At 73.1% G+C, this 56,424-nt stretch carries 50 protein-coding genes and 2 pseudogenes (1 of these 52 cut by a window edge); 14 read left to right on the plus strand and 38 right to left on the minus strand.

The features are described 5' to 3' along the window. Positions 1-303: 303 nt before the first annotated feature. Positions 304-504 carry a hypothetical protein gene (locus tag ACZ7BZ_RS18740; RefSeq protein ID WP_380462945.1) on the minus strand — a complete coding sequence of 67 codons (201 nt, stop codon included), beginning with the start codon at positions 502-504 and terminating at the stop codon, positions 304-306. 406 nt (positions 505-910) lie between these two features. Between ACZ7BZ_RS18740 and ACZ7BZ_RS18745 the strand changes: the two are divergent. After that, a pseudogene (locus tag ACZ7BZ_RS18745) lies at positions 911-2,167 on the plus strand (serine/threonine-protein kinase); the annotation flags it as partial. A gap of 920 nt (positions 2,168-3,087) precedes the next feature. Here ACZ7BZ_RS18745 and ACZ7BZ_RS18750 read toward each other — a convergent pair. Continuing rightward, the gene (locus tag ACZ7BZ_RS18750) at positions 3,088-3,894 is read right to left on the minus strand and encodes a TrmH family RNA methyltransferase (protein ID WP_470359236.1); all 807 of its coding nucleotides are present in this window, start codon (positions 3,892-3,894) and stop codon (positions 3,088-3,090) included. 227 nt (positions 3,895-4,121) lie between these two features. Here ACZ7BZ_RS18750 and ACZ7BZ_RS18755 point away from each other — a divergent pair, with 227 nt between their 5' ends. Next, positions 4,122-6,725, plus strand: coding sequence for a SpoIIE family protein phosphatase (locus tag ACZ7BZ_RS18755; RefSeq protein WP_470359237.1), 2,604 nt, complete (start codon positions 4,122-4,124; stop codon positions 6,723-6,725). Between the two features lie 48 nt (positions 6,726-6,773). Here ACZ7BZ_RS18755 and cobA read toward each other — a convergent pair whose 3' ends face one another. The 16 genes from cobA to ACZ7BZ_RS18835 form a co-directional block, all read right to left on the minus strand. Continuing rightward, a complete protein-coding gene (gene cobA / locus ACZ7BZ_RS18760) occupies positions 6,774-8,021 on the minus strand; it encodes a uroporphyrinogen-III C-methyltransferase (RefSeq protein WP_470359238.1) in 1,248 nt (415 codons plus the stop codon). A 108-nt stretch (positions 8,022-8,129) separates the two neighbouring features. Further along, a complete protein-coding gene (gene cobT, locus ACZ7BZ_RS18765; protein ID WP_470359239.1) occupies positions 8,130-12,077 on the minus strand; it encodes a nicotinate-nucleotide--dimethylbenzimidazole phosphoribosyltransferase in 3,948 nt (1,315 codons plus the stop codon). A 482-nt stretch (positions 12,078-12,559) separates the two neighbouring features. Next, positions 12,560-13,816 (minus strand): precorrin-6y C5,15-methyltransferase (decarboxylating) subunit CbiE, encoded by a 1,257-nt coding sequence (gene cbiE, locus ACZ7BZ_RS18770; RefSeq protein ID WP_470359240.1) that lies wholly within the window; start codon positions 13,814-13,816, stop codon positions 12,560-12,562. A 164-nt stretch (positions 13,817-13,980) separates the two neighbouring features. Beyond that, on the minus strand, positions 13,981-14,616 hold the full coding sequence (locus ACZ7BZ_RS18775) for a GNAT family N-acetyltransferase (RefSeq protein ID WP_470359241.1): 636 nt from the start codon (positions 14,614-14,616) through the stop codon (positions 13,981-13,983). Between the two features lie 199 nt (positions 14,617-14,815). Beyond that, positions 14,816-15,640 (minus strand): MetQ/NlpA family ABC transporter substrate-binding protein, encoded by an 825-nt coding sequence (locus tag ACZ7BZ_RS18780; protein WP_470359242.1) that lies wholly within the window; start codon positions 15,638-15,640, stop codon positions 14,816-14,818. 58 nt (positions 15,641-15,698) lie between these two features. Continuing rightward, the gene (locus ACZ7BZ_RS18785; protein ID WP_470359319.1) at positions 15,699-16,427 is read right to left on the minus strand and encodes a methionine ABC transporter permease; all 729 of its coding nucleotides are present in this window, start codon (positions 16,425-16,427) and stop codon (positions 15,699-15,701) included. 5 nt (positions 16,428-16,432) lie between these two features. Then, positions 16,433-17,458, minus strand: coding sequence for a methionine ABC transporter ATP-binding protein (locus tag ACZ7BZ_RS18790; protein WP_380462191.1), 1,026 nt, complete (start codon positions 17,456-17,458; stop codon positions 16,433-16,435). A 579-nt stretch (positions 17,459-18,037) separates the two neighbouring features. Next, positions 18,038-18,541 carry a GNAT family N-acetyltransferase gene (locus ACZ7BZ_RS18795; RefSeq protein ID WP_470359243.1) on the minus strand — a complete coding sequence of 168 codons (504 nt, stop codon included), beginning with the start codon at positions 18,539-18,541 and terminating at the stop codon, positions 18,038-18,040. Between the two features lie 250 nt (positions 18,542-18,791). Next, complete coding sequence (locus ACZ7BZ_RS18800; RefSeq protein WP_380462189.1) at positions 18,792-19,049, minus strand: sigma-70 RNA polymerase sigma factor region 4 domain-containing protein; 258 nt, start codon at positions 19,047-19,049, stop codon at positions 18,792-18,794. Positions 19,050-19,179: 130 nt separating this feature from the next. Then, positions 19,180-20,604 (minus strand): argininosuccinate lyase, encoded by a 1,425-nt coding sequence (gene argH / locus ACZ7BZ_RS18805; RefSeq protein ID WP_470359244.1) that lies wholly within the window; start codon positions 20,602-20,604, stop codon positions 19,180-19,182. Positions 20,605-20,719: 115 nt separating this feature from the next. Further along, positions 20,720-21,268 (minus strand): arginine repressor, encoded by a 549-nt coding sequence (locus ACZ7BZ_RS18810; RefSeq protein ID WP_470359245.1) that lies wholly within the window; start codon positions 21,266-21,268, stop codon positions 20,720-20,722. A gap of 23 nt (positions 21,269-21,291) precedes the next feature. Further along, on the minus strand, positions 21,292-22,497 hold the full coding sequence (locus ACZ7BZ_RS18815) for an acetylornithine transaminase (RefSeq protein ID WP_470359246.1): 1,206 nt from the start codon (positions 22,495-22,497) through the stop codon (positions 21,292-21,294). Beyond that, the gene (argB, locus tag ACZ7BZ_RS18820; protein ID WP_380462194.1) at positions 22,494-23,369 is read right to left on the minus strand and encodes an acetylglutamate kinase; all 876 of its coding nucleotides are present in this window, start codon (positions 23,367-23,369) and stop codon (positions 22,494-22,496) included. The genes ACZ7BZ_RS18815 and argB overlap by 4 nt, the downstream gene beginning before the upstream one ends. Positions 23,370-23,503: 134 nt before the next feature. Then, positions 23,504-24,652 (minus strand): bifunctional glutamate N-acetyltransferase/amino-acid acetyltransferase ArgJ, encoded by a 1,149-nt coding sequence (gene argJ, locus ACZ7BZ_RS18825; RefSeq protein ID WP_470359320.1) that lies wholly within the window; start codon positions 24,650-24,652, stop codon positions 23,504-23,506. A 17-nt stretch (positions 24,653-24,669) separates the two neighbouring features. Continuing rightward, positions 24,670-25,698, minus strand: a complete 1,029-nt coding sequence (gene argC, locus ACZ7BZ_RS18830) for an N-acetyl-gamma-glutamyl-phosphate reductase (protein WP_470359247.1) — start codon at positions 25,696-25,698, stop codon at positions 24,670-24,672. A gap of 168 nt (positions 25,699-25,866) precedes the next feature. Continuing rightward, complete coding sequence (locus ACZ7BZ_RS18835; RefSeq protein WP_470359248.1) at positions 25,867-27,078, minus strand: methyltransferase; 1,212 nt, start codon at positions 27,076-27,078, stop codon at positions 25,867-25,869. An 82-nt stretch (positions 27,079-27,160) separates the two neighbouring features. Between ACZ7BZ_RS18835 and ACZ7BZ_RS18840 the strand changes: the two genes are divergently transcribed. Together ACZ7BZ_RS18840 and ACZ7BZ_RS18845 are read left to right on the plus strand one after the other, a co-directional pair. After that, the gene (locus ACZ7BZ_RS18840; RefSeq protein WP_380462183.1) at positions 27,161-27,565 is read left to right on the plus strand and encodes a VOC family protein; all 405 of its coding nucleotides are present in this window, start codon (positions 27,161-27,163) and stop codon (positions 27,563-27,565) included. A gap of 50 nt (positions 27,566-27,615) precedes the next feature. Then, positions 27,616-27,990 (plus strand): RNA-binding S4 domain-containing protein, encoded by a 375-nt coding sequence (locus tag ACZ7BZ_RS18845; RefSeq protein ID WP_380462182.1) that lies wholly within the window; start codon positions 27,616-27,618, stop codon positions 27,988-27,990. Between the two features lie 17 nt (positions 27,991-28,007). On the opposite strand, the gene ACZ7BZ_RS18850 is transcribed toward ACZ7BZ_RS18845, so the two are convergent. The 3 genes from ACZ7BZ_RS18850 to ACZ7BZ_RS18860 all read right to left on the minus strand — a co-directional run bounded on the left by ACZ7BZ_RS18850 (position 28,008) and on the right by ACZ7BZ_RS18860 (position 30,137). Further along, positions 28,008-28,514, minus strand: a complete 507-nt coding sequence (locus ACZ7BZ_RS18850) for an FBP domain-containing protein (protein ID WP_470359249.1) — start codon at positions 28,512-28,514, stop codon at positions 28,008-28,010. 38 nt (positions 28,515-28,552) lie between these two features. Then, positions 28,553-29,110, minus strand: coding sequence for an HD domain-containing protein (locus ACZ7BZ_RS18855; RefSeq protein WP_470359250.1), 558 nt, complete (start codon positions 29,108-29,110; stop codon positions 28,553-28,555). A gap of 130 nt (positions 29,111-29,240) precedes the next feature. Continuing rightward, positions 29,241-30,137: an SAM-dependent methyltransferase gene (locus ACZ7BZ_RS18860; RefSeq protein WP_470359251.1), complete on the minus strand. Its 897-nt coding sequence runs from the start codon at positions 30,135-30,137 to the stop codon at positions 29,241-29,243. 220 nt (positions 30,138-30,357) lie between these two features. Here ACZ7BZ_RS18860 and ACZ7BZ_RS18865 point away from each other — a divergent pair, with 220 nt between their 5' ends. Further along, entirely contained in the window at positions 30,358-31,257 is a 900-nt protein-coding gene (locus ACZ7BZ_RS18865; protein WP_470359252.1) for a polysaccharide deacetylase family protein, read from the plus strand. A 109-nt stretch (positions 31,258-31,366) separates the two neighbouring features. Here ACZ7BZ_RS18865 and ACZ7BZ_RS18870 read toward each other — a convergent pair whose 3' ends face one another. After that, on the minus strand, positions 31,367-32,185 hold the full coding sequence (locus tag ACZ7BZ_RS18870) for an SDR family NAD(P)-dependent oxidoreductase (RefSeq protein ID WP_470359253.1): 819 nt from the start codon (positions 32,183-32,185) through the stop codon (positions 31,367-31,369). Positions 32,186-32,468: 283 nt separating this feature from the next. On the opposite strand from ACZ7BZ_RS18870, the gene ACZ7BZ_RS18875 reads away from it, so the two are divergent. Next, positions 32,469-33,338, plus strand: coding sequence for a 3-hydroxybutyryl-CoA dehydrogenase (locus ACZ7BZ_RS18875; protein ID WP_380462176.1), 870 nt, complete (start codon positions 32,469-32,471; stop codon positions 33,336-33,338). 215 nt (positions 33,339-33,553) lie between these two features. On the opposite strand, the gene ACZ7BZ_RS18880 is transcribed toward ACZ7BZ_RS18875, so the two are convergent. Beyond that, positions 33,554-34,081 (minus strand): hypothetical protein, encoded by a 528-nt coding sequence (locus ACZ7BZ_RS18880; RefSeq protein ID WP_470359254.1) that lies wholly within the window; start codon positions 34,079-34,081, stop codon positions 33,554-33,556. Positions 34,082-34,176: 95 nt separating this feature from the next. Continuing rightward, on the minus strand, positions 34,177-34,362 hold the full coding sequence (locus tag ACZ7BZ_RS18885) for a hypothetical protein (protein WP_470359255.1): 186 nt from the start codon (positions 34,360-34,362) through the stop codon (positions 34,177-34,179). Between the two features lie 90 nt (positions 34,363-34,452). Between ACZ7BZ_RS18885 and ACZ7BZ_RS18890 the strand changes: the two genes are divergently transcribed. From ACZ7BZ_RS18890 to ACZ7BZ_RS18905, 4 genes and pseudogenes are all read left to right on the plus strand, one after another. After that, on the plus strand, positions 34,453-35,085 hold the full coding sequence (locus ACZ7BZ_RS18890) for an HAD family hydrolase (protein WP_470359256.1): 633 nt from the start codon (positions 34,453-34,455) through the stop codon (positions 35,083-35,085). Between the two features lie 99 nt (positions 35,086-35,184). Then, entirely contained in the window at positions 35,185-36,369 is a 1,185-nt protein-coding gene (locus tag ACZ7BZ_RS18895; RefSeq protein ID WP_470359257.1) for a helix-turn-helix domain-containing protein, read from the plus strand. A 683-nt stretch (positions 36,370-37,052) separates the two neighbouring features. Further along, on the plus strand, positions 37,053-37,553 hold the full coding sequence (locus ACZ7BZ_RS18900) for a hypothetical protein (RefSeq protein ID WP_470359258.1): 501 nt from the start codon (positions 37,053-37,055) through the stop codon (positions 37,551-37,553). A 782-nt stretch (positions 37,554-38,335) separates the two neighbouring features. Next, positions 38,336-38,461, plus strand: a pseudogene (locus ACZ7BZ_RS18905) (3-hydroxyacyl-CoA dehydrogenase family protein); the annotation flags it as partial. Between the two features lie 79 nt (positions 38,462-38,540). On the opposite strand, the gene ACZ7BZ_RS18910 reads toward ACZ7BZ_RS18905, so the two are convergent. The 12 genes from ACZ7BZ_RS18910 to infC all read right to left on the minus strand — a co-directional run bounded on the left by ACZ7BZ_RS18910 (position 38,541) and on the right by infC (position 51,017). Beyond that, the gene (locus ACZ7BZ_RS18910) at positions 38,541-39,641 is read right to left on the minus strand and encodes a sugar ABC transporter substrate-binding protein (protein WP_470359259.1); all 1,101 of its coding nucleotides are present in this window, start codon (positions 39,639-39,641) and stop codon (positions 38,541-38,543) included. A 242-nt stretch (positions 39,642-39,883) separates the two neighbouring features. After that, positions 39,884-40,726, minus strand: coding sequence for a chitosanase (locus ACZ7BZ_RS18915; RefSeq protein WP_470359260.1), 843 nt, complete (start codon positions 40,724-40,726; stop codon positions 39,884-39,886). 119 nt (positions 40,727-40,845) lie between these two features. Continuing rightward, the gene (locus ACZ7BZ_RS18920) at positions 40,846-41,811 is read right to left on the minus strand and encodes a hypothetical protein (RefSeq protein ID WP_470359261.1); all 966 of its coding nucleotides are present in this window, start codon (positions 41,809-41,811) and stop codon (positions 40,846-40,848) included. Beyond that, positions 41,808-42,731, minus strand: a complete 924-nt coding sequence (locus ACZ7BZ_RS18925; protein WP_470359262.1) for an ATP-binding cassette domain-containing protein — start codon at positions 42,729-42,731, stop codon at positions 41,808-41,810. Before ACZ7BZ_RS18925 ends, ACZ7BZ_RS18920 begins: the two co-directional genes overlap by 4 nt. Then, positions 42,731-43,177 carry a GntR family transcriptional regulator gene (locus tag ACZ7BZ_RS18930; RefSeq protein WP_470359263.1) on the minus strand — a complete coding sequence of 149 codons (447 nt, stop codon included), beginning with the start codon at positions 43,175-43,177 and terminating at the stop codon, positions 42,731-42,733. Before ACZ7BZ_RS18930 ends, ACZ7BZ_RS18925 begins: the two co-directional genes overlap by 1 nt. A gap of 140 nt (positions 43,178-43,317) precedes the next feature. Further along, complete coding sequence (gene pheT / locus ACZ7BZ_RS18935; protein ID WP_470359264.1) at positions 43,318-45,819, minus strand: phenylalanine--tRNA ligase subunit beta; 2,502 nt, start codon at positions 45,817-45,819, stop codon at positions 43,318-43,320. After that, positions 45,819-46,940 carry a phenylalanine--tRNA ligase subunit alpha gene (gene pheS, locus ACZ7BZ_RS18940; protein ID WP_380462604.1) on the minus strand — a complete coding sequence of 374 codons (1,122 nt, stop codon included), beginning with the start codon at positions 46,938-46,940 and terminating at the stop codon, positions 45,819-45,821. Before pheS ends, pheT begins: the two co-directional genes overlap by 1 nt. Before the next feature lie 255 nt (positions 46,941-47,195). Further along, positions 47,196-48,299, minus strand: a complete 1,104-nt coding sequence (locus ACZ7BZ_RS18945) for a sensor histidine kinase (RefSeq protein WP_470359265.1) — start codon at positions 48,297-48,299, stop codon at positions 47,196-47,198. 149 nt (positions 48,300-48,448) lie between these two features. Next, on the minus strand, positions 48,449-49,315 hold the full coding sequence (locus tag ACZ7BZ_RS18950; protein WP_470359266.1) for a TrmH family RNA methyltransferase: 867 nt from the start codon (positions 49,313-49,315) through the stop codon (positions 48,449-48,451). A gap of 105 nt (positions 49,316-49,420) precedes the next feature. Next, the gene (rplT, locus tag ACZ7BZ_RS18955; protein ID WP_030055649.1) at positions 49,421-49,816 is read right to left on the minus strand and encodes a 50S ribosomal protein L20; all 396 of its coding nucleotides are present in this window, start codon (positions 49,814-49,816) and stop codon (positions 49,421-49,423) included. Positions 49,817-49,925: 109 nt separating this feature from the next. Beyond that, complete coding sequence (gene rpmI, locus ACZ7BZ_RS18960) at positions 49,926-50,120, minus strand: 50S ribosomal protein L35 (RefSeq protein WP_030055648.1); 195 nt, start codon at positions 50,118-50,120, stop codon at positions 49,926-49,928. Positions 50,121-50,261: 141 nt separating this feature from the next. Further along, complete coding sequence (gene infC / locus ACZ7BZ_RS18965) at positions 50,262-51,017, minus strand: translation initiation factor IF-3 (RefSeq protein ID WP_470359321.1); 756 nt, start codon at positions 51,015-51,017, stop codon at positions 50,262-50,264. A 481-nt stretch (positions 51,018-51,498) separates the two neighbouring features. On the opposite strand from infC, the gene ACZ7BZ_RS18970 reads away from it, so the two are divergent. Continuing rightward, positions 51,499-51,876: a DUF1844 domain-containing protein gene (locus tag ACZ7BZ_RS18970; protein WP_360230223.1), complete on the plus strand. Its 378-nt coding sequence runs from the start codon at positions 51,499-51,501 to the stop codon at positions 51,874-51,876. Positions 51,877-51,956: 80 nt separating this feature from the next. Here ACZ7BZ_RS18970 and ACZ7BZ_RS18975 read toward each other — a convergent pair whose 3' ends face one another. Next, positions 51,957-52,730, minus strand: a complete 774-nt coding sequence (locus ACZ7BZ_RS18975; RefSeq protein WP_470359267.1) for an SseB family protein — start codon at positions 52,728-52,730, stop codon at positions 51,957-51,959. Between the two features lie 101 nt (positions 52,731-52,831). Between ACZ7BZ_RS18975 and ACZ7BZ_RS18980 the strand changes: the two genes are divergently transcribed. The 3 genes from ACZ7BZ_RS18980 to ACZ7BZ_RS18990 all read left to right on the plus strand — a co-directional run bounded on the left by ACZ7BZ_RS18980 (position 52,832) and on the right by ACZ7BZ_RS18990 (position 55,664). Further along, positions 52,832-54,043, plus strand: a complete 1,212-nt coding sequence (locus tag ACZ7BZ_RS18980) for an alanine racemase (RefSeq protein WP_470359268.1) — start codon at positions 52,832-52,834, stop codon at positions 54,041-54,043. Positions 54,044-54,101: 58 nt separating this feature from the next. Beyond that, positions 54,102-54,503: a hypothetical protein gene (locus ACZ7BZ_RS18985; protein ID WP_470359269.1), complete on the plus strand. Its 402-nt coding sequence runs from the start codon at positions 54,102-54,104 to the stop codon at positions 54,501-54,503. Between the two features lie 240 nt (positions 54,504-54,743). After that, complete coding sequence (locus ACZ7BZ_RS18990; RefSeq protein WP_470359270.1) at positions 54,744-55,664, plus strand: lytic polysaccharide monooxygenase auxiliary activity family 9 protein; 921 nt, start codon at positions 54,744-54,746, stop codon at positions 55,662-55,664. 151 nt (positions 55,665-55,815) lie between these two features. Here ACZ7BZ_RS18990 and ACZ7BZ_RS18995 read toward each other — a convergent pair whose 3' ends face one another. Next, a protein-coding gene (locus tag ACZ7BZ_RS18995; RefSeq protein WP_470359271.1) for a DUF2510 domain-containing protein crosses the window boundary here: on the minus strand, positions 55,816-56,424 show its 3' portion. It continues 561 nt past the right edge of the window; 609 of the gene's 1,170 nt are visible here — the last part of the coding sequence; the start codon falls outside the window, past its right edge; its stop codon occupies positions 55,816-55,818.

Here is a 56,424-nt window from a genome sequence, read left to right on the forward strand (position 1 = left end):
GCACAGTAACGGCCGAGGCCGTGATCCGTCAGGATCGCGGCCTCGGCCGTTTGTCGTTCCGGCTGGACCTGGGGCCGCGGCCTCGGGGCTCTCGGGGCCGGAGACAGAGAAGAGCCGCGTACAGTCGCCCTCACCGACGTCCGTACGCGGCATCTCCGCCTGCCGGGGCGCTCTGCGAGCCGCTCTCGCCCGTCCGCGTGTCAACACGGTCGCGGCCTCCCCGGCGGCACTGCTCCCCGTCCCCAGGGGAACAGTGCCCGTTCTGGTGTACCTCTTACTACGGCCTTGGTGCCCTCGACGGCCTCAGCGGCCGATCAGCTCGGCCAGGGCCTCCGCCTGCTTCGCCAGCTGGTCCCACCCGCCGAACAGCAGCACCAGGAGCACGGCGCACGGCAGGGCCATGGCCAGCGCCACCGCAGGGTGCCGGGTGGGCGGCTCGGCGGACTGGGACTGGGTGAAGGCCGACCGAGGCCGGCGGGGGGTGCCCGTCTGCTGCGATGCCATGGCCCTGCTCCTGATCCGGTCGAGTTGGCGCGGTGGACGGCTTACCTCGGGGGACGAGCTCCCCGTCCACCGCTGGACACAACGCTATTGGTCGGGGGGCTTCCCGGGCGTCATGCCGTCGTACTGTTCCTCGGGCATCCCGGAGGATGACGCTCAGACTCAAGGCGTACTACCGAAGGGGGAGGGAGGTCCCGGCCCGTCCCCGAGGGAACCCTGAGGGGCAACCCCGAGAAACGATTCGGCACCCCTATGACCTGCAGTTCAGCGCACGATCCGACAATCGCATGGTGGCTTCAGGTGTTGCGTATCAGCACACCGCAGCGGGCAGTCCGTAAGCTGTGCCAGACAGGAACTGACGATGCCCCAACCGACGGGGCCTCACCCACAGGCTGACGGGGAACGAGACATGGCGATGATGCGGCTGAGGCGTGAGGACCCCCGCATCGTCGGGCCGTACCGCCTGCACCGGCGACTGGGCGCCGGCGGCATGGGTGTGGTCTACCTCGGCTCCGACCGCCGCGGACAGCGCGTCGCCCTCAAGCTGATCCGCGCCGAACTCGCCGAGGACCAGGAGTTCCGCACCCGCTTCGCCCGCGAGATCGCCGCCGCCTCCCGGATCCGGGGCGGCTGCACCGCCCGGGTCGTCGGCTCCGACATCGAGGCCGACCGCCCCTGGCTCGCCACCGCGTACGTCCCAGGGCCCTCCCTCTACAAGCGGGTCGGCGACGAAGGACCGCTCGGCTGGCCCGAGGCCGCCCGGATCGGGGCCGCGCTGGCCGACGGGCTGGTCAAGGTGCACGAGGCCGGGGTCGTCCACCGCGACCTCAAACCCTCCAACATCCTGCTCTCCCCGCGCGGGCCGCGGATCATCGACTTCGGCATCGCCTGGTCGCGCGGCGCCAGCACCCTCACCCACGTCGGCACCGCGGTCGGTTCCCCCGGCTTCCTCGCGCCCGAACAGGTACGCGGAGTCGCCGTCACCCCGGCCACCGACGTCTTCGCCTTCGGCGCCACCCTCGCCTACGCCCTCACCGGCGACACCCCCTTCGGCTCCGGGGCCTCCTCCGAGGTGATGCTGTACCGGGTCGTCCACGAGGAACCCGACCTCTCCGCCGTCCCCCCGCAGCTCGCCCCGCTCATCCGGGCCTGCCTCGCCAAGGAACCCGCCGAACGGCCCGGTGCCGCCGCCCTCCACGAGCGGCTCAGCGAACTGGCCGCGCGCGGCGCGGCCACCGCAGGCGGCGGGCGCGGCACCCGTCGAGGGGCCGCCCCGGCCGCAGCGCCCGTCGAACCGGCCGACGCCCCGCAGGCACCCCAGCAGGAGGGCGGGCGGCCGGGCGTACCGGCCCCCGGGCGCTCGCCCGAGCCCGCCGCACCCTCACCGCGGGCCCGCGCGGCCGGCCGGGCGGGCGGGCAGCCGGCCGGAGCGTCCGCACGGCGCCCGCACGGCGCGCCGCTCCCCCGGCCCGAGGCCACGCCCGTCACCCGTCCACTGCGGGAGCGCCCGCACACTCCGCCGCCGGCCAGACCCCGGCCCCGGGACCGGCAGCACACTCCGGCGCCCGGGGGGCGACCGGGCACCGCGCGGCAGCGGCTGCTGCGGCAGCGGCTGGTCGTCTTCGTCACCGTGACGATCGGCGTCGCGCTCGCCATCGCGGCGGCGCAGGGCTGCGAGAACCGGAGCAACCAAGGCGCACGACCGGCGGTCGGCCAGACCGCCACGGCCGGCCCCCGGGGCGGCGAACAGGCGGTGTCCGGGACCTCGGTGGACGTCGCACCGCAGACCACGGCGACACCGCTCCCGGCCGCCGCGCGCGGCACGGGGGACAGTGCGTTGGCGCCCGCGCAGGGGCCCGGGCCCGTGGTCGACTGGCCCAACCACAGTTATCCCGACGGGGCGGGCGGGCCGGCCGTCAACCTGAAGGACGGCCGTTCGGTCGGCGGCGGGCCCCAGGTCGCGCTGAGCGCGGTGCTGCCGGCCCGGTACAAGGGCCAGCCGGCCGCGGTGGTCGTGCTGCGGCGAGCCGAGGGGACGGCGCCGGTCGACCTCGTCCAGCTCTACACCTTCGCCGGGGACAACCCCGTCGCCACCACCTCCCGCACATCGACTGCCGACCCGCAGGCCACGGCCACCTGGCGCCTCGACGGCAGCGCGGTCGTCCGGGAAGAACGCGTCGCCGCCACCGGCGCGGTCATCTCCACCCGCTACACCGTGCGCGGCGACGGCACCCTCGACGAGTCCTGGCCCGGCGCCGGCGCGTCCGGCGGCACCGGCCTCACCACCCCTCCCCCGGCCGCCGCACCGGCACCGCCGACCGCCCCTGCGGGCTGAGCGCGGGGGCTCGGGCGGCGTTGCGTGGCCGGGGTGGGGAGTTCCGGCTGACGGAGCGATGGGGGTGGGCTGCGCGCGCAGGAAGTCGGATGGGTCGACTTCCTGCGCTGCGCGGAGAAAGCCGGTGGTGCGGGGGCAGGTGGGTGGACTTACGGCCGTGAGAACGCGGTGCCGCGGCAGGCGCGAGTTGCAGGGGTAGCAGCAGGAAGCCGGGCGGGCCGGAGTTCCGTGTGCGCGGGTTGTGAGGGGGGTCAGGGGGTGGTGACGGCGTAGAAGGCTACAGCGGCGGCGGCGCCTACGTTGAGGGAGTCGATGCCGTGGGCCATGGGGATGCGGACGGGGTGGTGGGCGGCGGCGATGGCTCGGGGGGTGAGGCCGTCGCCCTCGGCGCCGAGGAGGAGGGCGGTCTTGGGGAGGGTGTGGGGGGCGAGGGTGGCGAGGTCGACGGCGGTGTCGGCGGGGGTGAGGGCGAGGAGGGTGAAGCCGGCGTCGCGGACGGTCTCGAGGGCGGCGGGCCAGGGATCGAGGCGGGCGTAGGGGACCGCGAAGACGGCGCCCATGGAGACCTTGACGGCGCGGCGGTAGAGCGGGTCGGCGCAGTCGGGCGAGAGCAGGACGGCGTCCATGCCGAGGGCGGCGGCGCTGCGGAAGATCGCGCCGAGGTTGGTGTGGTCGACCAGGCCCTCCAGGACGGCGACCCGGCGGGCTCCGGCGAGCAGGTCGGTGGCGTCCGGCAGGGGCTTGCGCTCCATCGAGGCGAGGGCGCCGCGGTGGACGTGGTAGCCGGTGACGGCTTCGGCGAGCCCGGGTTCGACGACGTGGACGGGGACGTCGGCCTCGCTGATGACATCGGCCATCACGTCGAGCCACTTGGCGGTCAGCAGCATCGACCGCATCCGGTAGCCGGCCGAGAGGGCACGGCGGATGACCTTCTCCCCCTCGGCGATGAACAGGCCCTCGGCGGGTTCGCGGCGGCGGCGCAGTTCGACGTCGGTGAGGCCGGTGTAGTCGGCGAGGCGGGGGTCGGCCGGGTCGGTGATGGTGCTGGGTTCGGACACCCTGCGATCTTGCCAAGCCGGGGCGGGGAAGGCCAAACGGCGGAACGGGCGGGGTGGTCCCGGGCTAGTCTGAGTGTAAATATGACCGTATGGCCCGAAATCCGGGCCGATCCTGGGCTCCGTCGGCCTCTGGTGCCACCGGCGACGCCGGTTCCTCCGGTGGGCGCCCACACGGTCGGCAAGAACTGCCCCGCGCAAAGCGGCCGCAACCGGCACGGCACCGGTCGGTGGCCGGGCAAGTGTTCGCGCTGCAGATCCTGATCGTGCTGCTGCTGGTGGTGGGGGCCGGGGTGGCGCTGGTGGTGCAGTCGCGCAACGACGCCGACCACGAGGCACGCAACCGGTCGGTGGCGGTCGCCCAGTCCTTCGCCAACTCGCCGGGCATGGTGGCCGCGCTGCGCTCCCCCGACCCGACCGCGATCCTCCAGCCGAAGGCGCAGTCCGCGCGGATCGCCACCGGCGTGGACTTCATCGTCGTGCTCAACAACCAGGGCATCCGGTACACCCACCCCAACCCGGCCCGGATCGGCCATAAGTTCATCGGCACCTACGAGCCCGCGCTGCACGGCCAGGTGGTGACCGAGCACCTCACCGGCACGCTCGGACCGCTGGTCCAGGCGGTGGTCCCGGTGTACGCGCCGGACGGCTCGGTGGCCGGGATGGTCTCGGCCGGGGTCACCCTGAGCAAGGTCTCCACCGCGAGCGAGCGCCAGCTGCCGGTGGTGCTGGGCGCGGCGGCGGGCGCGATAGGACTGGCGACGCTGGGGACCGCCCTGATCAGCCGCCGGCTGCGGCGGCAGACCCACGGGTTGGGCCCGGTCGAGATGACCCGGATGTACGAGCACCACGCGGCGGTGCTGCACGCGGTGCGCGAGGGCGTGATGATCGTCGGCGGGGACGGGCGGCTGCTGCTCTGCAACGACGAGGCGCGCCGGCTGCTGGACCTTCCGCCGGACGCCGAGGGCCGCCCGGTGACCGACCTGGGCCTGGAGCCCGCACCACTGGAGCTGCTGACCGCCGACCGTCCAGTGAGCGACGAGGTGGTGCTGGCCGGCGAGCGGCTGCTGGCGGTGAACGTACGGCTGACCGACCAGGCCGGCGGCCCGCCCGGCTGCGTCGCCACGCTGCGCGACTCCACCGAGCTGATGGCGCTGACCGGGCGGGCCGAGGGCGCGCAGCGGCGGCTGCGGCTGCTGTACGACGCGGGGGTGACGGTGGGCAGTTCGCTGGACGTGACCCGGACGGCGGAGGAGCTGGCGCAGGTCGCGGTGCCGCGGTTCGCGGACTTCGTCACGGTGGACCTCGCCGAGCAGGTGCTGGCCGGTGAGGAGCCGCCGCCGGTCGGCTCGCTGGACCGGGTGCGCCGTACCGCGCTCGCCGGGACCGGGGACGACGCGCCGTTCCACCCGGTGGGCACCGTACTGGACGTGGTCCCGGCCACCCCGCTGGCCGGGACGCTGCACAGCGGCGTGCCCGGCCTGGAACCGCGGCTCGCGGAGGCGCAGGGCTGGCGGGAGCAGGACCCGGAGCAGTCGGCCCAGGCGTTGGCGTACGGGGTGCACTCGCTGGTGCGGGTGCCGCTGCGGGCCCGCGGGGCGCTGCTGGGGGTGGCCCGGTTCTGGCGGGCGGAGCGGCCGGAGCCGTTCGATCCGGAGGACCTGAAGCTGGCCGAGGAGCTGGTGGCGCACGCGGCGGTGTGCATCGACAACGCCCGCCGGTACACCCGTGAGCACGCGATGGCGGTGACCCTGCAGCACAGCCTGCTGCCGCGCAGCCTGCCGGACCAGGACGCGCTGGAGGTGGCGCACCGCTACCTGCCGGCCCAGGCCGGGGTGGGCGGGGACTGGTTCGACGTGATCCCGCTGCCGGGCGCGCGGGTGGCGCTGGTGGTCGGCGACGTGGTCGGCCACGGGCTGCACGCGGCGGCGACGATGGGACGGCTGCGGACCGCGATCCACAACTTCTCCACCCTCGACCTGCCGCCGGACGAGCTGCTGGGGCACCTGGACGAGCTGGTGAACCGGATCGACCAGGAGGAGGCCGGCGGCGCCGAGAACGCCGGCCTGACCGGGGCGACCTGCCTGTACGCGATCTACGACCCGGTGTCGCGGCGCTGCACGCTGGCCGGTGCCGGGCACCCGCCGCCGGCCGTGGTGGACCCGCAGGGCCGGGTGACCTTCCCGGAGCTGCCGATCGGGCCGCCGCTGGGGCTGGCGGTGCTGCCGTTCGAGACCGTCGAGCTGGAGCTGGCCGAGGGCAGCCGGCTGGTGCTGTACACGGACGGGCTGGTGGAGGACCGCGAGCGGGACATAGACGAGGGCCTGCAGCTGTTGCGCGCGGCGCTGGGCGGGCCGGCGCGGACGCCCGAGCAGACCTGCGCGGACGTGCTCGGGGCGATGCTGCCGGCGCATCCGCAGGACGACATCGCGCTGCTGGTCGCGGAGACCAGGGTGCTGGCGCCGGACCGGGTCGCCCAGTGGGACGTGCCCGCCGAACCGGCGGCGGTGGGGGCGGTGCGGGCGCAGGTGGCGAGGCGGCTCGCGGACTGGGGGCTGGAGGAGGCCGCGTTCGTCACCGAGCTGATCCTGAGCGAGCTGGTGACCAACGCGATCCGGTACGGCTCCGGGCCGATCCGGGTGCGGCTGCTCCGCGACCGCACGCTGATCTGCGAGGTGTCGGACGGCAGCAGCACCTCGCCGCACCTGCGGTACGCGGCGACCGAGGACGAGGGCGGGCGCGGGCTGTTCCTGGTCGCCCAGTTCGCGGACCGCTGGGGGACGCGTTACACGGAGACCGGGAAGGTCATCTGGACGGAGCAGCCGCTGGAGTAGCCGCGGCGTGGGAAGTCGGACCGGCCGACTTCCCACGCCGCGCGGGGCCTACCGCCGGAAGGCGGCCGCCAGCACGTTGACCACATCGCCGACCACGATCACCGCCGGGGGCTTGACGCCCTCGGCCTCGACCACGGCGGCGACGGTGCCCAGGGTGGCGTCCACCCGGCGCTGGGCGGCGGTGGTGCCCTCCTGGACGATCGCGACCGGGGTGTCAGCCGCCCGTCCGTGGGCGACCAGCTCGGCGGCGATCGCGCCGATCTTGTCCACGGCCATCAGCAGCACCAGGGTGCCGTTCATCCCGGCGACGGCCGGCCAGTTGGTGACCGAGCGCGGGTCGTCCGGGCCGACGTGGCCGGAGATCACGGTGAACTCCTGGGTCAGCCCGCGGTGGGTGACCGGGATGCCGGCCGACTCCGGGACGCTGATCGAGCTGGAGATGCCGGGCACCACGGTGACCGGGATGCCGGCCTCGGCACAGGCCAGCAGCTCCTCGCCGCCGCGGCCGAAGACGTACGGGTCGCCGCCCTTGAGCCGGACCACGAACTTCCCGGCCCTGGCGTGGTCGATCAGCGCCTGGTTGATCGCCTCCTGGGCCATCTGGCGCCCGTACGGGATCTTGGCGGCGTCGATCACCTCGACGTGCTCGGGCAGCTCGGCGAGCAGCTCGCGCGGGGCGAGGCGGTCGGCGACCACCACGTCGGCGTCGGCGAGCAGACGGCGGCCGCGCACGGTGATCAGGTCCGGGTCGCCCGGGCCGCCGCCGACCAGGGCGACGCCGGCGCCGTGCGCGCGGTAGGAGCGGGCGGCCAGCGAGCCGTCCCGCAGCCCGCCGACCACGGCGTCGCGCAGGGCCGCGGAGTGCCTGGGATCGCCGGTGAGCACCGCGACGGTGGCGCCGGCGTCCCGGCCGCTGGCCGGGGTCCAGGCGGTGGCGGCGGAGGCGTCGTCGCTGCGGGCGCAGAACACCCGCGAGCGCTCGGCCTCGGCGCTGACCGCCGCGTTGACCGCCGAGTCGTCGGTGGCGACCAGGACGTACCAGGCGCCGGTCAGGTCGCCGTCCGCGTACGGGCGGGCGTGCCAGGTCAGCTCACCCGCGTCGGCCATCGCCTGGACGGCCTGGGTGGTGGCCGGGGATATCAGGTGCAGCTCGGCGCCGGAGGCGATCAGCGCCGGCAGCCGACGCTGCGCGACCTGGCCGCCGCCGACCACGACGACGCGACGGCCGGCCAGCAGCAGGCCCACCGGGTACGGGGTACGGCCCTCGGTGCTGGGGTGCGGGGTGGGCGCGCTCATCGGCGGTGCTCCTGATCGGGGATGAGGGGTGCGGGGCAGTGCGGTGGTACGCCGCTCCGCGGGCCGGCGCGCCCTCGGGCCGGCCCGCGGAGCGGGTGAGGTGGTGCGTCAGGCCTTCTCGGTGACCCCGGCGGAGTCGAAGGTGGCTACATCGTGCATCGCGCGGGCCGCACTCTGCACCAGCGGGAGCGCCAGCAGGGCGCCGGTGCCCTCGCCGAGCCGCAGGTCCAGGTCGATCAGCGGACGCAGGCCGAGCTTCGCCAGCGCGGCCTGGTGGCCGGGCTCGGCGGAGCGGTGGCCGGCGATGCACGCGGCCAGTACCTCGGGGGCGATCGCCTTGGCGACCAGCGCGGCCGAACCGGCGATCACGCCGTCCAGCACCACCGGGGTGCGCAGCGACGCGGCTCCGAGCAGGAAGCCGGCGATGGCCGCGTGCTCCAGGCCGCCGATGGCGGCGAGGACGCCGATCGGGTCGTTCGGGTCGGGCTGGTGCAGGGCCAGCGCGGCGCGGATGACCTCGATCTTGCGGGCGTGGGTCTCGTCGTCGATGCCGGTGCCGCGGCCGGTGACCTCGGCCGGGTCCAGGCCGGTGAACACCGAGATCAGGGCGGCCGAGGCGGTGGTGTTGGCGATGCCCATGTCGCCGGTGACCAGTGCCTTGTTGCCCGCCGCGACCAGGTCGCGGGCGGTCTCGATGCCGACCTCGATGGCCTGGAGGGCCTCCTCGCGGGTCATCGCCGGGCCCTGGGTCATGTCCGCGGTGCCGGGCTTGACCTTGCGCGGCAGCAGACCGGTGGCGCGGCCCTGCTGGACGGCCTGCGGCAGCTCGGCGGCGACGCCGACGTCCACCACGCAGACCTCGGTGCCGATCTGCTTGGCGAAGGAGTTGATCACCGCTCCCCCGGCCAGGAAGTTGCCGACCATCTGGGCAGTCACCTCCTGCGGCCACGGGCTGACGCCCTGGGCGTGCACACCGTGGTCACCCGCGAAGATCGCCACGCAGGCGGGCTCCGGGATCGGCGGCGGGCACTTGCGCGACAGGCCGCACAGCTGGGCGGAGATGATCTCCAGCATGCCGAGCGAGCCGGCCGGCTTGGTCATCCGCTTCTGGCGGTCCCAGGCCTCGCCGAGCGCCTTGGCGTCCAGCGGGCGGATCCCGCGCAGGGTGTCGGCGAGCAGGCTCTGCGGCTCCTCGCCGGGCAGCGCGCGGTTGCCGTACTGCTCCTCGTGGACCACCCAGGCGAGCGGGCGCTTCTTGGCCCAGCCCTGCTGCTCCAGCTCCGGCTCGTCCGGGAAGGAGTCGACGAAGCCGACGCACAGGTAGGCGACGACCTCCAGGTGCTCGGGCAGGCCCAGCTCGCGGACCAGCTGCTCGTCGTCGAAGAAGCTCACCCAGCCGACGCCCAGGCCCTCGGCGCGGGCGGCCAGCCAGAGGTTCTCGACGGCCAGGGCGGCCGAGTACGGGGCCATCTGCGGCTGGGTGTGCCGGCCCAGGGTGTGCCGGCCGCCGCGGGTGCGGTCGGCGGTCACCACGATGTTCACCGGAGTCTCGAGGATGGCCTCGATCTTGATCTCCCGGAACTGCTTGGCCCGGCCCTTCGGCAGCGAGTCCGCGTACGCCTCGCGCTGGCGCTCGGCCAGGGCGTGCATCCGCCTGCGGGTCTTCGCCGAGCGGATCACCACGAAGTCCCACGGCTGCGAGTAGCCGACGCTGGGCGCGGTGTGGGCGGCCTCCAGGACGCGGATCAGCACCTCGTGCGGGATCGCGTCCGGGCGGAAGCCGTTGCGGATGTCGCGGCGCTCGCGGATCACCTGGTGGACTGCGTCGCGGCCGGCCTCGTCGTAGCCGGGGGCGGCGGGGCCGCGCGGCTCGGCGACCTGCTCGGCCTCGGCGGGCTGGTCAGCAGCGGCCTCGACGGGCTGCTCGGGCTGCTGGTCGGCGGGCTGCTCGGCCTGGGCCTCGGGCTGCGGCTCCCCGGTGGCGGGGGCCTCGGCCGCCTCAGCCTCGGGGGCGACGGCCTCGGCGGGCTGCTCCCCGGGCTGGTCGGCGGCGGCTTCGGCAGGCTGCGCGACCGGCTGCTCCGGCTGCTCGGCCTGCTCGGTGGCGGGGGCCTCCTCCTGGACGGCCTCCGGCGCGGTGGCGAGGGCGACGGGCTCGGCCTGCTCCGCGGTGGGCTCGCCCGTCGGCTCCTCGGCGGCCGGGGCCCCGACGGGCTGCTCGGCTTCGGGGGCGACCCCTTCGGCGGGCTGGGCGGCCTCGGCGGGCTGGTCGGCAGCGGCCTCGACCGGCTGCTCGGTGACCGGCTCGGCCTCGGCTTCGACGACCGGCTCGGCCGGTACGGCTTCCGGCTGATCACCCTCGGTGACGACGGGCTGGACGGCGACCGGCTCCGCCACGACGGTTTCGGCGGCAACGGCCTCGGCTGCGACGGCCTCCTGGTCGGCGTCCTCGGGGACGGCCTGGCCGGAGGGCATCTCACCGGTGCCGGCGGCGGTCTCGGCGGCCGGCTCGGCCGGGGCCTCGACGACCGGCTCGGCCTGCACCGCCTCGACCTGGGCCACCTCGGCCTCGGTCGTCTCGGCCTCGGTCGTCTCGGCCTCGGTCATCTCGGTGACCTGCCCGGCCTCCTGGACCGCCTCGGCGGCCGGGGCCGGCTCGTCGGCGGCCGCTATGGGAGCGGGCTGCTCCGCTGCCGCCTCCTCGGCCGCCGGGGCCTGCTGGGGCGCCTCGACCTTGGGAAGGCCGTGCGGGGTCGGGGCGGCGAGGAAGGCGGAGATCCGGCGCGGCTGGCCGGCCGGGGCGGCGGCCTCGGTCTGCTCGGCGGGCGCGGCGGGCGCCGGCTGCTCGGGGGCCACGACCGCCACGGCACCGGCCTCGGTCCCGGCAGTCTCGGTCACCGCAGTATCGGTCACCGCAGTATCGGGCGAGGCGGTCCCGGCAGTCCCGGTCGCAGCGGCCTCCGCGGTCTCCACGGCGGCGGCGTCCACGACCACGGTCTCGATCGCGGGGCTCTCCACGGCGGCGGTCTCGGCGACCGGCTGCTCGGCGGCCTCGGCCGGGGCCGGGGCCGGCTCGGCCGCCACGGCCTGGGCCGCCTGCGCGCCCTCGGGGACCGGCTGGACCCGGACGGCCTCGGCGACCGGCGCTGCCGGGACCGCCTCCGGGGTCTCGATGACCTCGACGACCTCGATCGCCCCGACCGTCTCGACGGTCATCAGCCCCTCGACCGGCGGCGCGGTCAGCGGCACCTGCTGGTAGCCCTGCGGCACCTGGTGAACCGTCGGACCGGCCTCGGCCGTGGTGGGAACCGGGGCCACCGGCGCGGTGGCCGCCATCGGGGCGGCGTGCGGCACGCCCTGCGGCGCGGCGCCCGGGACCGGCACGACGGCCTCGCCCATCGGCGGCCGGCCGACGACCGGGATGCCGTGCGCGGGCGTACCGCCCTGCGTCGGGCCGCGGTCGGCCAGCGAACGGACCGGCACCTGGCCGGTCATCAGCGAGGGGTCCGGGATCGGCGGACCGGCGTGCAGCGGGCGGCGCGGCGCCTGAGCCTGGGTCATCGGCTGCTGCGGCTGCGCCGGGGCGGCGTGCAGCGGCTGCTGGACGTGCTCACCGCCGAGCACCGGGGGGTCCACCGGCGGCCAGGACGGCTCCACCGGGGTGCCGTCCGACTGCGCGAACGGCGCCTGCTCGGCGCCCCAGGAGCCCTGCGGGCCTGGCATCAGCAGGACGTCGTCCTCGTCGTCCAACCCGTCCGGCTGATCGACGAAGTGGAACGCCGGACGGGCCGCGCCCTGGTCGACGGTCCAGCCGTCGCCCGGGGCGGCCGGGGCCGGCACGCCGGGGACGGCGAAGTTCGGCTGGCCCTGCGGCGGGATCACGCCCACGCCGGGCAGGCCGCCGACCGCCGCCGGGTGGGGGATCACCCCGCCGTCGGTCGCGACGCCCTGCAGGGGTGCAACGCCCGCGACGCCCTCCGGTCCGCCGAGCGGGTCCGGCCCGGCGTTCAGGTGCTCCGGCAGTCCCTCGCCCGGGACGTGGCCGCCATCGGTCATTGTCAAAGCTCCTTCCAGGCCGCTGCCGCGCCCCTTGGCGACGCGATCACCGACCGCAGCGCCCATCCGCACGGGCCGGGCCTGCACCGACCCGCCCCTCAACACACGCGGCCGCCGCGCCGTGGCGCTGCGGCCCAAGTCCTTCCGGCGCGCTGCGGCACCCCGGCCCGGGCACCGCCGATGAGGGCGGTGCACCATCTGAATCAACGACAACCCGGAGCAACCGGCACGACCGCACCGGACCCTACGGCATTCTCCAGGTCCAGCACGCGGCCCGTCGAATTGCCCACACTCCGAGCGGAACCGGGTTGCACCACGTCAAAAAGGTGACAAACCGACCGAATCGGGTGGGTCGTCGGCGGCTGCAGCCGCCTGGGACGCCACACTACCGGCCCGGCGCGGCGACCTCTCGAATCGGTGTCCGGATGCGACCTGGATCACCGCGCGGTGCGTCCGGCGGCCCCGGCGCGCACCCGAGGCCTTCACACGATCTGCTCACCCCAGAGCAGCAGTGCGCCGCTCGCGCCCGCCCCGAGCGCCAGTGCGCCGCCGTCCTCGGCGGCCTGCAGCGGGGTGGACTGCAGCAGCGTGCCGTCCGCCCGGTACCCGGCCCCGGCGATCGCCCGGTGGATCTCCTCGGCCTCGGCGAAGGTCCGGGCGACGGCGACGAAGCGCTCGGGCTTTCGGGCCAGTACCGCGCGCACCACGTCGAGGCCGCCGGACTCCACCACCGCCGCGTCCGGCTCCGGCAGTCCGCCCAGCACCTCGGGGCCCTTCCCGTACACCGTCTCCACCTCGACCCCGTACCGGCGGGCGTTGACGGTGAGTCGGGCGCAGGCCGAGCGGGAGCCCTCGACGGCGACCACGGCGGCGCCGAACCGGGCCGCCTCCACCGCGAGGGCGCCGCTGCCCGCGCCGACCGACCAGACGAGGTCCCCGGGACGTGCACCCAGACGGGCCAGCACCAGGGCGCGCACGTGCGCGGGCAGCGCCTCCGATGCGCCCGGCTCGTCCGCCGTGCGCCCGGCGCCCGCGTAGGCGTCGCCGGGGAGCGCCCAGCCGCGGTCCGCGCCGGGGTAGCCGAGCGGGCGCCCGGCGAGCCAGCCGGCCGCCTCGCCGACCGCGCCGGCCTGGGCACCGCCGCCGATCACCAGCACCACGTTGGGGTCGCGCCAGACGTGGTCGGCGATCCGGTCGGAGGTGAGGACGGTGACGTCCTCCTCCGGGGTGCCGAGGGCCTCGCAGACCACGAAGGTGCGGTGCACCCCGCGCAGCATCAGGGCGAGTTCGCCCGGCCCGGCGCCCGGGGCGGTGAGCACCGCGACCTTGGGGTGGGCCCGGCAGATGTTGGCCGCGCGGCGCAGCCGTCCGCCGTGGGCGCTGACCACCTGGGCGTCCTCCCAGGGCATGCCGGCCCGGGCGAAGGCGGTGGCGACGGAGGAGACGGCGGGCAGGACTTCGAGTTCGAGGCCGTACTCGGGGCGGCGCAGGGTGCGCACCACGCCGAAGAAACCCGGGTCCCCCTCGGCGACCACGACGGCGGCGCCGCGGTGCTCGGCGATCGTGCGGGCGGCCTGCTGGATGTTGCCGAGGGCGAGCCGCTCGGCGTCCTCCGGCACCGGGAGGGCGTCCAGTTGGTAGGGCGCTCCGGCCACCAGGGTCGCCGCGGCGAGGGCCGCGCCGGCGGCCTCGGTCAGTGGCGTACCGTCCCACCCGATGACCGTGATCCGGTCAGCCATCTGCGGCCGTTCTCCCTCGACTCGTTGCGCGGCTCGTGGCGCCGGCTGTGCGGCGCCGGTGGAGAGGCTACCGGGTGTGGTCCCCCGGAGGCCGACATCTCGCACACATGTCCGCGCCGCGCGGGTGACCGGCGGGGGAACGCGGAGGAATGCGGGGGGAGGGATCAGTCGCGCAGCACGTAGCGGTGGTCGCCGTGCCAGCCGTCGCGGTGCAGTTCGGGCGACTCCAGGTCCTCCGGGAGCAGGCTCCACAGGATCAGGTCGCTGCGGCTCTCTTCCACGACCTCGCCGGACTCGCCGCGGACTATCCAGGCGCTGCGCAGCACGCCCTCGCTGATGCCGCCGATCTTCTGGGCGACCTGCTGGGCGGAGGTGTTGCCGGCGGCGGTGCGCAGCTCCAGGCGCAGGAAGCCGCGGTCCTCGAACAACCACTGGGCGACGCCGAGGACGGCCTCCGGGGCGTAGCCCTCGCCGCGGGCCCAGACGGCGGTGACGTAGGAGATCTCGGTGCTGCGCAGCCGCCAGTCGGTGTTGCGCAGTTCGACCAGGCCGACCAGGCGCTGGGTGAGATGCTCGGTGACGGCGAAGACGATGCCGCGCCCGTCGGCGCGGTGGGCGGGGGCGAGGGTGCGGGCGAGCTCGGCCGCGTACTCCTCGGTGAAGGGGTGCGGGAGGTCGGTCCAGGCCAGTACGAGGTCGTCGGCCATCATGGCGGCCAGGCCCGGGGCGTCGTCCTCCGCAAGGGGCCGCAGCAGCAGCCGTTCGGTGCTGATGGCGGTCTCGGGGAAGCTCGCTGCCATGCCGTCTCTCCTCGCCGGGTTGTGAACACACCACCGTACGCCTCCGGCGCGCCCCGGGTATCACGCGGTGCGCGGGCCGCGCGACGGTTCGTCAGAACCCGCTCTGCCGTGGTGTCCCTGGTGCATACTGCCCGACCGGGCCCCCGCCGAGGTGCGGCGGGGGCCCGGTCGGGCAGTACGAGGTATGACCGTACGACGATCAGAAGGCCGGGATGACCGAGCCCTGGAAGGTGTCGTTGATGTACTTCTTGACCTCGTCGGAGTGCAGCAGCTCGGCCAGCTTCTTCACCCGCGGGTCGTTCTCCTTGCCCTTCTTGACGGCGAGGATGTTGGCGTACGGGTTGCCCTCGGCCTTCTCCAGCACCAGGGCGTCGGTGGCCGGCTTCAGGCCGGAGTCGATCGCGTAGTTGCCGTTGATCACGGCGGCGTCGAGGTCGGCGATGGAGCGGGGCAGCTGGGCGGCCTCCAGCTCCTTCCACTTGAAGTTCTTCGGGTTGCCCGTCACGTCCGCCGGAGTGGCGGCGGTGCCGGCGCCGTCCTTGAGGGTGATGAGCTTGTTGTCGGCGAGCAGCTTGAGCGCCCGGCCCTCGTTGGTGGCGTCGTTCGGCACGCCGATGGTGGCGCCGTCCGGCAGGTCGTTGATGGACTTGACCTTCTTGGAGTAGACGCCCAGCGGCTCCAGGTGAACGGGCTCGACCGGGACGATGTCGGTGCCGTTCTTCTTGTTGAAGTCCTCCAGGTACGGGACGTGCTGGAAGTAGTTGGCGTCGGCCGAACCGTCCTGCACCGCCGTGTTGGGGGTCACGTAGTCGGTGACCTCCTTGACGTCGAGCTTCAGGCCCGCCTTGGCCGCGAGGTTGTCCTTGACGAACTTGAGGATCTGCGCGTGCGGCGTCGGGCTGGCCACGACCTTCAGCGGCGCGTTCGGGTCCGAGGAGGACGAACCCGAGCTGCCGCAGGCGGCCAGCGACAGGGCGAGGCCGGCGGTGGCGAGAACACTGGTGAACTTCAGAACGTTGCGCACGAAAAGTGCCTTTCTGCGTGGTGCGGGGAGCCGCGTCCGGAGGTCGGACGGGGGAGGTCTAGGAGGCGACGAGGTCTTCGTCGGGGGCGGTGGCACGCGGGGGGAGCAGGCGGGTGCGTCCGCCGCCGCGGCCCCGGTTGGCCAGCCGGCGCACGGCGTAGTCGCCGGCCAGCTGGATGACCGTGACGATGATCGCGATCTCGGCCACGATGATCCACATGAAGGTGGTCTCGAAGCGCAGGTAGCCGTACCGGTAGGCGAGGTCGCCGAGGCCGCCGCCGCCGACCGTGCCGGCCATCGCGGAGTAGCCGATCAGCGCGATGACGGTGGTGGTGACGGAGGCGACGATGCCGGGCAGCGCCTCGGGCACCAGCGTCTTGCGCACCAGCGTCCAGGTGCTGCCGCCCATCGCCTGGACGGCCTCGATCAGGCCGCGGTCGACCTCACGGACGGAGGTCTCGACCAGCCGGGCGAAGAACGGGATCGCACCGACCGTCAGCGGCACGGTCGCGGCCTGCCAGCCGAGGGAGTTGCCGGTCAGCCACCGGGTGAAGGAGATCAGCGCGATCATCAGGATGATGAACGGCAGCGAGCGGGTGAGGTTCACGATCGCGCCGAGCACCTTGTTCACCGGCTGGTTCTGCAGCGCCCCGCCCTTGGAGGTGAGCACCAGCAGGACGCCGAGCGGCAGGCCGAGCAGCACGGTGCAGACGGTCGAGACCCCGACCATCTGGAAAGTCTCCTGAGTGGCGGGCCACATCAGGTCCTGCATCTGGTCCCAGCTCAGGCCAGTCATGCCACCGCTCCGTTCGCCGCGCCGATCACGTCCACCTGCAGGCCCTGCTCGCGCAGGTAGCCGATCGGCACCACGTTGTCCTGGTGGCCGCCGGGCAGCTCGACCCGCATCCGGCCGACCATCCGGCCGGCGATGGTCTCCACCGCGGCGCCGAGGATGTTGATGTCGATCTGGTACGTGCGGGCCAGCTGGGAGACGAAGGGCTGCGCCGGGGTGTCGCCCTGGAAGGTGATCTCCAGGACGGTCGCGCCGGGGTGGCCGGTGCCGAACTCGCTGAGCGGGAACAGCTCACGGGCCAGCTCGGAGCCGGGCTCGGCCAGCAGGTCGGTCAGCTCGCCGGACTCCACCACCCGGCCGCCGCGCATCAGGGCGGCAGAGTCGCAGACGGACTTGATGACGTCCATCTCGTGGGTGATCAGCAGGACGGTCAGGCCCAGCTGCTGGTTGAGGTCGCGCAGCAGCTTGAGGATCGAGCGGGTGGTCTCCGGGTCGAGCGCCGAGGTGGCCTCGTCGGAGAGCAGCACCTTGGGGTCGCCGGCCAGGGCGCGGGCGATGCCGACCCGCTGCTTCTGGCCGCCGGAGAGCTGGTTGGGGTAGCTGCGGGCCTTGTCGCCGAGGCCGACCAGGTCGAGCAGTTCGGCGGCCTTGCGGCGGCGCTGGGTGCGGTCCAGGCCGATGATCTCCAGCGGGAGTTCGACGTTCTGCTGCACCGTGCGGGAGGAGAGCAGGTTGAAGTGCTGGAAGACCATGCCGATCCGGCGGCGCGCCTCGCGCAGGTCCTTGCCGGCCCGGTTCTCGCCGCCGGACAGCGCGGTCAGCTCGACCCCGTCCACGGTGACCGTGCCGGAGGTCGGACGCTCCAGCATGTTCACGCAGCGGATGAGGGTGGACTTGCCGGCGCCGCTGGTGCCGACGACTCCGTAGACCTCGCCCGGGCGGACGTGCAGGTCGACACCGGCGAGGGCGGTCACCTCACGGCCTCGGGAACGGTAGACCTTCGTCAGGTCCGTGGTGGTGATCACAGCTGCTTCCGTGGGTCGGGGGCGGGCGGCGGTGTCGGCCGTTCGACCGGGTGTGCGGTCGGCGGCGTCCTACGACGCGTCACCAGGGGGATCCGGACCTGCCACTCCTTGATCGTGGCCGCAGAACGGCCGGGCCGCGCGACGGCGTGGCCCTAACGAGTCATCGACGGCCGCGGGTGGGCGGGCACGCCGGAGGGAGGGATTCCGGTCTTCCGGGAGGGCGGCGCGCTCACACGGGCGGGAGCGGCACCGGAGTCTCGCTTCGGGGCGCGAGGTCTCGCTTCGGGGCGCGAGGAGGAGGCACCCTCGACGGGGTGCCGGGGGCGGTGGCCCTCAGCAGTGACACATTCGACGGCACATGGCACGCTCACCTGCCGGCAGCGTGCCGGTGGGGGTCCAGTTCGTCGTCGCAGTCATGTGAGCCAGTAAAACAGATGGGTCGATTTACGCCCAACTGTTCGGGCCCGACTGTCCGCATTGCGGACACGGGCCGCCCCGGAACTGCGGCGGAACGCCTCGACGCCGCCACCGGGGCGTCCGGATGGTGGCAGCGTCGAGGTGCCCGGGTGCGGGCGGGGCTCAGGCGGTCGCCGCCAGCGGGGCGGCGACCGGCTTCTCCAGGTGCACGAAGCTCAGCCGACTGGTGACCGGCTCGACCGCGGTCTGCCGGTAGCCCTGGCGGGCGTACAACCGCAGGTTGCCGAGACTCCGGTGACCGGTGAACAGCCGGAAGGCCGTCACCTGGCGGCCGTCCTCGGTCAGCCGGCGCTCAAGCGCGTCCAGGAGCCGGCCGCCCAGGCCGTGCCGCTGCATCCGCGGGTGGACCACCAGACGCCCTATCCGGCCGATGCCCTCGGCGTCCACATGACCGCGCACGGCGCCGACCACCTCGTCGCCCAGCCGGGCGACGAGGACGTGCTGCTCGGTCAGTTCGGCGCGCAGGCTCTCCAGGGTCTGCGTCAGGGGCTCGATCGCCCAATCGCCGTACAGCTCCGCCTCGGGCTGGTAGCCCAGGTACTGGAGCTTGAGGATCTGCTCCGCGTCCTCGGCCGCAGCAGCCGAGATGATCACGCTCATGCCCATGTGGAGGGGCCTCCCCAGTCGTCGTGCCCGGCGCGCAGAGGGTGGCGCGCTCACGCTCAGTATCCGAGCGTATGCGCCACCGTCAAGAGTGACGTTCGCCAGCGTGCTACCCGGGTGTCAGGTTCCCTCAACCTTCGACGGGGCAGACGTGGCAAGGGTCACGCCGGGGCGGGGGTGGGGGCGACGCGCCGTGGGCGGGGCGGGGCGGGCCGTGGGGCGCTCGGGTGAGCCGGGGCGGGGGCCCGCCCGGTCAGGGGTAGCGCTCGGCGTGCAGCAGCAGTCGCAGGCAGGCCAGGCAGCGGGAGCGGGTGGGACCGATGGAGCCGCGCGGCATGCCGAGGCGTTCGGAGAGCTCGCGGTAGGTGGGCGGCGGATCCTCGGCCAGGGCGGCGATCAGCTGCGGGCAGCGGCCGGGCAGGGCGGCGACGGTCTCGCGGACCACGCGGCGGCGGAGTTCGGCGAGGAAGACGTCCTCGGCGGAGGGGACGGGCGGAAGGGGGGTGCACACACCGTGCATGACGGGCCCGGGCGGGGCCGGTTACGCCCGGACCGGGGCGCGCACGCGGGAGGGGCGTGACGGTCGGACCGTCACGCCCCTCGCACGCTGCTCCAGGGGTCGATCCCCGTTGCTCGGGGGATCAGCCCTGGGCCCACTCCTGCTGCCGCGCCAGGTCCGCCTTCACCTCGGCGAGCTGGACCGCGACGGCCGAGGGGGCGGTGCCGCCGCGCCCGTTGCGGGCGGCGATGGCGCCGTGCACGCTGAGCACCGTCCGGACCTCGGGGGTCAGGTGCTCGGAGATCGAGGCGAACTGCTCGTCCGTCAGGTCGGACAGTTCGATGCCCTGGGCCTCGCAGACCTTGACGCAGGCGCCGGCCACCTCGTGCGCGACCCGGAACGGCACGCCCTGCTTGACCAACCACTCGGCGATGTCGGTGGCGAGCGAGAAGCCGGCCGGGGCCAGCTCCTCCAGCCGCTCCCGGTGCACGGTGAGGGTGGCCATCATCCCGGTGAACGCGGGCAGCAGCACCTCCAGGGTGTCGCAGGAGTCGAAGACCGGCTCCTTGTCCTCCTGGAGGTCCCGGTTGTAGGCGAGCGGCAGCGCCTTGAGGGTGGCCAGCAGGCCGGTCAGGTTGCCGATCAGCCGGCCGGACTTGCCCCTGGCCAGCTCGGCGATGTCCGGGTTCTTCTTCTGCGGCATGATCGAGGAGCCGGTGGAGAAGGCGTCGTGCAGGGTGATGAAGCCGAACTCCTTGGTGTTCCAGATGATCACCTCCTCCGCGATCCGGGAGAGGTTGATGCCGATCATCGCGGTGACGAAGGCGAACTCGGCGACGAAGTCGCGCGAGGCGGTGCCGTCGATGGAGTTGCCGACCGAGCCGCCCTCGAAGCCGAGGTCGGCGGCGACGGCCTGCGGGTCGAGGCCGAGCGAGGAGCCGGCCAGCGCGCCGGAGCCGTACGGGGAGACGGCGGTGCGGGCGTCCCACTGGCGCAGCCGCTCGGCGTCCCGGCCGAGGGCCTGCACGTGCGCGAGGACGTGGTGGGCGAACAGCACCGGCTGGGCGTGCTGGAGGTGGGTGCGGCCCGGCATCGCGGTCTCGGGGTGCGCCTCGGCGAGGCCGACCAGGGCGTGCTGGAGGTCGAGCAGCAGGCCGCCGATGGTCCTGGCGTGGTCCCGCAGGTACATCCGGAACAGGGTGGCGATCTGGTCGTTGCGCGAGCGCCCGGCCCGCAGCTTGCCACCGAGATCGGCGCCGAGGCGCTCCAGCAGGCCGCGCTCCAGGGCGGTGTGGACGTCCTCGTCGGCGACGGTGCCGACGAAGGTGCCGGCCTGGACGTCGGCGAGCAGCTGGTCGAGCCCGGCCAGCATGCCGGCCAGTTCCTCGTCGGAGAGCAGTCCGGCCGTGTGCAGCACCCGGGCGTGGGCCTTGGAGCCGGCGATGTCGTAGGGGGCGAGGCGCCAGTCGAAGTGGACCGAGGCGGAGAGCTTGGCCAGCGCCTCGGACGGGCCGTCGGCGAAGCGCGCGCCCCAGAGGCGGACGTCGGAGGACTGCTGGGCGGTCATCGCGGTGGCTCCTTCACACATGTACGGTGGGTGGCATAAGTATGCATCACACCGTATGAAACACAAAACCCCGGTCGAAGCGGATCCTTCGACCGGGGTTCCGGGTGCCCGGTGCCTACTGGGCCTTGGCCTGGGCGAGTTGCATCAGGTGGTCGGCCAGCGCCTGGCCGCCGGCCGGGTCGCGGCTGATCAGCAGCACGGTGTCGTCCCCCGCGATGGTGCCGATGATCTCGAAAACCTCGGCCTGGTCGATCGCCGAGGCGAGGAACTGCGCGGCCCCGGGCGGGGTGCGCAGCACGACCAGGTTGCCGGAGGCCGTCGCGGAGACCATGAGCTCGCCGGCCAGCCGGGCCATCCGCCCCTCGCTGGCCGACTCCCCCATCGGGGCGCGCGGGGTGCGGTCGCCGCCCTCGGCGGGGACGGCGTAGATCAGCGCGCCGTCCCGGTTGCGGATCTTGACCGCGCCCAGCTCGTCCAGGTCCCGGGAGAGGGTGGCCTGGGTGACCACCAGTCCGTCGTCGGCGAGCAGCTTGGCGAGCTGGCTCTGCGAACGCACGGGCTGGCGGGTGAGCAGGTCCACGATCCGCCGGTGGCGCGCCGTGCGGGTCTGCGGGACCTGCGGCGTCGGGCCGGCGGCGGAGGGGCCGGAGCGGGGTTCGGTCATGTGATTATTCTCCCGGACGACGGTCAACTCGCATCGGCCGGGGCGCTCTCGCGCACCGTCCGGAGGATCTCCGGCAGCGCCGCGAGGAAGGCGTCCGCCTCCTGCTCGGTGAGTACCAGCGGCGGCGCCAGCCGTACGGCGTCCGGAACGGCCGCGTTCACCAGGAAGCCCGCCTGCTGGGCGACGGCCTGGACCTGCGCCGAGACCGGCCGGGTGAGCACGATGCCGAGCAGCAGACCGGCCCCGCGCACGTGCGAGACCAGCGGGTCGCCGATGGCCTCGACGCCGCGCCGCAGCCGGTCGCCGATCTTGCGGACGTGCTCCAGCAGGCCCTCGGACTCGATGGTGTCCAGCACCGCGAGCCCGGCCGCGGCGGCCACCGGGTTGCCGCCGAAGGTGGTGCCGTGCTGGCCCGGGGTGAGCAGCTCGGCGGCCGGGCCGAAGGCCAGCACCGCGCCCATCGGCAGGCCGCCGCCGAGCGCCTTGGCCAGGGTGACCACGTCCGGCTCGACGCCCTCGGCGGCCTGGTGGGCGTACCAGTACCCGGTGCGGCCGATACCGGTCTGGATCTCGTCCAGGACCAGCAGGGTGCCGGTGGCCCGGGTGATCTCGCGGGCGGCCCGGAGGTAGCCCTCGGGCAGCGGGATCGCGCCGTTCTCGCCCTGGATCGGCTCCAGGAAGACGGCGGCGGTTTCGGTGGTGACGGCCGCGCGCAGCGCCTCGACGTCGCCGAACGGGACGTGGGTGACGTCGCCGGGCAGCGGGAGGAACGGCGCCTGCTTGGCGGGCTGGCCGGTGAGCGCGAGGGCGCCCATCGTCCGGCCGTGGAAGCCGCCCTGGAGGGCGACCAGGTGGGTGCGGCCGGTGCGCCGGCTGATCTTGAAGGCGGCCTCGTTGGCCTCGGCGCCGGAGTTGCAGAAGAAGACCCGGCCACCCGGCCGGCCGTCCAGCTCCAGCAGCCGTTCGGCGAGGGCGATGGTCGGCTCGGCCATGAAGAGGTTGGAGACGTGGCCGAGGGTGGCGATCTGCCGGCTGACCGCCTCGACCACGGCCGGGTGGGCGGTGCCGAGGGCGTTGACGGCGATGCCGCCGAGCAGGTCGGTGTACTCCTTGCCGTCGGCGTCCCACAGCTTGACGCCCTCGCCGCGCACCAGCGGGATCCGGGGGGTGCCGTAGTTGTCGGTGAAGGCGTGCTGCCACCGGTCCTTCAGCTGGTCGTTCGCGGTCATGCCAGTCCCCCGGTCACGTTCGGTTCGTCGTCCGGCACGACCATCGTGCCGATGCCCTCGTCGGTGAAGATCTCCAGCAGCAGGCTGTGCTGCACCCGGCCGTCCAGCACGCGGGCGGTGCCCACGCCGGAGCGGACGGCCCGCAGGCAGCCCTCCATCTTGGGGAGCATGCCGCTGGCCAGGCTCGGCAGCAGGCCCTCCAGCTCGGTCGCGTTGAGCTGGCTGATCACGTCGTCGGAGTTCGGCCAGTCCTTGTACAGGCCCTCGACGTCGGTCAGCACGACCAGCATCTCGGCGCCGAGCGCGACCGCCAGGGCGGAGGCGGCGGTGTCGGCGTTGATGTTGTAGACGTGACCGTCGACGCCGCGGGCGATCGAGGAGATGACCGGGATCCGGCCATCCGCGATCAGCGCCTTCACCGCGCCGGCCTCGATGTTGACGATGTCGCCGACCAGGCCGATGTCGACCTGCTCGCCGTCCACCACCGCGTAGCGCTTGACCGCCGTCATGGTGTGGGCGTCCTCGCCGGTCATCCCGACGGCGAACGGGCCGTGCTCGTTCAGCAGGCCGACCAGCTCGCGCTGCACCTGGCCGGACAGCACCATCCGGACCACGTCCATGGTCTCGGGGGTGGTGACGCGCAGGCCGTTGGTGAAGTTGGACTCCAGGCCGAGCTTGTCCAGCTGGGCGCTGATCTGCGGGCCGCCGCCGTGCACCACCACCGGGTGCAGCCCGGCGTAGCGGAGGAAGACGACGTCCTGGGCGAAGGCCGCCTTGAGGCTCTCGTCGACCATGGCGTTGCCGCCGAACTTGATCACGATGGTCTTGCCGTGGAAGCGCTCCAGCCACGGCAGCGCCTCGATCAGCGTCATGGCCTTGGGCAACGCGGTGTTGTTGCGGGCCTGTTCGCCCTTGGGTGCGATCTGCACGGGTTTCCCTCGTCGATGGGGGTCCCCCGGCCGAAGGCTGGGGGAGGATGTCGCGGATCGGCTGCGGGTGCCGCGGCTCAGCTGGAGTAGGCGCTGTTCTCGTGGACGTAGTCGGCCGTCAGGTCGTTGGTCCACAGCGAGGCGCTCGCCGTACCGGCGTTGAGGTTCGCGGTGATGACGACGTCGCGGGCCTTCATGTCCACCAGCTCGCGGTCCTCGCCCACGCCGCCGTCCTTGCAGACCCAGACGCCGTTGATGGCCACGTCGAGCCGGTCGGGGTCGAAGGCGGCGCCGGTGGTGCCGATCGCGGACAGCACCCGGCCCCAGTTGGGGTCCTCGCCGTGGATGGCGCACTTGAGCAGGTTGTTGCGGCCGATCGTCCGGGCGACCTCGACGGCCTCGTCCTCGGTGGCGGCGCCGGTGACGTCGATCCGGATGTCCTTGCTGGCGCCCTCGGCGTCGCCGATCAGCTGGCGGGCCAGGTCGGCGCTGACGGTGCGGACGGCCTCGGCGAACTCGGCCGCGTCCGGGGTGATGCCGGTGGCGCCGGAGGCGAGCAGCAGCACGGTGTCGTTGGTCGACATGCAGCCGTCGGAGTCGATCCGGTCGAAGGTGGTGCGGGTGGCGCCGCGCAGCGCGGTGTCCAGGGCGGCGTCGTCCAGGTCGGCGTCGGTGGTGAGCACCACCAGCATGGTGGCCAGGCTCGGGGCGAGCATGCCCGCGCCCTTGGCCATGCCGCCGACCGTCCAGCCGGCCGGGCTGGTGATCTGGGCGGTCTTGTGCACGGTGTCGGTGGTCTTGATGGCGATCGCGGCGGCCTCGCCGCCCGTCGCGCTCAGCTCCCCGGCGGCCAGGGTGACGCCGGGCAGCAGCACGTCCATCGGCAGCCGGACGCCGATCAGGCCGGTGGAGGCGACGGCGACCTCGCCGGCGTTGAGCCCCAGCTCCGCGGCGACCCGCTCCGCGGTGGCGTGGGTGTCCTGGAACCCGGCCGGGCCGGTACAGGCGTTGGCGCCACCGGAGTTGAGGACGACGGCGGAGACCCGTCCGCCCTTGAGGACCTGCTGGGACCAGAGCACGGGCGCGGCCTTGACCCGGTTGCCGGTGAAGACCCCGGCCGCGGCGAGCGAGGGACCGTCGTTGACGACCAGGGCGAGGTCCGGGGTGCCGGAGGCCTTGATGCCCGCGGTCACGCCGGCGGCCCGGAAGCCCTTGGCGGCGGTCACGCCGGTGTTCGGGGTGGTCACGGTGCGACTCCGTTCAGGGGAAGGCCCAGCTCCTCGGGCAGGCCGAGGGCGATGTTCATGCTCTGCACCGCGCCACCCGCGGTGCCCTTGACGAGGTTGTCGATCGCGCTGATCGCGATGACCCGCCCGGCGGTGGCGTCCAGGGCGACCTGGATCAGGGCGGTGTTGGCGCCGTAGACGCTACTGGTCTGCGGCCACTGCCCCTCGGGCAGCAGGTGGACGAAGGGCTCGTCCGCGTACGCCCGGGCGTACGCGTCTCGCAGGCTCCCGGCACTCACGCCCGGCTTCGCCTTGGCGGAGCAGGTGGCCAGGATGCCGCGCGACATCGGGACGAGGGTGGGGGTGAAGGAGACCGTCACCGGCTCGCCGGCGACCGGGCTGAGGTTCTGCACCATCTCCGGGGTGTGCCGGTGCACGCCGCCGACGCCGTACGGGCTGACGCTGCCCATGACCTCGCTGCCGAGCAGGTGGGTCTTGGCGGCCTTGCCCGCGCCGGAGGTGCCGGAGGCGGCGACCACCACGGCCTCCGGCTCGACGAGCCCGGCCGCGTAGGCGGGGAACAGCGCCAGGGAGACCGCCGTCGGGTAGCAACCGGGCACGGCGATCCGGTTGCTGCCCTTCAACGCGTCGCGGTGGCCGGGGAGTTCGGGCAGACCGTAGGGCCAGGTACCGGCGTGGGCGGAGCCGTAGAACTGCTCCCAGTCGGTGGCGGCCCTGAGCCGGAAGTCGGCTCCACAGTCGATCACCAGGACGTTCTGGCCGAGCGCCTCGGCGACGGCGGCGGACTGGCCGTGCGGCAGCGCCAGGAACACCACGTCGTGGTCGGCCAGCACCTCGGGAGTGGTGGGCTCGAGCACGCGGTCGGCCAGCGGGACCAGGTGCGGCTGCAGCGCGCCCAGCGCGGTGCCCGCGTTCGAGCCGCCGGTCAGCGCCCCGATCTCCACCTCCGGGTGGCCGAGCAGCAGGCGCAGCACCTCACCGCCCGCGTACCCGCTCGCGCCGGCGACGGCGACTCGCAATGCCATGGCGTTCCTCCTTTGTCGTGGCATGAATATACGCGCGAAGGAAAAGTCATGCAAGGCTGGGTAACGGGATCGCGATGGCTCTGGCGGTGGCGATCGCGTTGGTGATCGCGGGGCAACCGTTGTCGCCCGGCTCCCGGAGCGGAGAGCGCCGCTGAACTGCCGCGCGGGTTACCGCTTGACCGCCCGCAGCACCACGAACTTGGGGTTCCCGGCGACGACTTGGCAGTTGCCGAACAGCTTGCGCAGCTTGACGTGGTAGCCCAGGTGGCGGTTGCCGACCACCCACAGCTCACCGCCGGGCCGCAGCGCCCGCCGGGCACCGGTGAACATCCGCCAGGCGGTGGCGTCGGTGGTGGCCTGGTGGGTGTGGAACGGCGGGTTGTTGAGCACCAGGTCCACCGAGCCGGGGGCGAACACCGCCGGGTCGAGCGCGTCCGCGGTGCGGAACTCGGCCGGGGCGTCCGGGCCCAGGTTGGTGCGGAAGGTCTCCTCGGCCGAGGCCACCGCCTGGTGGGACTCGTCCACGAACACCAGCTCCGCGCCCGGCCCGGCGAGCGCCGCCGCCGTACCGACCACGCCGTTGCCGCAACCGAGGTCGACCACCCGGTCGCCGGGGGCCGGGGTCGGCAGGTGGGTCAGGAAGAAGCGGGTGCCGATGTCGAGCCGCTCCGCGCAGAAGGTGCCCGCGTGGTTGACCACGGTACGGCCGGCGGCGACGCCGATGTCCGGAGGCAGCGCGTAGCGGTGCGGCCACGGGTTGGGACCGGGGTCGAGCGCCGGGTCGGGGGTGCAGAAGATCAGCCGGGCCTTGCGGACGGCGAGCGAGGTGCGGGTCGGGCCGAGAACCCTCTCGAACAGCTGGAGGGTGGAGGTGTGGATCTCGGTCACCATCCCGGTGCCGATCACCACGGTGCCGGGGTGGACCGCCGGGGCGAGCCGGTGCAGCTGGTCCTCCAGCAGGGCCAGGCTCTTGGGCACCCGCACCAGCAGGACGTCGATCCGCTCCGGCGGGGTGTCCCGCGTGGTGCGCAGGCGGGTCTCGTCGACGGCGGCGCCGGCCCGGGCGAGGTTCTCCCGGGTGGCCTGCCGGCCGAGGTGGGAGTCGCTGATCTGGACCGGCTGGTACGGCGCCAGCGCGGTGGCCAGCGCGCCCCAGCGGTCGCCGAGGACGGCGATCCGGCGGCCGGCCAGCTCGGTGGCGGCGCCGCCGGCGCTGTCGGCAGCGCCGGCGAGGTGTCGCAGCAGGTACTCGTCGGCTGCGTCCCAGGCCCGCAGCCGCTCGCGCGGGTCCACCGGGAAGCGGGTGAGGTCGAGGGTGCCCCAGGGGGTCTCGAAGGTGGTAGCTGACGGTGACGAGGCGGGCGTGGTCTGCGGATTCATCGTGTTCTCAGGCTATCCGAAGGTCCCCCGGGGAACGGTTTCGGCAGATACTGGAAGGGCCCGACCGAGAGGGGTGAGGGCGATGGACTGGAAACTCGAAGTCGTGGTGGTCCCGGTGGCCGATGTGGACCGCGCGAAGCTCTTCTACGAGGAGCAGGCCGGCTTCACCGTGGACCACGACACCCGGCTGCGGGACGGGGTCCGAGTGGTCCAGCTGACTCCGCCCGGCTCGCGCTGCTCGATCGTGGTGGGCACCGGGGTGATCGAATCCCCGCCCGGCTCGGTGAAGGGCCTCCAGCTGGTCGTCCCGGACATCGAGAAGGCACACGCGGAGCTCGCGGCGCGCGGCGTGGCCGTCAGCCCCGTCCAGCACTTCGTCGCGGGGGCCCGGGTGAACGGGCACGGCGAGGCCTGGAACAACTTCGTGTTCTTCAACGATCCGGACGGCAACGGCTGGGCGGTCCAGGAGGTCCCGTCCGCCGCTTAGGGCCCGTCCGGCGCTCGGAGCCCGTCCGGCGGCTTCGGTAGGCTCGCGGGATGGCTGAGGACGAGGGAAGCGTGCGGGTCGACGTCTGGGTCTGGTCGGTCCGGCTGGCCAAGACCCGTTCGCTGGCGGCGGCCGCCTGCAAGGCCGGGCACGTCCGGGTGAACGGCGAGCGGGCCAAGCCCGCCCAGCCGCTCAGGGCCGGGGACGAGGTCCGGGTCCGCGAGGAGGGCTACGAGCGGGTGGTCGTGGTGCGCAAGCCGATCCGCAAGCGGGTCGGCGCCCAGGTCGCGGCGGAGTGCCTGACCGACAACAGCCCCCCGCGACCGCCGCGCGAGTTCACCCCGACCGCCTTCGAGCGGGACCGCGGCGCCGGGCGCCCGACCAAGCGGGAGCGCCGCGACCTGGACCAGCTGCGCGGCCGGTAGCGGCCGTCGGCCCTGGGCTACGCCGCGGTGTCGGTGAGCACCCTGGCCAGGAAGGCGTCGAGGTTGCCCACCGTACGGGCGACCTGCTGCTCCAACGGCAGCGACTCGTCCGGCCTGGTCACCGCGGCGGACTTCTTCAGTCCGCGGACGTAGAGCGAGCAGGCGAGGTCGGCGCAGATGTACGTGCCGACGGTGTTGCCCTCGCGCCCGGACGCCCCGGCCCGGCGGGCGGCCAGCAGCGCGACGCCCGACCCGGCGTGTGCGGTGATGCACAGCGAGCAGACGTTGGTCTTGGTCAGGCTGCGCCGGACCATCGGCGAGCGCAGCGTCACGCCGACCGGCTCGCCGCCGTACGGCGCCACCAGGTACGCCCGGTCGGGCGCGCCCTGGTCCCGCCAGCCGAGGAAGTCCAGGTCCCCCCAGGGAAGTTCGGCCAGGCCCCGGGGCAGCGTGAGTCGACGGGCCTCGCCCTTGGAGCAGTTGACGAAGGACGCGCGGATCTCGGGGTCGCTGAGGGGTTCCATGACGCGGAAGCTAACACCGCCCGCCGTGCCCTGTCGCGTCAATTCCGCCCGGTCCGTACCGGGTGCGCGGCCTGGAGGGCGAGCCGCCGCGGGGCGTCCTCGCCGATCCGGGTGAGCAGGTCGTCCAGGGCGAGGAAGGCCTCCCAGCGCTCCCGGCCGGTGGCGGCGGCGAGCCGGTCGACCACCCGGTCCTCCAGGTCGCGGACGCGCTTGTCCTTCCAGGCCTTGTCAGCCAGGCTCACCAGCAGGTCCTCGGTGGTGGTGTCGGGCTCGGTCCAGCTCGCGTGGGTACGGGCGAAGCGGGCCAGCGGCTCGGGGACGCCGTGCGCCAACAGCAGGGCGTGGCCCGCCGGTTCGTGGGCAGAGCCGGGCGTCGAGAGCTCCTCCGGGTGGACCACCTTGCCGATGTCGTGGGTGGCGGCGCCGAACCGGACGGCCTCCTGGTCGAGGACCAGTCCCTCGGCGGCGCAGAACCCGGCGATCCGCTCGGCGACCTGGTGCACCAACGCGAGGTGGGCGACCAGTCGGGGCGGGGCCTCGACGGCCCGCAGCAGCTCGGCGGCCCCGGCGGGCAGGGGCGGCAGTTCGGTGGTCACGCCGCAGGGTACTCGCCGGGGTGATGGGTTGTCAGTGCCCGTACGTAGTCTGCGGTGGTCGGTCCCGGCACAGGAGGGAGGTGCCGGGACCGGCCACCCCGTCACGGCTTGACGGTGGCGCCGGGCCGCGTCACGGCTTGAGCGGCTTGAGCGCGACGCCCGCGTAGGCGGAGACGTCCTGCCAGCCCTCGGGCAGTTCGGTGGTGCGGATGTGGCCCGCGGTGGGGCGCCAGAGCGGGAGTTGGACGAGACCGGGGCCGACGAACTCGAAGTCGCCGAAGAAGGGTTCGACGCCGGCCCGGGGCCGCAGCACCAGCGGGGCACTGGCGCTCTTGTAGATCCGGGTGCCCTCGGCGGCGCTCTCCCGGGAGGCGAAGTCCGGGCTGCCGTGGGAGAGGATCAGGGCGCTGCCGGGGGCGAGCGCGTCGCGCAGGGTGCGGACGATCCGCTGGGCGCCTTCCTCGTCCCGGATGAAGTGCAGGACGGCGACGAGCATCAGCGCGACGGGCTGGGAGAGGTCGACGGCGCCGCCGAGCTCGGGGTGGCGCAGGATCGCCTCGGGGTCGCGCAGGTCGGCCTCGATGACCGAGGTGCGCCCGGCGGGGCGGCCGGCCAGCAGGGCGCGGGCGTGGGTGGCGACGATCGGGTCGTTGTCGACGTAGACCACCCGGGCGTCCGGGGCGACCCGCTGGGCGACCTCGTTGGTGGAGCCGACGGCCGGGATGCCGGTGCCGATGTCGACGAACTGGCGGATCCCCCGGCCCGCGGCGAACTCGACGGCCCGGCCGAGGAACTGCCGGTTGGTGCGGGCCAGCAGTGGCAGTGCCGGGTAGGCGGCTATCGCGGCCTGGGCGGCCTTGCGGTCGGCCTCGAAGTTGTCCTTGCCGCCCAGGTAGTAGTCGTACATCCGGGCGGTGTGCGGGATGCCGGTGTCGAGCTCGCTCGGCGGCTGCCAGTCATCGGCCCTGGCCCACTCCCAGCCGGTGCGGGCGTCCTGGTCGACGGCCGCGGTGTCCTCGTGCATCATGTTCCGCCCCCAATGCGCAATGCCGGAAGGTGCCTACTGCCCCGTAACACGCGGTGCGCCGTGATCGTATCCAAGGACCCGCCGTGGAAACAGCGGGAGTTCAGGTTTACGCAAGACCCGGACAGCGGAGTGTGTGCACGTCAAACGCGGTAGCGGAGGGCGGCCCCGGGCGGCGGCTCCGGATCGCCGGGCGGGGCCGTCCTCTCTATGCTGGCTGCCGATGACTGCCGACCGCCGCACCGTACTGCGCACCGCCGCCAAGCTGGCCGCCCTGTCAGCCGCGGGAGGGCTCCTCACCTCCTGCGACAACGGCACGCCCCGCCGGGCCGACACCGGGGCGCTCGCCGCGCACCCCGGCAGCGTCGACCCCCAGCACCTCACCGACCCGGCTTGGAACGGCGGTGAGGGGCCCGCCTCCCCGGCCCCGCCCACCCCGACCGGGCCGCAGCCCGACGCCGGGCCGACCCCGGCCGCCGCCGCGACCCCGACCCCGCCCGTACTGACGCCACTGGCGGGCGGCACCCCGTTCGAGGTGGTGCACGGGCCGCGCTCCGGCAAGAACGTGGCGCTCACCTGCCACGGCAGCGGCGACCCGAAGCTCGCCACCGCCCTGTTGGAGGCCGCCGAGCAGCGCGGCGTCAAGCTGACCGTGATGGCGGTCGGCAGCTGGCTGGACCAGCAGCCGCAGATGGCCCGGCGGATCCTGGACAGCGGCCACGAGCTGGGCAACCACACCCAGAACCACCTCAACATCTCCGCCATGACGCCGGACCAGGCCCGCGCCGAGATCGCCCAGTGCGCCGACCGGCTGCGGCAGCTGACCGGCTCGATCGGCCGCTGGTTCCGCCCGTCCGCCGCGCAGTACGCCACCTCGATGGTGGGCGATCAGGCCAAGGCCGTCGGCTACGAGCACGTGCTGTCCTTCGACGTCGACCCGCGCGACTACAACGACCCGAGCGCCGCCGAGCTGCAGCGCCGGGTGCTGAACGCGGTGCGCGGCGGCTCGGTGGTGGCCCTGCACATGGGCCACCAGTGCACCATCGACGCGCTCCCGGCGATCCTGGACGGGCTGGCGAAGGCGGGGCTCAAGCCGGTCACCGCCAGCCAGCTGTGCGCCTGAGCGGCAGGGCAGCAGACCGGCCGAACCGCAGGGCGCCTGAGCGGCAGGGCAGCAGACCGGCCGAACCGCAGGGCGCCTGAGCGCCTGAGCGCCTGACCGGATCCGCCGGTCAGACCATCGGGTCGTCGTCCTTGTACGGGCGCAGCCGCAGCGTCCGGGCGTCCGCCGCGCGGATCTCGCCGGCCCGGGCGACCAGCTCCTCCAGGTCGTCCCGCCCCGCGTGGATGAACCGCCCGTGCAGCGCGTCGAAGCGGCCGCGGGCGGCGTCCACGGTGACCGCGACCATGTACGGGATCGAGCCCCACTCCTTCATGTCCCGGAACATCGGCATCCCCGCGGTCATGTCGGTGGCCACCGCACCGGGGCTGATGTCCAGCACCACGACGTCGTGCCGGGCCAGCGAGTCCGCCATGTTGTCGGAGAGCTGGAGCAGCGCGCCCTTGGAGGTCGCGTACGCGGTGTAGTCGCCGTCCGGGCGCAGCGCGAAACCGGAGTTGAGGTTGACCACCCGGCCGTGGCGGCGGGCGACCATGCCGGGCAGCACGCAGCGCAGCAGGTTGTAGGGGCCGCGCAGGTTGGTCTCGATCACCTGCCACCACTGGTTGGGGTCGGTCTCCCACAGCGGCACCTCGGCGCGGTCGACCAGGCCGGCGTTGTTCACCAGCAGGTCGATCGGGCCGAGGTCGCGCTCGACCAGCCGGACGGCCTCGCGCACCGAGCCGGGGCGGCAGACGTCGGCGGTGACGGCGACGCCCCGGGAGCCGTGCCTGACGCACTCCTTGAGGGTCTCGGTCAGCGTCTCGTGGGTGCGGCCGACCAGTCCGACGGCCATGCCCTCGGCGGCCAGGCCGATGGCGATCTCCCGGCCGATGCCCCGGCCGCCGCCGGTGACCAGCGCGACCTGTCCTGTGAGCGATCCCGTCGGCACCGCGTGCTCCCTTCCGGTCCCCGGCCCCCGTCTGCGGCATTCTGTCGGGCGGCGCCCGGCGGCGGGTCCGGGCACACGCGCGGGCGGCGCGGCCTCACCCGTACGGGGGGCCTTTCGGACTGGCACCCTGCCGGGGAGGGGGTGACCTACTGGCCGGTACGGAGTAGTAACGTCGTCGGGGCGGTGACCGGTGCACCCATTCCGGTACACCGACCCGTTGACCAGCAGCTCGCTGGGCCACCAGTTCGCTGGGCGACCCCCAGCACCACCGAAGGGCAACTGAGTGAGTGACATCGCGCGCGTCGGAGTAGTCGGCTGCGGCCTGATGGGGTCGGGCATCGCCGAGGTCTTCGCCCGGGCCGGGCTGGACGTCATGGTGTCGGAGGCCAGCGGTGAGGCGCTGGAGTTCGGGCGCACCCGGCTGACCAACTCCCTGGAGACGGCGGTCAAGCGCGGCAAGCTGACCCCCGAGCTGCGGGACGAGGCGATGGCCCGGCTGTCCTTCACCACCGACCTGTCCGACTTCGCCGACCGCGACCTGGTGGTCGAAGCGGTCGCCGAGCGCGAGGACGTCAAGGTCCAGATCTTCCAGACGCTGGACCAGGTGGTCGAGCGCCGGGACGCCATCCTGGCCTCCAACACCTCCTCGATCCCGATCGTGAAGCTGGCCGCCGCCACCTCCCGCCCGGAGCAGGTCATCGGCCTGCACTTCTTCAACCCGGCGCCGGTGCAGAAGCTGGTCGAGGTCATCCCGACCCTGACCACCTCGGCGACCACCACCGAGCGGGTCGAGGCCTTCGCCACCCAGGTGCTCGCCAAGGAGCCGATCCGCGCCCGCGACCGGGCCGGCTTCGTGGTCAACGCGCTGCTCGTGCCGTACCTGCTGTCCGCGGTGCGGATGTTCGAGTCGGGCGTGGCCACCGCCTCGGACATCGACAAGGGCATGGAGGCCGGCTGCGCCCACCCGATGGGCCCGCTGCGGCTGTGCGACCTGATCGGCCTGGACACCATCGTGTCGATCGCCGAGTCGATGTACGACGAGTACAAGGAGCCGCTGTACGCCGCTCCCCCGCTGCTGTCCCGGATGGTCGACGCCGGGCTGCTGGGCCGCAAGTCCGGCCGCGGCTTCTACGACTACACCGCGAGCGCCTGACCTGCACTAATGCCGCCCGGCAGCCTGCTGCCAACGGCGGCGAAGCGACCCGGTCGACGAGCTGTCAGCTCCGACCGGCTTGCCTCTGCCGACCGTCGGTGCCCTGGGTGGCCTCGCTGGCGCTGCTGCGGCCGTGTACGCGGCACTCCACCCCTGACACCACCGCGCCCCCGCCCGGCCACGTGCCTGCCGGGCGGGGGCGCTTCGTCGTGCTCTCAGCCTGCGGCCTTGTCGTACTCGGCGGCCTGGTCCGGCGTCAGTGCTTTGGCGACGCGCACGAGCACCGTGCCGTGGACGTAGTCGTACTCGGCGAAGATCGGCTGCGCCTTGCCGATGGCCTCGATGTAGGCGGCACGGGCCTTGGCGTCCTCAGGGTTGGCGAAGGTTTCGATGGTGGCGCCGCGGTCGGCGCCTGACGCGTTGGCGTCTTCGATGCGGCTGTCAGTGATGACAGTTGCGCTCGTGTATTGGTGGGGCCGGCCCAGCAGCTTGTTCGGGTCGTCGGCTGCGGTGATGTCCGTGGTGCTCTTGGCGGTCGGGATCGCCTTCTTGATCTTGGCGGCGATGGTGGCAGCGTCCGGGGCGGCGGGCGGGGCTTCCTTCGGGCTCGCGGGCGCGGCTGCGGTACCGGCTGCGGGTGCCGTCGCCGGGGCCGTGCTGCCGTTGGTCGTAATGCTGCTGGAGCAGGCGGCGGTTGCGGCGAGGAGGCTGGCGGTGAGGAGGGTGAGGGTGGTGCGGCGCATGGTCCCCCCTGGGACGTGGTGCGGGTGGTGAGGGGGACCGTATCGGCGCGACTGTACCGTCTGGGGACGGTTTGGCCGAGCTGTGACCAAGCGGGTCAGGCCGCGACGTCGCCGTCGAGGTGGGCCTTGGCCGCGTCGAGGCTGGCTTGCCAGGTCTGCGCGTAGCAGGCCGCAGTGCGGGCTTCTTCCCAGATGGGGTGTGCGCGCAGGGCCAGGGCTGCGGTGACGTATGTGTCCCGGGCTGCGTCCACGTCTCCGCCGGCCTCGCCGGTGGTGGTCATCGCCCGGTCGGCCTCCAACGCGGCAGCGTGGAGTGGTAGCAGGTCATCCGGAACAAGAGATCGATCAGCAGACTCCCGTAGGCTCGGCCCATGCCCATTCGCTCTGTGGTGTTCGACATCGGCGAAACGTTGACCAGCGATACCCGCTACTGGGGTGATTGGGCCCGCTGGCTGGGCGCCCCCACGCACACAATGTCGGCCCTGGTCGGGTCGGTACTTGCTCAGGGCCGTGACAACGCAGACGCCATCCGCATCATCCGGCCTGGCGTGGACGTGGCCGCAGAGTGGCGGGCCCGGCAGGAAGCTGGCCAGGGGGACCACCTTGAGGAGTCGGACCTCTACTCGGACGTTCGCCCGGCTCTGGCCCGGCTCCAGGAAGCTGGGCTGTGGGTGGGGATCGCAGGAAACCAGAACTCCGGGGTCAGCGCCCTGCTACGCGGCCTCGGCCTGCCGGCCGACGCCGTCGCCACGTCCGGTGAATGGGGCGTCTCCAAGCCGAGCGCCCGGTTCTTCGAGCGGGTCATCGAGTGGGCACCAGGGCGGCCAGACGAGATCGTGTACGTCGGCGACCACCCGGCAAACGACGTCGTACCTGCGCTGACCGCCGGGCTCCGCGCTGCACACCTTCGCCGCGGCCCAATCGGCCTCACCTCCAGCGCGCCGGATGCGGACTGGACTGTGAACTCGCTGATCGAGCTGGCCGACCTGCTGGTCGGCGACTAGCAGGACCCGCCCGGCGGCGTGGCCACCGGGGCGACTTCGCCCAGCGCACGTACGGCGCCGGTACCGTCCCGAGTGCGACCACGGAACGGAGCCCAGAGCATGCCCGGAACGACTGCTGTCGCACTCGGTCAGCGAATCGAAACTGCCCGCCTCGCTGCTGGGTTGACTCGGCGTCGGCTGGAGGAGCTGTCCGGCGTCTCGTACAGCACGATCCGCAAGGTCGAGGGCAGCGAACGGTCACCAGGTGACGGGGTTCTGGATGCGTTGGCCCGCGCCCTGGGCCGCACCCCGGAGGATCTCCTGGGGGGCCCTGGTCGTACCGACAGCAGGGTGCACGAGGCCATCCCCGAGCTGCAGCGCGTGATCGCCACCTACGACCTGCCCGACGACGGCCGGGTCCGTCCGCTGGAGCAACTTGCGGCCGATGTCGATCGGGCGGTCGAGGACCGCGTGCAGTCGCAGTACGCGCACCTCGCCGAGCAGATGCCGCAGCTACTCGGCGAGTTGTTCCGTGCTGTCGACCAGGCCCGGGGCATTGAGCGCGAACAGGCCGCCCGTCTCCTCGCGCTGGCCGTGAGGTCGGCGGACGCGGTGGCCTACAAGTACGGCTACGGCGACCTCTCGGCCCGGCTGGTCGAGCTGATGAGGTGGGCAGCCTCGATCGCCGCCGACCCAGCCCTCGAAGCTGCCGCGGCGTACGTCCGCATGGAGATCTACTTCTCCGCCGACCGGCTCGGTCCCGGCCTTCGTTCGCTCCGGGCCGCCGTCGATCGAATGCCGACGCCGACGACGGAGCCGCTCGCTGCGGCTGCTGCCGCCCTGCACATGCGCGCGGCGGTCGCGGCCGGCCGGATGCGACTCTCGGACGAGGCGCGTGAGCATCTGCGGGATGCGGAGGCGCTTGCACAGCGGGTGCGGGAGCGGCTCTACGACGGCACCGCAGTAGGGCCGGACAGCCTGGAGATCCACCGGTTGTCGGTGGCAGTGGAGCTGGGCGAGCCGCAAGATCTTCGGGAGGCGGTAGACGCGGCGGGCCGTTGGGCGCCTCCGCAGTATCTGCCAGCGGAACGTAGGAGTCACTACTACATCGACCTCGGGCGAGCCCAGATGCTCCTTGGACGTCCGCAGCACGCGAAGGAATCATTGCTGGTCGCGCGGCGAATCGCGCCGCAGCACGTCCGTGAGCATGGCCAAGTTCGGGCCGAGTTGGCGACGATGGTCAGGCTGTCGCGCGGCCGGGACGAGCAGCTACTTCAGTTCGCTCGGTGGGCCAAGGCCGTCTGATGAAGTGCCACAGGTTGTGGCACTTTCGGGGGTAGCCGCCGGGGACGCTTAGGAGCATGACAGCGACACCAACCCCGGAGATTGTCGAATCGGGGTCGATAAGCCCCACTCGACTTCATGGGGAGGCGTGCATTATCTGCGGGTCGCCCGAGCTGCCGATGGTCAGGGCCGGTCACGTCTACACGTCGACCGGCGAGACGACGGCGCCGCTCGCTGGCCGGTGCCCCCCGGCGTGCCTGGAGGGCGAGTCGTGACGGCCGTCGTCAGCTGGCCACCATCGTCGGACAGCATCGTGATCACGCTCATTGTCCGCCCCGCCGGCCGGTACGTCAGCGCGGAGTGCCTGTTCCGCGCCCACCACGGGTGCCCGGGTGGCATCCGCGACGAGGCCCGCGTCGCCGTCCTGACCTGCCTCTGCCTCGCCACCGGCTGCGCGTGCGGCCGACATCTACCGGGAGGTACCACGTGAGTACTGCCGATCTCGTGAACATCGACCCGCGCGGCCGCCTCCGGTCGCCCCGCAGGCCCGCCCAGCACCACGCTGACGCGGCGACTGCCCGTATGCGGTTTGACGAGCACCGTAGCGCCGCCGGCCAGTGCGTGCGCTGCGACACCCTGTGGCCCTGTGCCGTCGCGACGGACGCGCTGAGTCAACCGTTCCATGACGCTGCAGGAGACGGGGCATGAACCTCGATGGCACTCTGACGGTTGCGGTGGACGGCCACCTGGAGCGCGTCACCCAGCCTGCGCTGCAGGCCCTGGACACGCTATGGCAAGTGGTGGGCTCGCTCCCGATGGACGAGCGTCAACGTCGCGCGATGGAGCGGATGTTCGGCTCTGGCCGCGCGGACGACCTTGAGCGCTGGATGGGCGGTGACGCGGTCACGGATGTGCCGATCGCCCTGGCCGACGGCCACACGGCCATCGTCCGGGTGAGTCACGGCGACGGGCTGACCCACGCCCAGCGGGTCGCCGACCGGTACACCATCGAGGAGCTGCCGACCGCCCGCCCCGGCCAGCATCGGTGGGGGATTCGCGACGCCGGGACCGGCTGGCTGGTGCATGCCGGTACCGGCGGCCGGCCACTCGAGTTCTCGGTTCGGGACACCGCTGACGCCTGGATCCGCGCGCGGGTGAACCTCGCCGGGTACCGCAGTCTTCCGCTAAAACCGGCTGGCGCGTGACCTCCGCTGGCGGGACCCCGGCCGTGATGACGAAGGGCACGTGCGTGGGCTGCGGGGCCGAGGTGTACGGGCGCCTGGTGGCCACGGTGGACGAGCGCAGGGAGTTGGTCGACGGCCACAGGGGCTGTCCGGGCCGCGCACGAGGAGTACGTCCACGCCGCCATTCCCGCTGAACGCCAGCGGTCGTCGGCACGGGAGGGCGACGATGGTTGGTCCCCGATTCCGATCTGGAGAGGACGCCATGAGCGGTGTTGTCCCGTATGACCGGCAGGGCCGTTGGCCCGGTCGCCGTCGGGGAGCTGCGTCTCCGACGGAGAAGCGCCACCCCCAGTTCCCGCCGTCGGCCGAGGTGCTGGCGGCGCTAGAGGAGGAGGACGAGATGCACGACGACGGACAGAACCCGGCATCGGGAGGGTCCGGAGGGATCGGGGGGCCGAAGGCGCCCCCGGCTGGCCCGAACACCCCGCCGCCGCCGACCCCGCCGCCGACGGAGTAGCACCGACTCCTGGCCGGCCGTAGTGCCCAGGTGCCGCTGCCCGCGGCGGCTCGCCATGGCTGGCCGTACAGGCCGGGGACGCCCTGCATGAGGCCGCAGGCACAGCAGCCGTCCGGGGAGAATCCATAGAGTCTGGTGCTGCGTAGAGCCAGGGTAGAGGTCCACTGGTTCAAGCAGAGGCACAGTACGTCTCAGTACGTCAAAGAACATCTATGCAGGTCAGAGCCATTTTCTGGGCCAGCATCAACCCGGCAGCCCTTCCACCCGCACCATCGCCCACACGGAAGCCATGTACGACGAGTACAAGGAGCCGCTGTACGCCGCTCCCCCGCTGCTGTCCCGGATGGTCGACGCCGGGCTGCTGGGCCGCAAGTCCGGCCGCGGCTTCTACGACTACACCGCGAGCGCCTGAGCCTCGACGGAAGGGGCGCGCGCGCCCGTACCGGCCTCCGGTACGGGCGCGCCCCTTTGCGACTGCCTGACGGACCGCGCTACTTGACCCCGGCCTGCGCGCAGGCCTCCGCGTACTGCTGGGTGCAGATGTCGGACGCCTTGTAGAGCCCGCCGCCGACGACCGTGGCCTCCACCTTCGACTTGGTCACCACGATCGGGGTGAGCAGCAGCGAGGGGATCTTCAGCCCGCCGCTGTCGGTGAGTGTGGAGGCGGTCGTGCTGATGTCCATGCCCTCGGCCAGCTGGACGGCGATGCTGCCCGCCGCATCGGTCTCGGGCTTGTACGGCTTGTAGATGGTGTACGCCTGCTCGCCCGTGAGCACCCGGCGGACCGCGTCGAGGGAGGCGTCCTGGCCGCCGACCGGCACGTTCTTGATGCCGGCTGCCTTCAGGGCCTCGATGACGGCGGCGGCCATGCCGTCGTTCGCGACGTAGACGGCCTGGATGCCGTTCTTCCCGAGGCTCTGGATGGCCTCGTTCGTCTTCTCCGTGGCCACGTCCGGCTTCCACTCGCCGGACTGCTCGAAGGCGATCTTGACCCGGCCGTCCAGTGCCAGGTGCGCGCCCGCCTTGAACTGCGCCGCGTTGGGGTCGGATTCGGCGCCGTCGATCATCACGACGTTGGCCGAGGAGGCCTTCGGGCCGAGCGCGTCGAGCAGGGACTGGCCCTGGAGCTGACCGGTCTGCTGGTTGTCGAAGGAGACGTACGCGGCGACCTTGCCCTGGGCCAGCCGGTCGTAGGCGACGACCTTCACGCCCTTGGCGTTGGCGGCGTCCACCCACGGGGCGGTGAGCTTGGCGTCGACCGGGTCGAGCAGGATGACCTTCACGCCCTTGGCGAGCATGTCGTCGAACTGCTTCTTCTGAGCGGTGGCGTCGCCGCCCGCGTTGGCGTAGCTCACCGTGCACTTGGCGCAGAGGCCGGTCACCGTCTGCTCGATCAGGGGCTTGTCGAACGCGTCGTACCGGGTGGAGGACGTGCTCTCCGGCAGCAGCAGACCGATGCCCTCGCCACCTCCGCCCCCACCTCCGCCCCCGCCTCCGCCGGCCGCCGGCGTCTGGCCCGCCACCGTCTGGCCGCAGGCCGTGAGGGCGAGTGCGAGCGACACGGCGGCTGTGCCCGTGGCCGCGAGACGCATGGGTCTGATCATGATCGGTGGTGCCTCCTGTACGGCGCCGCAACCCTGCGGCAGGGGACGGAGTCAAGCGCCACCGTGCGAATGCGTCAATGCGGGAGGGATCGTTCGTTATGCCCCTGCTCGATTCGTTATGGGATGAACAGGACTTTCACAGTTCCTTGGGTTGTTCGCGGGGGGGGACCGAATGCCGAGATGGCGGGAGACCCGGGGAACGGGCTCCCGCCACCGCGCCGACCTCGGCGTCAGCTGTTGATGCTGTAACTGTCGCCGTAGACCTTCCACTTGAGCGGCGGGTTGAGGTCGAAGTTCTTGGCGTTGAGGAACACCGACTGCTCGGTGTCGACCCGGCTGGTGTCGGAGTGCGCCTCCTCCTTCTTCATGACCACCTTGCGGGCGTCCAGGAAGGCCTTGAGGTAGGTGGCCTCGTCGCCGCCCTGGGCGGGCGTCCTGGCCTTCTTCATGGCGGCCGCGCGGATGCCGCCGAAGCTGTCCGAGCTGTCGCCGGGGCCGTGCATCACGATGGCGTCGTAGTAGGCGAACTGGCCGAGCGCGCGCAGACCGTCGGCCTTGGCCTGGTTGACGGCGGGGTTGAAGTACACCCGGTCGCGCTCGTCGTTCTGGGCCTGCTGGAAGACCGGGTCCTTGGCGGCGGTGGCCCAGTCCTTGACGAACGGGGTGCCGAGGCCGGAGTGCGAGGCGCTGCCGTTGACCTTCTTCAGCGCGGGCAGGTACTTGGCGAGGACGTTGCCGGGCTTGAGGTCGGCGTAGTGCTGGACCAGGTCCAGCATGTCGCCGGTGCCGGAACAGAACCCGATGATGCCGGCGGTGTAGCCGCGGCCGTCACCGATGTCCTCGATGTACTTGTACTGGGCCTTCCAGTCCAGCGAGGAGTTCTCGGCACTGGACACCAGCTGCATCGCGATGTCCTTCTTGTGCGGGTCGTCGAGGCCGACGCCCTTGAGCTGGACGGACGTTGCGGGCGCGGGCGCGGCCTGGGCGGCCGAGGTGGCCGCGACGGTCAGGGGCGCGGCCACCAGGGCGGCGGCGAGGGCTATGCGGAGGGTGCGACGGGGCTGAGGACGCATGGGGACGCTCCGGTTCCTCGTAGGTTAGGAAACCTTCCTAACGAGAAGGAAACGCCCAGGAACCCCGGTCCCGCAAGGGTTTTGACAATGCGACTTCAAGGAGCTGCGAACGGTGCAGGTCAGACCGCCCGGCGGCGCACCCACCAGACCGCCGCCGCGCACAGGGCCACGGCGAGCAGGGTCGTCCAGCCGAACTCGATCCACTGGAACGGCCAGAACCGGTCGGCCGGTTGGTACACCTCGTGCATGGTGTAGCCGCCGTCGTGCACAAGGGACTGCAGACGGTCGTAATCACCGCCGAGGTGGTAGAACTCGGACTCGGAGAGCCGGTTCCCCGCCGGGTCGGAGTACCAGACGCTCAGCACCCAACGGTCGTCCGTCGCCAGCGACGTGATGGCGCGCACCGGCTCGTCCAGCGGGGTCATGTAGTGCGAGCGCACGGCCTGGGCGAGGAACGGCAGGGCGACCGAGGCCACCAGGCCGAGGCCCACCGCGAACACGGTGCGACGCAGCACCGCGCCGGCCAGCGCCGCGACCCCGAAGGCCACCAGCACCCGGCCGATCAGCACTGGCGGCGCCTCCACGAAGAGGTCCGGGTGGAACTGTCCGCCCATGAGCTCCAGCGGCACGCTCCACCAGCGCAGCACCAGCCCGAACAACGCCGCCACCACGGCCAGCACCGCGCCGCCCAGCACCAGGCCGCCCGCCGTCCAGCGGGTCCGTCCGGCCCCCTGGGTCCAGGCGAAGCGCACCGTGCCGTGCTCGAACTCCCGCGCCAGCAGCGGGCCGCCGAGGAACGCGCCGAAGACACCGCCGAGGACGTAGGCGACGCTGCCGAGCATCGGCATGCTGTCGGCGTACTGGCGCAGGAACCGCTTGAACGTCGCCGCACAGGCGGCGGTGGCCGGGTCGCAGGAGCCCGCGCCGGTGCGGTCCAGGCCGTCGTGCAGGTACCAGCCGTGCGCCAGCAGGACGAGCGAGATCACGCCCATCACGGCCAGCAGGGTCAGCAGCGCCGGCCGGTGGCGCAGCCCGGCGGCCCGCAGGACGGCGGAGCGGGGCGGGGCGAGGGCGATCGAGCTCACGACAGTACCTTCTGGTTCGTCCGGACGGCCCCGCGCGGGCCGGGCAGGGCGGAGGCGTTCGGCTCGCGCAGGTAGGCGAGCACCAACTCCTCCAGGCCGACGCGCTGTTGGCACCAGCCGCCGGACACCGGCGCGTCCAGTCCGCCGGTGCGCACCAGCAGGTGGGACTGGCTGCCGGCCCGGCGGTCGCGGACCACCGGCAGGCGCTCGGCGACGGCGTCGGCCTCGGCGGTCGGGCCGGTGAGCATCCGGTGGTCGGCGATCAGGTCGTCCACCTCCCCCGTCACCTGCACCCGGCCGCCGGCCAGCACCACCAGGTAGTCGCAGCTCTGCTCCAGCTCGTTGACGGCGTGCGAGGAGAACAGCACCGAGAGGCCGTCCTCGGCCACCGCCGTGAGCAGCACGGACATGAAGTCGTGCCGGGCGAGCGGGTCGAGCGCGGCCAACGGCTCGTCCAGGAGCAGCAGCTCGGGCCGCTTGGCGAGGGCCAGGGCGAGCGAGACCTGGGCCTGCTGGCCGCCGGAGAGCCGGCCGTACTTGCGGTCCAGCGGGATGCCGAGGCCGTCCAGATGGGTGCGCGCCCGGGTCTCGTCCCAGCGCCGGTTGAGGTGGCGGCCCATCGCGAGCAGGTCGCGTACGGGCAGGCCGGGGTAGAGCGCGGCGTTCTGGGCGACGAAGCCGATCCGGTCCAGGGCCTTCGGCGAGCCCGGGAGTTGGTCACCGAGGACGGTCATCGCGCCCTCGCTGGGCAGGGTGAGACCGGCGGCCAGGCTGAGCAGGGTGGTCTTGCCGGCGCCGTTCGGGCCGACCAGGGCCACCACGTGCCCGGCCGGGACGGCGAGGTGGCAGTCCCGCAGGGCCCAGGAGCGCCGGTAGCGCTTGCCGATGCCGCCGCAGTCGATCACGGTGTCGGTCGTCATCACGCCACCACCCCGTCGCGCCCGTCGCGCCCCTCGCGCAGGTCGCGCAGCGCGTCCTCGAACACCGCGACCATCCCCCCTTCGTCCAGCCCGGCGGACCGCGCCGAGCGCATCCAGTCCAGCAAGCCCCGCCGCAGCACGGCCCGTTCGCGCAGCGGCACCACTCCGGCGGGCAGTCCGCGCACGAAGGTGCCCTGACCGCGCCGACCGGCCGCCAGGCCGCGGTGTTCCAGCTCCCGGTAGGCCTTGAGCACGGTGTTGGGGTTGATCGCCAGCCCGGCGACCACCTCGCGCACCCGGGGCAACCGGTCCCCCTCCGCCAACCAGCCCATCCGCAAGGCCTGTTCGACCTGCTGCACGAGTTGCAGGTAGGTCGGGACGCCGGAGGCCGGGTCCAGGCGGAACTCGATGGGCGAGGGCTGGTCTTCAGCTTTATCTACTTCCATAGGTAAAGAGATAAAGGATCGCGTGATGAGCCGTCAAGTCGGAGAGGGCGGGGAAGGGCCGGCGAGGGCCGGGAAGGAACGCCGAAGGGCCCCACCCCCGCCTCGCGGCAGGGGTGGGGCCCTCTCCGGGCACTACGGGATCAGGCGCCGCGCAGCACCGCGCCGGTGCGGCTGACGGCCTCGGCGACGGCCGCCTCGCGGGCGGCGGTGGCCTCGTCGGCGGTCAGGGTGCGGTCGGTGGCGCGGAAGCGCAGCGCGTACGCCAGCGACTTCTTGCCCTCGCCGACCTGCTCACCGGTGAACACGTCGAACAGCCGGATGGCCTCCAGCAGTTCGCCCGCGCCCGAGCGCAGCGCGGCCTCGACCTCGGCGGCCGGGACGGCGGTGTCGACGATCAGCGCGACGTCCTGGGTGGCCACCGGGAATCCGGAGACCGCCGGGCCGTCGGCCTTCCGCGAGCCGTCGGCCGTCAGCAGGTCGACGTCGAGCTCCATCGCCGCCGAACGGGCCGGCAGCCCGAGCGACTTGACCACGCGGGGGTGCAGCTCACCGGCGTGGCCGACCACCCGGTCGGTGCCGGCGACCACCAGCTCGGCGCAGCGGCCCGGGTGCCAGGGCGCCAACTGGCCCTGGCGCACGGTCAGCTCGACGCCGGCCGCACGGGCCACCGTACGGGCCGCCTCGATCGCGTCCGCCCAGGAGGCCTGGTCGCCCTTGCCCCACCAGCCGGACGGCAGCCGCTCGCCCGCGAGGGCGACGGCGACCCGGCGCGGCTGGTCCGGCAGCGCGGCGTCCAGCGCGGCCAGCTCCGCGTCGCTCGGCCGGCGGTCGACGGCCGGGCGCGGGGCCACGGTCAGCTCGTCCTTCGGCAGGAACACGGTGCCGGTCTCGAAGATCGCCAGGTCGGTGTTGCCCCGGCCGATGTTGCGGCGCAGCGCGCCGAGCAGGCCCGGCAGCATGGTGGTGCGCAGCGACGGTTCCTCGTCGTTGAGCGGGTTCACCAGCGTGACGGTCCGGCGGCGGCGGTCCTCCGGCTCCAGGCCGAGCGCCTCGAAGGCGGCCTCGCCGAGGAACGGGTAGTTGTTGACCTCGACGTAGCCGGCCCCGGCCAGCGCCACGCCGATCCGGCGGTGGACGCGCTGGGCCTCGGTCAGGCCCTTGCCCGGCGGGACGTTGGGCATCCGGGCGGGGACGTTGTCGTAGCCCTCCAGCCGGATGACCTCCTCCGCGAGGTCGTACGGGTCGGTGAGGTCGGGCCGCCAGGCCGGCGGGGTGACCTCCAGGACGTCGGCGCCCGCGACCGAGCAGCCGACCTCTTGCAGGCGCCGGGTGACGGTCTCGCGGCCGTACGCCGTGCCGGCCACCCGGTCCGGCAGGTCGGCGGCGATGGTGATGGTGCGCACCGGGTGCGGGGCCGCGATGTCGGTGACCCCGGCCTCGGCGGTGCCGCCGGCGATCAGCACCAGCAGGTCAACGGCGCGCTGCGCGGCGGCGCGGGCGGCCTCCGGGTCGACGCCGCGCTCGAAGCGCTTGGACGCCTCGGAGGGCAGCTTGTGCCGCTTGGCGGTGCGGGCGATGGAGACCGGGTCGAAGTGCGCGGCCTCGATGATCACCTCGGTGGTGCCCGGACCGGCGGTCGGGTCGAGGATCTCGGTGGAGGCGCCGCCCATGACCCCGGCCAGGCCGATCGGGCCGCTGGCGTCGCAGATCAGCAGATCCTCGGCGGCGAGCTTGCGCTCGACGCCGTCCAGGGTGGTGAGGGTCTCGCCCTCGGCCGCCCGGCGGACCGTGATCGGGCCGCTCACGCGCTGCTTGTCGTAGGCGTGCAGCGGCTGGCCGACCTCCAGCATCACGTAGTTGGTGATGTCGACGGTCAGCGAGATCGGGCGGATGCCCGACTTCTGGAGGCGGCGCTGCAGCCAGATCGGCGACTTGGCGGTCGGGTCGACGCCGATGACCGTGCGGGCCACGAAGCGGTCGCAGCCGGCCGGGTCGTTGACCTTGACCAGGTAGCCGAAGGAGTTGGCCGGCGGCACGTCGAGCAGCGCCGGGTCGGCCAGCGGCAGCCCGTACGCGGCGGCGGCCTCGCGGGCCACGCCGCGCATCGACAGGCAGTAGCCGCGGTCCGGGGTGACGGCGATGTCCAGCACCTCGTCGACCAGCTGGAGCAGCTCGATGGCGTCGGTGCCGGGCTCGTACTCGGGCGGGAGCACGATGATGCCGTTGTGGTCGTCGCCCATGCCCAGCTCGCGGGCGGAGCAGATCATGCCGGCCGAGGTGTGGCCGTAGGTCTTGCGGGCCGCGATCGGGAACGGGCCGGGCAGCACGGCGCCCGGGAGCACGACCACGACCTTGTCGCCGACCGCGAAGTTGGTCGCGCCGCAGACGATCTCCTGCGGCTCACCGGTGCCGTTGGCGTCGCCGACGTTGACGAAGCAGTGCCGGATCGGCTTCTTGAAGCCGGACAGCTCCTCGATGGAGAGCACCTCGCCGACCACCAGGGGGCCCTTGAGGTCGGTGCCGAGCTGCTCGACGGTCTCGACCTCCAGGCCGGCCCGGACCAGGCGCTCGGCCACGTCGCGGCCGGTCTCACCGGCCGGAAGGTCGACGTACTCGCGCAGCCAGGAAAGCGGGACGCGCATCAGATCTCCATCCCGAACGGGAGGGTGAAGCGGACGTCACCCTCGACCATGTCGCGCATGTCGGCGACGTTGTGACGATTCATCAGGATCCGCTCCAGGCCCAGGCCGAAGGCGAACCCGCTGTAGCGGTTCGGGTCCACGCCGCAGGCGACCAGCACCCGGGGGTTGACCACGCCGCAGCCGCCGAGCTCGATCCAGCCCTCGGAGGAGCAGGTGCGGCACGGACGGTCAGGGTTGCCGACACTCTCGCCGCGGCACACGAAGCACTGCAGGTCGATCTCGGCGCTCGGCTCGGTGAACGGGAAGTACGAGGGGCGCCAGCGCAGCTCCAGGCCGCCGCCGATCAGCTTCTCGACCAGCACCTCGATGGTGCCCTTGAGGTCGGCGAAGGTGATGCCCTCGTCGACGGCGAGGCCCTCGACCTGGCGGAACACCGGGGTGTGGGTGGCGTCCAGCTCGTCCGTCCGGTAGACCCGGCCGGGGCAGACCACGTAGACCGGGGGCTCGCGGTGGAGCAGGGTGCGGGCCTGGACCGGGGAGGTCTGGGTGCGCAGCACCACGCCGGAGTCGGCGGAGCCGTCCGGGGCCTGGACGAAGAAGGTGTCCTGCATCGAGCGGGCCGGGTGGTCCGGGCCCAGGTTGAGGGCGTCGAAGTTCAGCCACTCGGCCTCGACCTCGGGGCCCTCCGCGACCTGGTAGCCCATCGCGACGAAGGTGTCCTCGATGCGCTCGGCCAGCGTGGTCAGCGGGTGCCTGGCGCCGCGCGGGGCGCGGTCGTACGGCAGGGTGACGTCCACCGCCTCCTCGACCAGCACGCGGGCGTCGCGCTCCGCCTCCAGCTCGGCCTGCCGCTTGGCGAGCGCCTGGTTGACGGCGCCGCGGGCCTGGCCGATCAGCTTGCCGGCGGCGGCCTTGGCGTGCGGCGGAAGGGCGCCGATCTCGCGGTTGGCGAGGGAGAGCGCGGAGCGGTCGCCGGTGTGGGCGACCTTGGCCTGCTTCAGCTCGTCCAGGGAACCGGCGGCGGCGAAGGCGGCGATCGCCTCGTCCCGCGCCTGCTCCACCACCTCGGGCTTGAGTGCCTCGACCTCGACAGGGTCGTACGACTTGTTGGGTGCCGACATCTCTATCTTCCCGTGCTCCTGCTCGTCCGTACTCAGGTGTGTGGGCTCGCCTTCGCGTCACGCCCGGCGGGGCCGGGGCGCGGGCAGCCGGTCTCCGTGCTGACGGGGAGGGTGTCCGCGGCACAGCCGCACAGGGCGTTGCGCAACGCCAAAGGTCGAGTGTAGTCGCAGCGCGTAGCGCGGCTGCCGTCAAGCCCGTCCGGCGAAGCCCCCGCGCTCTTGTCAGAGCACGCTGTGTCAGTCGTTCATGCTCTTTCAGAGCATGAAGTCGGGCACCCCGGCGGGCAGGATAAATCGGAACCGGGCCCCGCCGCCGGGCGCGCGGTCGACCCGGATGGAACCGCCGTGGGCCTCCACGATGCCCTTGACGATGTAGAGCCCGAGGCCGGTGCCACCGCGCTTGGAGCCCCGCCAGAAGCGGGTGAAGACGCGCGGCATCGACTCCTCGGGGATGCCGCTGCCTTCATCGCTCACGGTGACCGCTGTGCCTTCCACGATGCGGGGCGGGGTGCCGGAGCGCTCCCAGACGGGCGCCTCGACGACCTCCTTGGCCGGTGCCACCTCGATGGTGACAGTTCCCTCGCCGTGCCGCACCGCGTTTTCCAGCAGGTTGGCGAGCACCTGGTCGACCTTGTCCGGGTCCGCCCACAGCACGGTGAGCGGCTCGGTGATCCGGATGTCGAAGCGCTCCACGGGGATGCCGGTGGCCACCTTGCGCTCGACGTGCCGGCGCACCGCGGCCGCCAGGTCGACCACCTGCTTGCGCAGCTCCAGCCGTCCGGCGTCGATCCGGGAGATGTCCAGCAGCTCGGCGATCAGCCGGGTGACCCGGTCGGCGTCGGCGTCCACCGTCTCCAGCATCAGCCGCTTCTGCCCGTCGGTGAACCGCTCCCACTTGGCCAGCAGCGTCGCCGTGAAGCCCTTGACGCTGGTCAGCGGGGAGCGCAGCTCGTGCGCGACGGTGGCGATCAGCTCGGCGTGGCTGCGCTCGGTGCGGCGCCGGGCCTCGGTGCCGCGCACGGCGACCACCAGGCGCTCCAGCGGCCCCTGCGGCACCGCCCGGACGTACCGGGCGGAGACCAGCACCTCGCGCCCGCCGGGCAGCAGCAGGTTGCGCTCGGGCTGGCCGGTGCGGATCGCCAGGCCGCCGTACGGGTCGGTCAGCTGCCACCAGCGGTGGCCGTCCAGGTCCTCCAGCGGCAGGACGTCCTCCAGCGCGAGACCGAGCGCGGCCGCCGGGAGCACCCCGGTGAGCCGGGCCGCGGCCCGGTTGAAGCAGACCACCCGGCCCAGCGCGTCGGCGACCACCAAGCCGTCCGGCAGGTCGTCCGGGTCGAGCTCGGGTCCGCTGCCGACCATGGGTTGCCTCCCCGATTACCCACCGTGCCGTTCCCCCCACCGAGGCAGACCCTAGCGCCTCGCAGGCCCCCGCAGTAGGGCTTGCAGCGTGAGAACGCGGCGCGCCCGGGGCGTGTCCTGCGGGTTCTTGCCGGATCAGGGCCGCGGCGTCAGCCCTTCGAGCGGCAGCCGCCGGGCGAACGCTGGGCCCGGGCGGAGGCGTACAGGCAGACGGCCGCGGCGGTGGCGAGGTTGAGGCTCTCCGCGTGGCCGTGGATCGGTACCCGCACGACCTCGTCGGTGAGCGCGCGGGTCTCCTCCGGGAGCCCCCAGGCCTCGTTGCCGAACAGCCATGCGCCGGGCGCACCGAGGGTGCCCTCGTCGAGCTCCCGGTCCAGGTCGCGCTCCCCCGCGCCGTCCGCGGCGAGCACCCGGATGCCGGCCGCGCGCAGCTGCCCGACCGCCTCCTCGACCGGTACGCCGACCGCCACCGGCAGGTGGAACAGGCTGCCCACGGAGGCCCGGACGGCCTTCGGGTTGTACAGGTCCACCGAGGCGTCGGTGAGCACCACGGCGTCCGCGCCGGCGGCGTCGGCGGTGCGCAGCACGGTGCCGGCGTTGCCGGGGTCGCGCACGTGGGCGAGGATCGCCACCAGCTTGGGCCGGGCCGCGAGCACCTCGGCGAACGGGGTGTCGATGAAGCGGCAGAGCGCCACGATGCCCTGCGGGGTCACGGTGTCGCAGATGTCGGCGATCACCTCGTCGGTGGCGGTCAGCACCGGCAGCCCCTCGGCCAGGGCGGCCCCGACGATGTCCGCGTGCCGCTCGGCGGCCTCCAGGCCCACGTACACCTCGACCACGGCGTGCTCCGCCGTCCCCGGCAGCTTGCCGAACCCGATGGCCTCCCGGACGGCCTGCGGGCCCTCGGCCAGGAAGCGGCGCTCCTTGGTGCGCTGGTTCCGCTTGGCGAGCCGGCGGGCGGCGACGACGCGCGGCGAGCGCAGGGAGGTGAGCAGGGGGGTCTCGGTGCTCGGCATGGTCTCGTTCTCTGGAGGCACTGGGAGGGCACGGGGGACGGAAAGCAGAACCGGACCCGCAGGAGAGCCTGCGGGTCCGGTCAGAGCTCAACCGATCTCGGAAGATCAGGCGGCGTCGGCGGCGGCCTTCGGGGCGTTCACGTCGGCCGGCAGCGCCTTCTGGGCCACCTCGACCAGGGAGGCGAACGCACCCGGGTCGTTGACGGCCAGGTCGGCCAGCATCTTGCGGTCGATCTCGACGCTGGCGGCCTTCAGGCCCTGCACGAAGCGGTTGTAGGTGATGCCGTTGGCACGGGCCGCAGCGTTGATGCGCTGGATCCACAGCTGACGGAAGTCGCCCTTGCGCTTCTTGCGGTCGTTGAAGTTGTAGACCAGCGAGTGGGTGACCTGCTCCTTGGCCTTGCGGTACAGGCGCGAACGCTGGCCACGGTAGCCGCTGGCGCGCTCCAGGATGACCCGGCGCTTCTTGTGGGCGTTGACTGCCCGCTTGACGCGTGCCACTTGATTACTCCTTGGGTTGGACCACGGACTACTTCACGTGGTCCGTCATTCGAATGGGTCGGGAAGGATCAGCTGCCCCGCACACGGCTCGCGCCGGGCGGGAGGGCGATCACTTGCCGAGAAGCTTCTTGATCTTCTTGGCGTCAGCGGGGGCCAGCTCGACGGTCCCGGCCAGCTTGCGGGTCAGCGTCGAGGGCTTGTGCTCCAGGAGGTGGCGGCGGCCGGCGCGCTCGCGCAGCACCTTGCCAGAGCCACTGATCTTGAAGCGCTTGCTGGCGCCACTGTGCGTCTTCTGCTTCGGCATTTCGCCGTATCTCCTCGTCAGTCCCGTCCACGCCCGCGCGACCTGCGCCGCGCGGGCGTGAACTGGATGGATCTGTGGTGACCGGGCGGGACGCCCCGTCACCCTGGGGGCCGACCCCCGGACTGCCGTGAGCCTTGCGGCTCAGGCGCCCTGGGAAGCGGCCGGCTGCTCGACCGGGGCCTCGGCCTCGGCGGCCGGCGCCTCGACCGGGGCGTCCTGCGCCTCGGTCACGGCGTCGTCGGCCACCAGGTCCTCGTCCTCGGCGACCAGGTCCTCGGCCACCGCGTCGTCATCCGCGAGGTCGGCGTCGGAGCCGGGGGTCCGGCCCAGTCGCTCGGCCTTGCGGGCGTCCGCGAGGGCGCGGGCCTCGGCCATCGCCTCGGTCTTCTTCTTGTGCGGGCCAAGAACCATGATCATGTTCCGGCCGTCCTGCTTCGGCGAGGACTCGACGAAGCCCAGGTCCTGGACGTCGTCGGCGAGCCGCTGCAGCAGACGGAAGCCCAGCTCGGGGCGGGACTGCTCACGACCGCGGAACATGATCGTGATCTTGACCTTGTCGCCCTGCTTGAGGAACCGAACGACGTGACCCTTCTTGGTGTCATAGTCGTGCGGGTCGATCTTCGGCCGGAGCTTCATCTCCTTGATGACCGTGTGCGCCTGGTTCTTGCGCGCCTCACGGGCCTTCATGGCCGACTCGTACTTGAACTTGCCGTAGTCCATGAGCTTGCACACCGGCGGCCGGGCGGTCGCCGCGACCTCGACCAGGTCGAGGTCGTACTCCTGTGCGAGCTCCAGCGCCTTGGCAAGCGGCACGATGCCGACCTGCTCGCCGCTGGGACCGACAAGTCGCACCTCCGGGACGCGAATCCGGTCGTTGATGCGGGGCTCGGTGCTGATGGGGCCTCCTCGGTTGCACCTTCTGCGATGCGGCCGTCGGACGGCGGTCGCACGTAGTGGACTCGACCACTGGGCGGGGCTTCATTCGTGCTGCGCTGCCCGATGCCTCTCGGCACCGCGTGCACCGCGACACGAAAAAAGCCCCGCTCGGTACAAGCGGGGCTCCACACAACCGGGGGCGGCATCCGGTGAGGGACGCTGCGGGCGACTCGGCGCCTCGGCGCCCGTCGCGGACCGGGACCCGTCGACCGTGAAGTCGATCGGGTGGGAGACTTTCGCGGTTGCCCTCTCGGGCCTCCTCGCAGTGGAGCCTCCACTTGCTGGCCAGGTGCCCATGAGGGATCCCGGCCGGTCAGTCTCGAAGCTTACAGCGTCGCGCTGTCGAACGCTATTCCGCCCCGGCGCACTGCCTTCCCGGCGGCTTCCGGGCCCCTTGTACGCTCCACCCTGTACCCACACCGCACGACGGAACGAGCCCCCCTTGAGCAGCGAGCCCACCCAGACCCCCGGCACGGACGACGACGCGATCGGCTTCGACGACCTCACCCGCGACATCGCCGAGGTCCCGGCCGTCGAGGTGATCACCACCGTCGCGGTGCACCTGATGAGCGCCGCCGCGGTCAAGTGCGGCCTGGCCGAGGGCGGCGAGAAGGACAAGGACCTGGACGAGGCCCGCAAGCTGATCACCGCGCTCGCCGGACTGGTCACGGCCGGCGCCCCGGAGATCAGCAACTTCCACGCGGCCCCGCTGCGCGACGGGCTGCGCTCGCTGCAGCTGGCCTTCCGCGAGGCCTCCCTGGTGCCTGACGCGCCGGGCACCGGGCCGGGCGAGAAGTTCACCGGGCCGGTCTACTCCTGAGACCGGTCCGACCGGGGCCCGCAGCTACGAAACCTCGTAGCTGCGGGCCCTTCGTCGTTCCTACCGCCGGTACGTCGTTCCTACCGCCGGTACAGCGGCTCCCCCGGCAGCTGGGCACTCTCCGGCAGCACCGCGAGGTCCAGCCCCCGGTCCAGCCGCACCCGCAGCACCGGGTCCCCGGCCACCGCCCGGCCGACCCGCTGCGCGGCCTCCTGCAGCCCCGGCTGGTCCAGCGCCGGGTCGAAGACCACGGCGAGCACCCCGTCCGAGTCCTCCGACGGCGCCAGCAGCCCGCTGAGCACCTGCGGCTCGGCCGCGAGCAGCACCCGGACCGCCTCCCGCACCTCCGGGTCCCGCACCGGCGGCAGGTAGGGGCGGTTCTCCGCCAGGGCCCGCAGCCGGGCGCCGCTCAGCAGGAACGGCACCGGCCCGGCCGGGTCGATCAGCAGCGTGTCGGCGCGCTCGGAGAAGGCGACCATCGCGGCCTGCGGGGCCGCCGTCGGCGCCGGACGGGCGTCGGCCCGCCAGCGGGTGAGCGCCTCCAGGGACGTGAAGGCCGGCAGCGCGCGGCGCCCGTCCGGGGCCTCCAGCACCGGCACGGCCATGTCGCTGCTCTTGTCGTGCCGGTGCCCGTGCTCGTCCACCTCGACCTCGCCGAGGATCGCCACGATCGGGACCATCAGCCGGGTCGGGGTCAGCGCCGCCAGCACCTCGGGCTCCACCGCGCGGTCCTGCGACCAGCGGGCGAGGGCCTCGGTGAGCGCCCGGTCCGCCGTGCCGTCGTCGTCGGAGAAGCCGGGGTTCGGGATGCTCTTGCCGGCGAACGCCGGGTTGGGGAAGTCTTCGCGGTCCACCCGGCCGACCCTATGCCACCGGCCGGCGCCGACCGCATTTCCACGCACGACTCCCCGCGCGACCTCTACCCACCGGTAGCGCGCTGTGGCAGCCTGCGCGCATGGTCATCCTCGTTGCGCGCACCCCTGTCACGGACCGGCACCGGTACGACCGGGCCACCGCCCACCTGGACGGGCCGGTGGCCGTCGTGGACCTCGACGCCTTCGACGCCAACGCCGTCGACCTGGTGCGCCGGGCGGGCGGCAAGCCGATCCGGGTGGCCAGCAAGTCGCTGCGCTGCCGGGCCCTGCTGGACCGGGCGCTGGCCGTGGACGGCTTCCTCGGGGTGATGAGCTTCACCCTGGACGAGTCGCTCTGGCTGGCCCGTACGGGCGTGCGCGACGTCCTGCTCGCCTACCCCTCCACCGACCGCGCCGGCTACGCCGAACTGACCGGGGACCAGGAGCTCGCCGCCCGGGTCACCGTCGTGCTGGACGACCCGGCCCAGCTGGACCTGATCGACAAGGCCCGCACCGGTGACGCCGAGGTGCGGGTCTGCCTGGAACTGGACACCGCGCTGCACCTGTTCGGCGGGAAGGTCCGGGTCGGTGCCCGGCGCTCGCCGCTGCGCTCCCCGGAGGAGCTCGGCGCCTTCGCCGAACTCGTCCAGCGCCGCCGGGGCTTCCGGGTGGTCGGCCTGATGGCGTACGAGGGGCACGTCGCCGGGGTGGGCGACCGGGTGCCCGGGCGGCCGCTGCGCTCCCAGTTGGTCCGGCTGATGCAGAACAAGGCCCGGACCGAACTGGCCGAGCGGCGCGCGGCAGTGGTGCGGCGGCTGCGGCAGGTGGCGGAGCTGGAGTTCGTCAACGGCGGCGGCACCGGCAGCGTGGAGTCCACCGCGGCCGAACGGGCCGTCACCGAGGTCGCCGCCGGATCCGGGCTGTACCAGCCGCAGCTGTTCGACAACTACCGGGTGTTCCGGGGCCGTCCGGCCGCACTGTTCGGCCAGCCGGTGGTGCGCCGCCCCGGCGTCGGGGTGGTCACCGTGCTCGGCGGCGGCTACCCGGCGTCCGGCCCGGTCGGACCGGACCGCTCGCCGATGCCGTACCTGCCGCCGGGGCTGCGGTACGACCCGATGGAGGGCGCGGGCGAGGTGCAGACCCCGCTGCTCGGCCCGGCCGCCGACGACCTGCTGATCGGCGACCGGGTCTGGTTCCGGCACGCCAAGGCGGGCGAGCTGTGCGAGCGCTTCTCCGAACTGCACCTGATCGAGGGGGACCGGATCGTCCGGACCGTCCCCACCTACCGGGGTGAGGGGAAGACGTTCCTCTGACGATCCGTCCGGCGCTGCCCTACCGTGGTGCCGGGCACACCAACCACGAGGGGGCGCCATGGAAGCGGAGATCGTCCAGCAGATGGTGACGTCGGGGGCATCGTCGCTGGCCGGACTGATGGCCACCGCGGCCTGGGAACAGGTCAGTTCACGCGTCGCCCGGATGTTCGGGCGCGGCGAGGAGGACGAGGCGACGAGCGCCGATCTGGAGGTGATCCGGGCCGAGGTGGTGGAGGCCGGCGACGACGAGGACGCGCTGGCCGACCAGACGGCCGTCCTGCGCACCCGGCTGCGCCGGCTGTTTCGCGAGCACCCGGAGGCGGCGGATGAACTCCGCGAGATCCTGGCCGAGTTCATTCCGCGGCAAGAGCCCGGCTCGACGTACATCTACAACACGATCAGCGGCGGCAACAACGGAGACGTGATCCAGGCCGGCATCATTCAGAAGGTGCAGCGCTGACCTTTCCGGAACCTTAAGCGGGCCCGATGGAACACCTAACCCCGGTGTCCCGTCGGGCCTTTGCGCTGCTCGGGAGCCTACAGTACGTCAACAACCGCACCACTCACGGCTATTGCCTTCTGGTCCAGACCAATCCTACGCTCTGGCCGGGGCCCGCGATCCGGGCCGGCGGCCCCGAACGGGCAGGCGTGTCCGCTCCCCCACACCCGCCCGGAACGACGGTCAAGGAGTCCCCACCCCATGTCCATCAAGCGAACTTCCCTGTCCGTCGGCGTGGTCGGCGCCGCCGTCCTCGCGACGGCCGCGATCACCGCCGGCACCGCCGGCGCCCACGGCACCATGACCGGCCCGGTCAGCCGGATCGCCGCCTGCTACGCCGAGGGCCCCGAGCACCCGGTGTCCCAGGTGTGCAAGGACCTCGTCGCCGCGAGCGGCACCCAGCCGCTGTACGACTGGAACGAGGTCAACATCGCCAACGCCAACGGCAACCACCAGGCGCTGATCCCGGACGGCAAGCTCTGCTCGGCCAACCGCGACAAGTACGCGGCCCTGGACTGGCCGCGCACCGACTGGCCGGCCACCCCGGTCAGCGCGGGCAGCTTCACCTTCCAGTTCCGCACCACCGCGCCGCACGTCGGCACCCAGACCGTCTACATCACCAAGCCCGGCTACGACCCCACCAAGCCGCTGAAGTGGTCGGACCTCGACCCGACCCCGGTCGCCCAGGTGCAGGTCGACCGCACCGCCGTCAACGGGTACTACACCTACCCGGGCACCCTGCCGCAGCGCACCGGCCGCCAGCTGCTCTACATGATCTGGCAGCGCAGCGACAGCCCGGAGGCGTTCTACAGCTGCTCCGACGTCGACTTCGGCAAGGCCACCACGGCCGGCGCCCCGGCGGTCTCCTCGCTCGCCGCCCCGGCCGCGCCCAGCGACGCCCAGATCGCCGCCGACGCCCCCAAGTCCACGGTCGCCCACCACGGGCACGGCGGGGACCCGAACGCCCCGGCCGGCCAGCCGATCCCGACCACCTCCGCCGCCGTGGCCGGCACCTCCGCCACCGGTCCGCTGCTGCTCGCCGGCGCCGCCGCGCTCGGCGTCGGCTGGGCGGGCATGGTGCTCCGGCGCCGTCGTGTCGAGGCTGTTCGACGCGACTCCTGACGCCGGACGACGCGGGGCCGGGCCGGCCCACCCCCGTCCGGTCCGGTTCCGCGCCTCCCGGGGCCCGGAGCGGACCCGGGCCCTGACGGCGACGGCCCACCCGGGAGGGTTTCCTCCCGGGTGGGCCGTCCTGCTGTGAGGAGCGCGGGGCTCAGGTGGTGGCCGTACCGGAGCCGTCGGGGCCGCCGGAGGAGCCGCTGCCGGAGCCACCGGTGGAGCCGGAGCTGCCGGAGCCGCCGCCGGAGCCCGGCAGGCCGGGCATCCCGGGCAGGCCCGGGATCTTGCCCTTGAAGTCGGCGATGCCCTTCACGATGGTGTCCATCACGGAGACGTCCGGCGCCTTGTCCGCGATGTCGAAGCCGAAGTGCACCGAGACCAGCGCCTTGCCGTCGGCGGTCGGGAAGACCACCGTCTGCACGTAGCCGCTGTTGCCCTTGGCCGCGTCCACCTTCCAACGGACCAGGTAGCCGTCCTGGCCGTTGACCTTCACGGCCTCGGACTTGAGCTCCTGGTGCCCGGTGACATCGCCGTAGGAGTCCTTGACCGCCTTGTCGATGTCGGCCTTCGCCGCCGCCTGGGCGTCCGTGCCGCCGCCGGTGATCCGGCCGGTGTTCACGCCGCCGAGGGTGCAGCTGTCGGTGCCGTCCGGGCACTTGTAGGCGCCGATGGTCAGTGCGGCGTAGCCGTCGTTGGTGGTGCCGGCCTGCCAGCCGGAGGGGGTGGGCAGGGTGAGCCCGTTCACCAGGTCGATGGCCTTGTT

This window comes from Kitasatospora sp. NPDC036934, from assembly GCF_055608425.1.

Bases quoted from the DNA above. Each gene is read 5' to 3' on its own strand.
- ACZ7BZ_RS18925 (WP_470359262.1), bottom strand. From the start codon at position 42,731: ATGACGACCGACACCGTGATCGACTGCGGCGGCATCGGCAAGCGCTAC.
- cobA (WP_470359238.1), bottom strand. From the start codon at position 8,021: ATGAGCGCGCCCACCCCGCACCCCAGCACCGAGGGCCGTACCCCGTAC.
- ACZ7BZ_RS18865 (WP_470359252.1), top strand. From the start codon at position 30,358: ATGACTGCCGACCGCCGCACCGTACTGCGCACCGCCGCCAAGCTGGCC.
- ACZ7BZ_RS18845 (WP_380462182.1), top strand. From the start codon at position 27,616: ATGGCTGAGGACGAGGGAAGCGTGCGGGTCGACGTCTGGGTCTGGTCG.
- argH (WP_470359244.1), bottom strand. From the start codon at position 20,604: ATGACCGCCCAGCAGTCCTCCGACGTCCGCCTCTGGGGCGCGCGCTTC.
- ACZ7BZ_RS18980 (WP_470359268.1), top strand. From the start codon at position 52,832: ATGGTCATCCTCGTTGCGCGCACCCCTGTCACGGACCGGCACCGGTAC.
- pheT (WP_470359264.1), bottom strand. From the start codon at position 45,819: ATGCGCGTCCCGCTTTCCTGGCTGCGCGAGTACGTCGACCTTCCGGCC.
- cbiE (WP_470359240.1), bottom strand. From the start codon at position 13,816: ATGGCTGACCGGATCACGGTCATCGGGTGGGACGGTACGCCACTGACC.
- pheS (WP_380462604.1), bottom strand. From the start codon at position 46,940: ATGTCGGCACCCAACAAGTCGTACGACCCTGTCGAGGTCGAGGCACTC.
- ACZ7BZ_RS18775 (WP_470359241.1), bottom strand. From the start codon at position 14,616: ATGGCAGCGAGCTTCCCCGAGACCGCCATCAGCACCGAACGGCTGCTG.
- ACZ7BZ_RS18850 (WP_470359249.1), bottom strand. From the start codon at position 28,514: ATGGAACCCCTCAGCGACCCCGAGATCCGCGCGTCCTTCGTCAACTGC.
- ACZ7BZ_RS18930 (WP_470359263.1), bottom strand. From the start codon at position 43,177: ATGGAAGTAGATAAAGCTGAAGACCAGCCCTCGCCCATCGAGTTCCGC.
- ACZ7BZ_RS18795 (WP_470359243.1), bottom strand. From the start codon at position 18,541: ATGGGCATGAGCGTGATCATCTCGGCTGCTGCGGCCGAGGACGCGGAG.
- ACZ7BZ_RS18835 (WP_470359248.1), bottom strand. From the start codon at position 27,078: ATGAATCCGCAGACCACGCCCGCCTCGTCACCGTCAGCTACCACCTTC.
- argB (WP_380462194.1), bottom strand. From the start codon at position 23,369: ATGACGCTGATCGAGGCGCTGCCGTGGCTGGAGCGCTTCCACGGCAAG.
- argC (WP_470359247.1), bottom strand. From the start codon at position 25,698: ATGGCATTGCGAGTCGCCGTCGCCGGCGCGAGCGGGTACGCGGGCGGT.
- ACZ7BZ_RS18895 (WP_470359257.1), top strand. From the start codon at position 35,185: ATGCCCGGAACGACTGCTGTCGCACTCGGTCAGCGAATCGAAACTGCC.
- ACZ7BZ_RS18880 (WP_470359254.1), bottom strand. From the start codon at position 34,081: ATGCGCCGCACCACCCTCACCCTCCTCACCGCCAGCCTCCTCGCCGCA.
- ACZ7BZ_RS18950 (WP_470359266.1), bottom strand. From the start codon at position 49,315: ATGCCGAGCACCGAGACCCCCCTGCTCACCTCCCTGCGCTCGCCGCGC.
- ACZ7BZ_RS18990 (WP_470359270.1), top strand. From the start codon at position 54,744: ATGTCCATCAAGCGAACTTCCCTGTCCGTCGGCGTGGTCGGCGCCGCC.
- ACZ7BZ_RS18945 (WP_470359265.1), bottom strand. From the start codon at position 48,299: ATGGTCGGCAGCGGACCCGAGCTCGACCCGGACGACCTGCCGGACGGC.
- ACZ7BZ_RS18740 (WP_380462945.1), bottom strand. From the start codon at position 504: ATGGCATCGCAGCAGACGGGCACCCCCCGCCGGCCTCGGTCGGCCTTC.
- ACZ7BZ_RS18900 (WP_470359258.1), top strand. From the start codon at position 37,053: ATGAACCTCGATGGCACTCTGACGGTTGCGGTGGACGGCCACCTGGAG.
- rpmI (WP_030055648.1), bottom strand. From the start codon at position 50,120: ATGCCGAAGCAGAAGACGCACAGTGGCGCCAGCAAGCGCTTCAAGATC.
- ACZ7BZ_RS18890 (WP_470359256.1), top strand. From the start codon at position 34,453: ATGCCCATTCGCTCTGTGGTGTTCGACATCGGCGAAACGTTGACCAGC.
- ACZ7BZ_RS18860 (WP_470359251.1), bottom strand. From the start codon at position 30,137: ATGATGCACGAGGACACCGCGGCCGTCGACCAGGACGCCCGCACCGGC.
- ACZ7BZ_RS18815 (WP_470359246.1), bottom strand. From the start codon at position 22,497: ATGACCGCGAACGACCAGCTGAAGGACCGGTGGCAGCACGCCTTCACC.
- ACZ7BZ_RS18985 (WP_470359269.1), top strand. From the start codon at position 54,102: ATGGAAGCGGAGATCGTCCAGCAGATGGTGACGTCGGGGGCATCGTCG.
- ACZ7BZ_RS18810 (WP_470359245.1), bottom strand. From the start codon at position 21,268: ATGACCGAACCCCGCTCCGGCCCCTCCGCCGCCGGCCCGACGCCGCAG.
- ACZ7BZ_RS18910 (WP_470359259.1), bottom strand. From the start codon at position 39,641: ATGCGTCTCGCGGCCACGGGCACAGCCGCCGTGTCGCTCGCACTCGCC.
- ACZ7BZ_RS18885 (WP_470359255.1), bottom strand. From the start codon at position 34,362: ATGACCACCACCGGCGAGGCCGGCGGAGACGTGGACGCAGCCCGGGAC.
- ACZ7BZ_RS18915 (WP_470359260.1), bottom strand. From the start codon at position 40,726: ATGCGTCCTCAGCCCCGTCGCACCCTCCGCATAGCCCTCGCCGCCGCC.
- cobT (WP_470359239.1), bottom strand. From the start codon at position 12,077: ATGACCGATGGCGGCCACGTCCCGGGCGAGGGACTGCCGGAGCACCTG.
- ACZ7BZ_RS18840 (WP_380462183.1), top strand. From the start codon at position 27,161: ATGGACTGGAAACTCGAAGTCGTGGTGGTCCCGGTGGCCGATGTGGAC.